We start from the raw sequence: 54,221 nt of genomic DNA, 5'->3' as shown, positions 1-54,221 counted from the left end.
CATCGAGAACCTCGCGCATCTCTGGCCCGCGGCAGAGCGGCTCTCGGGTCGGCTCTTCGATCCGCTCGACCCCGATCTTCTCGTCCGGTTGGAGGCGCAGGCATGAGCGCCGCAGTGCCCGTCTTCACGCCGGTCCACCTTCTCACCGGCTTCCTCGGGTCCGGCAAGACGACGCTGCTGCGGCGGATCCTCAAGGATCCCGCCCTGGCCGGCGCCGCCGTCCTCATCAACGAATTCGGCGAGGTCGGCCTCGACCACCACCTCATCGAGCGCATCGACGAGACCACCGTCCTGCTCCAGTCGGGATGCCTCTGCTGTACGATCCGCGGCGAGTTGGCGGACGCGATGCGCGATCTCCTGTCGAAGCGCGAGCGCGGGCTCGTGCCGGCCTTCGACCGACTGGTGATCGAATCGACCGGCCTCGCCGACCCGTTCCCGATCCTCTCAACGATCCGCGCCGACCCGGTGGTCAGCCATCACTTCACGGTGGCGGGCACCTGGGCGACCATCGATGCGGTGAACGCGCCGGACGGTATCGAGCGCCGCGTCGAGATGCGCAAGCAGATCGCCAGCGCCGACCGCATCCTCCTGACCAAGACCGATCTCGTGGCACCGGCCGAGGCTGCGGCTCTGCGGTCGCGCCTGGCGCTTATGAACCCGGCGGCGGAGATCCGCGACGCCAACGCGGCCGGCTGGGACGTGACCTGGCTTCTCAGCGAGACCCCAGCCGAATCGGTCGACGACGACACTCACCATCACGCACATGGTCATGGGCACCATCACCACCGGCACGACCCGAACCGCCATGGCGACGCCATCGAAGCGTTCTCCATCGTGCCCGACCGTGCCGTGGACTGGACGCGGTTCGGCGTCTGGCTCTCGATGCTGCTGAACCGCCACGGCTCGGCGATCCTGCGGGTGAAGGGCATTCTCGATCTCGAAGGCGAGGAGCGGCCTGTGGCCGTCCACGGAGTCCAACATCTCGTTCATCCGCCGACCCATATGGCCGCATGGCCAAGCGACGACCGACGCTCCCGTCTGGTCTTCATCGTCGACGGGATCGAGCCCGATCGCATCCGGCGCTCTTTCGATGCGTTCGTGCTCGGGGAGACCACATCTGTCATCGCTGCGCGGATCGAGGCCGCTTGACCTCGCCCCCTTCGCCCCGCAAAGCCCCGGCATGAACGAACTGACGATCAAACGAGGGCCGGCGAGGTCGCGCCTTGCCGCCCCGGCAAGCCAGACGACCGAGCGCGCGACCCTCCGCATCCTCGGCACCGAGATCACGCTGCTCGACGAGATCCGCACCCGGGCAGAAGCCGACCTCGGCATTCGCATCGAGTTCGACTGCCGCAACTTCCAGGCGACGCAGCGGCAGGCTGCGCGCTCGCCGGATGCCTTCGACATCTACGACCAGTGCTTCCACAATCTCGACATCGTCTGGTACTGGCGCGCCGTGCAGGCGATCGACACGACGCGCATCGCGAACTGGAACGAGGTCAGCGAACTGACGCGCGAAGGCGTGATCCGGCCCTCGGCTCGTGTCGGGCGCGGCGACGCACCGGTGACGCGACTCTACGTGCAGGCCGACGGGGCGCTGGGGTCGCGCGTCACACGTCATATCTCGATGCTGCCGACGGTCCATAATTTCGATGCCTTCGCCTATGACGAGCGCGCCGTTGCCGGTCACCCCGAACGCGTCGGCAGTTGGAAGGCACTGCTGGACCCCGCCTTCCACGGGCGCGTCGCCCTCGTCGACGAGCCGGCGATCGGCATCTTCGACGCGGTGCTGGCAGCGGAGTCAGCCGGTCTCATGCGCTTTGCCGATACCGGCAACCTGTCGGTGGAGGAAATCGACGCGTTGATCGACCGCCTCCTCGTTCTGAAGGCGGACGGCCATTTCGCCGGTTTCTGGCAGACGGTGGATGATGCGACGCGGATGATGGCGGACGGGTCGATGGCGCTCGGCAGCATGTGGTCGCCGAGCATCGCGGCGCTCAAGCAGCGCAAGATTCCCGTGCGGCAGGCAGTTCCCGCGGAGGGCTACCGTGCGTGGCATGGAGGCCTGTCGCTCTCGGCTCGCCTGGAAGGCCGGCTGCTCGACGTCGCCTACGAATATTTGAACTGGTGGCTCTCCGGCTGGCCGGGCGCCGTGGTCGCGCGGCAGGGCTACTACATGTCGGTCATCGACCGCATCCGCCCCCATCTGAGCGCGCCCGAATGGGACTACTGGTATGCCGGCCTCCCCGCGAGCGTCGACCTTCCCGGTCCCGGGGGGCAAACCTCGATCAAAGCCGGATCGATCCGCTCCGGCGGTTCCTACTGGGACCGCGCCGCCAACATCGCGGTCTGGAACACGACGATGGACGAGCACAACTACCTCGTCCGCCGCTGGGTCGAACTCGTCGGCTGAGCGCCCGTGAACCGGGTGGCCTGCATGGACGGCATCTCGTTTCGCACGTCGAGCCAGTCGGAGAGGCGCGGTGCGTCGGCACGCCAGCCGAGGCCAATTCGAAACTCCAGGTAGTCGAGGAGAGCCGCCGCGCCGATCGCGTCGAGGCGCGGCCAACTCGCCGCGAACGCGTCGCTCTCGCGCTCCAGCGTGGCGAGACCCAGCCGGATGCGGCGATCCAAGAGGGCCAACCTCGCCTCGCTCGAACCCGGCGCACGCGACACCTCGCCCTGCCGGGCGACGCCCGCATCCATGATGCCCGCGATCAGCGCCAGGCGGGTCTCGAACCGCCAGTCCGTCTCCGGCGGCAGGAAGCCCCGATCCGGCGCCAGCCCGGCGAGGTAGCGGCAGATGACGCGACTGTCGTGCAGCGATCCGTGCGGCGTATCGACCAGCGTCGGGATCAGCCGCAGCGGGTTCTCCGCTTCGAGAAACTCCGCCTCGTAGACATCGATGACCTCGCGCTCGAGCGCGATGCCCGCCTCATACGCCACGACTTCGACCATCCGTCCGAACGGCGTCGTCGGACCGGTGTAGAGCCGCACCGCTCAGCCAAACCAGGGGCGGAGCGCCGTGTGGACGGTGCGCGCGAGATCCACCGCGTTCGGCGTGTCGGAATGGACGCAGACGCAATCAGCGCGCATGGCGAACTCGTGGCCGTCGATCGAGGTGGCGATCCCTTCCTCCATCACGCGGACGGCCCGCCGGGCCGCCTCCGTAGGGTCCTTGGCGTCGTGTTCACGCGTAATGATCAGGCGGCCCTCGGCATCGTAATCGAGATCGACGTAATACTCGGCTTGGAAGGCAAGGCCCCGCGCCTTGTAGACGGTCTCGTGATGGGTGCCGGCCATGCCGAGAACGGGGACACCGAACGACGCGGCGGCATCCGCGACCGCCTCGGCCACCTCGGCATTTCGCGCCGCGGCCCCGTAGAGAGCGCCATGCGGCTTGATATGGTTCAGCGGTAGCCCGGCGACGTCGAGGAAGCCCTTCAACGCCCCGATTTGATAGAGAAGTGCCGCCGAAAGCTCGTCGCGCCCCATCTTCATCTCGCGTCGCCCGAACCCCTGCAGATCGGGAAAGGACGGATGCGCGCCGACCGCTACGCCGTGTCGCGCGGCGAGTGCCACCGTCTTGCGCATGACCACGGGATCCGACGCGTGGAAGCCGCACGCGACGTTCGCGATGTGGATGAGGGGCATCAGCCCCTCGTCGTCGCCGCAGCGATACAGCCCGAAGCTCTCGCCCATGTCGCAGTTGATCTGCACACCCATCGCCTCGGCTCCCCATCGTCTTGGTTCGAAGCGAAGCCTGAAGGGCGGGAGAAGGAGCGTCAAATGACTTTAACTGGCCGCCGTCATCGACAAAATCGATGGCTGCATTGAGCGCTCATCCGGGCGTTGGTGCCCCACCCCGGTCAAAGCGAACCGCAGGAAGTCGCGGAAGGCTTCCGCGGGCAGCGTCAGCGCGGCGTCCCGAGCCCAGGCGAGGCCGACGTCCATGGTCGGGATATCCTCTCTGAGAAGCCGCGTCTCGATCCGCTGCCCGTCGAGCGACCACGGCCGATAGACCATGTCGGACAGGATCGTCACGCCCATGCCGCCGGCCACCATCGATCGCACGGCTTCGACCGAGGAGGTGCGAAACAGCACGTTGGGGGCCGCTCCCGCCGCATCCCAGTAACGCAGGGTCGTCGATTTCGCCTCGTCCACCGTCAGCATGACGTAGGGGTGGCCGGCCACGTCTGCGAGGCCGAGGCGGTCCAGTCGCGCCAGCGCATGGCCGGGCGCCAGCCAGAGGCGGCGGCGCGAGCGTGTCAAGGTCTCGAAGGCGATCGGCGCCGAACCGCGAAGATTGGAGACGAGCAGCACCGCCATGTCGAGCGCCCCATCTGCCAGCGCCTGTTCGATCACGGTCCGCGGCGCCTCGAAGAGATCGATCGCGACATGGGGAAAGGTCGCCGCAAAGCGCATGAGATGGCGCGGCAGGAAGTAGCCTGCGACCGTATAGGTGACGCCGACGCGCAGCGACCCGTCGACCTCCAGCGGCGAGACGCGCGAACGGCGCGTGGCCTCCGCGACGGCGGCCAGGATATCGCGCGCCTGCTGCAGGAACCGCCCACCCTCGAGCGTCACCGAAACGCCGACCGGCGTGCGGTCGAGGAGCTTCAGCCCCAATCCGCCCTCCAGCTGCTGAATCGCCGCCGTCACAGCCGATTGCGAGACGTTGAGCTCGACCGCCGCTTGCCCGATCCGTCCGGTCTCGGCGGCCGCCACGAAATAGCGCATCTGCTTGAGCGAGATCGACACGGCGCGTCCTTTGACCAAGACTTCGCGTCGATACTATCGATTTTTCAGATGGCTCCAATTCCGATTTGCGATTTTACACGGCGAACCGGCTTTGCAACTCTCCCGTCACCTCGGTCCGTTCAGGAGAATTCAGCGATGCCGGTCGTCACGATCATGGCCCCCCTTCCCGGAACGTTCTATCGCTCGCCCTCGCCCGGCGAGCCGGTGTTCAAGTCGGAGGGCGACACCGTCGCCGTCGGCGACACGGTCGGGCTCATCGAGGTGATGAAGAGCTTCACGCCCGTCGTGGCGGAAGAAGCCGGCATCCTGAAGGCCTTCCATGTCGAGAACGAGGACGCGGTGATGGCAGGCCAGCCGCTTCTCGATCTCGACGCCTGACGATGGCGATCGCCAAGCTCTTCATCGCCAATCGCGGCGAGATCGCCGTGCGGATCATCCGCGCGGCCCGTGAACTCGGCATCGCGACGGTGCAGGCGGTGAGCGCTGCCGATCGCGACATGCTGGCGGCACATCTGGCCGACGAGGTCGCCGAGGTCGGCCCCGCCCACGCCTCGAAATCCTACCTTTCCGTCGATGCCATGCTGAAGGCGGCCCTCGCGTCGGGCTGCGACGCTGTCCACCCCGGCTACGGCTTCCTGTCGGAGAACGCCGGCTTCGCCGAGGCCGTCGAGTCCGCGGGCCTGATCTTCGTCGGACCGAAGCCGGAGACGATCCGCGCCATGGGCGACAAGGCCAGGGCGCGAGAGATCGCGCAGGCCGCCGGCGTTCCCGTGGTGCCCGGCAGCGCCGGCGTCATCGCCGGAATCGACGAGGCCACCGAGGAAGCCGAGCGCATCGGCTATCCCGTGATGATCAAGGCGGCGGCCGGCGGCGGCGGGCGCGGCATTCGCGTCGCCGCGGATGCCGAAGAGCTCCGCGCGCAGTTCGGCCCGGCCAGCGCCGAAGCGAAGGCGGCCTTCGGCGACGGCGGCCTCTATCTCGAACGTTTCATTGCCCGCGCCCGGCACGTCGAAGTGCAGGTGATGGGAGACGGCACCGACGTCGTGCACTTTTTCGAGCGCGAGTGCTCGCTGCAGCGTCGCCGCCAGAAGATCTGGGAAGAGGCGCCGGCAGCCTGTCTTTCGCCCGAGACGCGCGAAGCCCTCTGCCGCTCTGCGGTGGAACTGGCGAGAAGCGTCGGCTATCGGGGCGCCGGTACGCTCGAATATCTCTACAACGAGACGCGCGGCGACTTCCACTTCATCGAGATGAACACGCGCATCCAGGTCGAGCATCCCGTCACCGAGATGATCACCGGCTTCGATCTCGTTCGCGAGATGATCCGCGTCGCCGGCGGCGCGCCGCTCTCGGTGCGCCAGGACGAGATCGCGATGCGCGGCCACGCGATCGAGGTGCGCATCAACGCGGAGGATCCCGCGCTCGACTTCCGCCCCTGCCCCGGCACGGTCACGGCGCTCCGCATTCCCGGCGGCATGGGCGTGCGCTTCGACACGATGCTGCATACCGGCTACGCGGTGCCGCCCTTCTACGATTCGCTCATTGGCAAGCTCATCGTCTGGGACGACACGCGGATGGGCGCCATCGCCCGTCTCGACCGGGCGCTCGGCGAATTGCGCATCGAAGGCATCGCCACGACGGCCGGGTTGCATCGGGCGCTCGCCCGCGACGCGGACGTGCAGGCCGGTCGCTTCCACACGCGCTGGCTCGAGGAACGGCCGCTTCCCACACTGACGGATACGGAGACCGGACGATGACGACGCGCTATTCCTTCGGCGGCGACGAGCACATCTTCGTCGAGGTCAACGAGGAGATGTCCCTCCCGGCCTTCTTCAAGAGCCTGTCGATGACCAATGCGGTGCGCGAGAGCCGCATCCGGGGCGTGACCGAGATCTGCCCGTCCAACGCCTCATTCCAGATCAAGTTCGACCCCGACGTGATCGCGCCGGACGACCTGATGGCGGAGTTGAAGAGCTTCGAGGCGGGCGCCGAGACCATCGACACGGTCATCTCGACCCGCGTCATCGAGGTGCCCGTCTTCTACGACGATCCGTGGACCCGCGAGACCCTGATGCGCTTTCGCGAGCGCCATCAGGAGCCCGCCGGAACCGACCTCGACTACGCCGCCCGCATCAACGGCTTCGGCGATTTCGAGGCCTTCATCAAGGCGCATTCGGGCGCGCCATGGTTCGTCTCGATGGTCGGCTTCGTCGCGGGACTGCCGTTCATGTACCAGATGGTGGATCGCAAGCGGCAGATCGAGGTGCCGAAGTACCTGCGCCCCCGCACCGATACGCCGCGCCTGACGGTCGGCCACGGCGGCTGCTTCGGCTGCATCTACTCGGTGCGCGGCGCCGGCGGCTACCAGATGTTCGGCATCACGCCGATGCCGATCTACGATCCCGCCCAGAAGGTCAGCTATCTCCGTGACTTCATGATCCTCTTCCGGCCCGGCGACATCGTGCAGTTCCGCCGGGTCGATCGCGAAGGCTACGACGCGGCGGTGGAAGCGGTCGATGGCGGCCGGTTCGAACCGGCGATGCGCGACGTATGCTTCTCGCTCGCCGATTTCCTCGCCGACCCCGACGGCACGAACGCCTCGATCCTCAAGGTGATGCCATGAGCGCTTCCACCACGGCCACGATCGAGATCCTGAAGCCCGGCCTCTCGACGCAGGTTCAGGATCTCGGGCGTCCCGGCTACTACCATCTCGGCCTGCCGATCTCCGGCGCGATGGACCGCCACGCGCTCGTCGCCGCCAACCGCCTCGTCGGCAACGAAGCTGGGGCGGCCGCTCTCGAGGCGGTGTTCATGGGGCCAGAGATCCGCTTCGGGGTGGATGCGCTCGTCGCGGTCACCGGCGCCGCGATGCCACCGAAGGTCGACGGCGTAGAGCAGCCGGGTTGGATGGCCTTTCCGGTGAAGGCGGGCCAGGTTCTCTCCTTCGGCTTCCTCAAGGCTGGCGCGCGTGCCTACATCGCCATTTCCGGCGGCATCGACGTGCCGCTCGTCTTGGGTTCGCGCTCCACCTATGCGCTCGGCGGTCTCGGCGGCTTCGAGGGTCGCCCGTTGAAGGCCGGCGACACGCTGGCGCTCGGCAAGCCGACCGGCGCGGGGCATGAGGGTGCGAGCGTGGCAGAGGCCCTGCGCCGCCCGATCGGCGCCTCGCAAACCCTGCGCGTGCTGCCGGGCCTCTACTGGCACCGCGTCACGGAAGGATCGAAAGGCACGTTCTTCGAGGACGAGTGGAAGGTCGCCCCCGAGGCTGACCGCATCGGCTATAGGTTCCGCGGTGGGCGCAAGCTGGAGTTTGAACCGCGCGAGCAGCCCTTCGGCGCGGGTTCGGACCCGTCGAACATCGTCGACAGCTGCTATCCCTACGGCTCGGTGCAGGTGCCCGGTGGCATGGAGCCGATCGTCCTGCACCGCGACGCCGTATCGGGCGGCGGCTATTTCATGCTCGGCACGGTGATCTCGGCCGACATGGACCTGATCGGTCAGTTCCAGCCCCATCAGGCCGTACGCTTCGAGTCGGTGACGATGGAAACGGCGCTTGCCGCGCGCCGCGACGCCAGCAGGCTCGCCGATGCTCTCGAGAACGCAGTACGACATTAGCTCTTCGCGGCCAAGCGTTCGGCACCGCACCTGAGCGCCGGGCTGCAAAGTCCTACGGACCCGCCACATGAGGAGCGAACCGATGATCCGACCGATCGAGGCTGCAGACCAGACCGAATGGCAGCGGCTCTGGAGCGGCTACCAAGCGTTCTATAAGGTCGAGATCGAACCGGCGGTGACGCGCCGGACCTTCGAACGCCTGCTCGATCCGGCCGAGCCGATGTTTGCGGCGCTGGCCATGCACGACGGCCGTCCGGTCGGACTTGTCCACTTCCTCTTTCACCGCTCGACCTGGACGAGCGGCGACTACTGCTACCTGCAGGACCTCTTCGTCGAGTCCGACATGCGCGGGCACAGCATCGGTCGCCGACTGATCGAACACGTCTACGAAGAGGCTTGCCGCGCCGAGGCGTCGCGCGTCTACTGGCTGACACACGAGACGAACCAGGATGCGATGCAACTCTACGATCGCATTGCCGACCGCTCCGGCTTCCTTCAATACCGCCGGCTTCTCAATTAGGCGCCCGACAGAATCGAGAGAAGTTCAAACCGACGCGTGGAATGGGCCCAGTTTGCACGCCCCTCCTCAGGCCGCGTCTTCATCGCCGGCCGCATTCCGACACCACGTCTTCGTCTGCACCGACAGACCGATGGACGGCGACGAACGGGCTGCCGAGACGTTCGCGCACAGGCTGCCCTCACAGCGCCATCTCACCCTTCGCATCCGACGCAGGAAGCAGCGAAAAAATCGGTTCTAGAACAACGCCTTAGGAAATAGGTGGCGACCCCGGCAGGATTCGAACCTGCGACCATCGGCTTAGAAGGCCGGTGCTCTATCCTCTGAGCTACGGGGCCGGATCTGTCAGGCGGAAGACGGCGTGCTGACTGATGGTCAGTGGGTCCAGGGCTGCTGGCGGTCGTAGCGGAAATTGTCGGAATAGGAGACGCGCGGGCGGGTGGAGTCGACCTGTTCCTCGACGCGATAGGCGATGCCGTTTCGCTCGGCATATTCGATCGCCTGCTCCTTGGTCTCGAAGGATAGACGAACCTGGGCGCGCATGTCACCTGAGGACGTGTAGCCCATCAGCGGGTCGATGCTCTTCGGCTCGGCAGGCTCGTAGGAGAAGAGCCATTCCTTGGTCTTGCCCTTGCCGGACTGCATCGCCGTGCGAGCTGGACGATAGATACGAGCCACCATCTGTCAGATCTCCGAACTGCGCCTGCCGATGTCGGATGGTCCGGTCTTTGGTCGGAGCGGCAGGATTCGAACCTGCGACCCTCTGGTCCCAAACCAGATGCGCTACCAGACTGCGCTACGCTCCGAACATATCCCGGACGGGACCCGTGCGGTATGCCCGGCAACCCAATGCGGGTCAAGGGCCAAGCGGCGCAAGTCCCGACGATGCAACCCATAAACTCGAAGCTTCAGGGCGTGTTCGGTCGGGTGATGATGGGATGCTCGAGGTGATCGCCGACCTTGGCGCCATAGCGGGCCGCCGCGCCCCCGCTGAGCTCGAGAACATATTGAATAGGCGCGTTCGACGGGATCAGCGAGAGAGAGAGGGGTTGAGCGTTCGCGGCGATACGCACGACGAAACCCCGATGGTCCATGAACAGCATGTCGAGCGGGATCAGCGTATTCTTCATCCACATCGTCACGTCGCGTGAAACGTCGAAGTCGAACAGCATGCCGCTGTCGGCATCCATCCGGTCGCGGTTCATCAGCCCGATCTCGCGCGTCTCGGGCGTATCCGCGATCTCGACGTCGATCGGGTGGCGTCCGGTCGCTGTGACCAGCATGGCATTCGAGCCCGACGATTTCGACGTGAAGACGAAGGTGCCGACCGCGACCAGCGCGATCACGATCAGGATGACCGCGCGATTCTGCCGAAAGGCGGCGAGCATTCAGTGCGTTCCCGCGTGGGAGGGCCCTTCGGCCGGATGGATTTCCGCCGCCATCAGCCCCTTCGAACCGTTGCCGAACCGGACGAGCACCTCCTGCCCCGGCCTCAACTCCGTCATGCCGAAGCGACGCAGCGTTTCCATGTGGACGAAGATGTCTTCCGTTCCGTCGCCACGAGAGATGAAGCCGTAGCCTTTGGTTCGGTTGAACCACTTCACCGTCGCGGTCTCGAGATCGCTGGTCGGCACCACGTGAACGTGGGTCTTTGCCGCACCCTGCTGGGCCGGATGGACGGCGGTGGACTGATCCATCGACACGACACGGAACGCCTGCAGCCCCCGCTCGCCTCGCTGCACTTCGCAGACGATGCGAGCGCCTTCGAGCACGGTTGAGAAACCGTCGCGTCGTAGACAGGTGACGTGAAGAAGAATGTCACCCGAGCCATCGTCGGGCACGATGAAGCCGAAGCCTTTCGCGACATCGAACCACTTGATGTGGCCGGACACCATGTCGAGATCGAAATCGAGCGGGTCGCTCGCCGCCGCTGCCAGATCCGTGTGCGTGCGATCACTCATCGAATAACCGAGACCCTGGTCGACGCAAGGAACGAAACGCCAATCGGTCGAACCAATGGCGCATGCCCTTCAGGAAGTGATTTCGTTCGCACGCTCTGTCAGTCCCGTCGATCGATCACCGATGTTCTCAGAATAGAAGACCGATTGGGTTTGTGAATCCTCGAAGCATCACTTTCTGCCAAATCCGCCGAGAAAGCCATGGGTCGCCTACGTTCACACCGCAAGCTTCGCGACATCTCCCGATGGCACAAGGCATCGTCCCGACCTTTCGGTCGACTTGGCGACCCCATCGCCCGCTCTAGCTTGGCGGCATCAACGGGGAGAAATGAGTTCCATGCGTTACCTTCATACGATGGTTCGGATCCAGGACGTCGACGCCTCGCTCGACTTCTATTGCGGCAAGATGGGAATGGTCGAGGTTCGGCGGACCGAGAGCCAGGCCGGTCGGTTCACACTGATCTTTCTGGCGGCGTCGAAAGATGTCGAGACCGGGCGCAGCGAGGCGGCGCCGCTGCTCGAACTGACCCACAATTGGGACCCGGAAGACTACGGGTCGGGCCGCAATTTCGGACACCTCGCCTACGAGGTCGACGACATCTACGAGACATGCCGGTCGCTGATGGACAAGGGCGTCACCATCAACCGTCCGCCGCGTGACGGACGGATGGCTTTCGTGAAGTCGCCCGACAATATTTCGATCGAGATCCTGCAGCGCGGTGAGGCAAAGGCTTCGTCCGAGCCTTGGATTTCGATGGAGAACACCGGCTCCTGGTAGAGGATTCGACGCGGCGCCTCATCCGTGCCACAGTCATGAACAATTCGTAATCTTGCCGAAGCTTGCCAGTGGCGTCGGATGGGGACCGGAAGGTTCGGCAGGGACAGAAGCAAGGCGATCCGCTCGACGTGGAGATCGTCCTTGCACGCGCCGGAATGCGGCGCCGAGAGGGTGGGCGACCGTTTGGCCGGACGAAATTCTGTGAACGCGCGATCGCGCCGTCTTCCGCATGGCGCCGCGATGGCCGTTTGCGCCGTGATCGCGCCGCTGCTGGGTGGCTGCGTTTCCGCGGTGGACGAGTCGCAGTCCTTCGGTTTTGCGCCAACGCACCCTGCGAGTTCGCCGGCCGCACCCTCCTCCGCATTGGCTGCTGCTGGGGATGCGTCTGTTGAGACCGTGTCTTCGGCATCAGCCTCTTCGACCACCGACGCGCCTGTGGCCGCTGCCACGATCGAAAAGCAGCCTGCGTCCAAGCCCGATGATGAGATCGCCGCGCTCGTGCGGTCGCAGACCGCGACGCGCCTTGCCGCGATCGACGGGAAGGATGGGGCCGGAGCGGCGGCCGACGCCGAAGCGACCGGCGGGATCAAGCCGACCGCCCTCCTGACCCGAACCTCGGCGCCGGCCGTCGCCGCCTACGCCACTCCGGCGCGCGGCGGCAAGGAGTCGGAAAACTCGCTCTATGCGTCGCTCTTCACGCAGTCGGAGACGAAGACACCGTTGAGGAATGCCGATGCAGGCAAGAGCCGCCGCGTCGTTGTGCTGCAGACGCAGGGGTCACCGACCGAAGCGGGCGGCAACGCCCTTCCGGGCGTCGATCCGAAATCTCTCTTCGAGATCGGCCAGCGCGCCAGCGTCGATTCGGACCTCATGGACGACATCGGCGGCAGCTACCAGATGGCGTCGCTGTCAGGCATCGCGCGGCTGGCTCCGAGCGGTCTGCTCATCCAGCGCGAGGATATCGTCACCAACTGTTTCGACTCCAATTTGATGGCGTTGATCAGCCAGATCGAGGGTCGTTTCAAGAAGAAGGTCGTAATCACGTCCGGCTTCCGCTCGCCCGCGCACAATCGCCGCGTCAACGGGGCAAAAGCGTCGATGCACATGGCCTGCAAGGCGGCGGATCTTCACGTTCCCGGTGTCGATGGGCGGGCAGTCGCCCAATATGTGCGGGCCCTGCCTCAGCGCGGCGGTGTCGGAACCTACTGCCACACGGCGGCGATCCATATCGATTCTGGCCCGACTCGCGACTGGAACTGGCCCTGCCGGACGCGGCGTTTCGCAGCTGTCAAAGACAGCGGCTGAGCCGGCAAAAACCGGGTTGCGTCGCAGAGCGACTCACCCTATAGACGCACTTGTCCGCGCCCATCGTCTATCGGTTAGGACGCCACCCTTTCACGGTGGAGAGAGGAGTTCGATTCTCCTTGGGCGTACCACTCCTTTCAAATTTTATCTAAACGAGCATCGGCCTTGTTCGAGCTTCGGATACGAAGTTCTGCCGCGCAAATGGATGCTTGACGGCCATTTACGCGGTGTTAGCCGGTGATCGTTGCGTTCGATCAGAGATCGGCCGATGCGACGTCGAGGATGCGAACCGAGACCTTCTCACGCCCCTGATATCGGTCGATCGAAAGCGATCCGGCCACATGCACGAGATGGTCGCGCCCCTTGAGAAGGGCGTCGCCGACTGGTGACCCTGCGGCGCGGAAGGCGATGGCCGAGGCATCGGTGCCATCGGCCGACCGTAACGTCGCCCGGATATGCCCTCCTGTTCCCACTTCGCCCGCGGAAACGACCCGATGCCGCGGCAGCGCGAAGATCGGCGCGGTATGGCCGGCGCCGAACGGACCGGCCTGATCGATGACGGCGATGAGCTCGGGGCGAAGCGCCATGGCGCTCACCGCGCCATCGATCTTCAGCATATCGACCGCCCGCAGACGAGTGACGGTCTCGCGCGCGCGCTCGTCCGCCAGTGCGCGCAGATCCGCGAGCGCCTCGCGGCGAATGGTCAGGCCGGCCGCCATACCATGGCCCCCGCCTTTCACAAGGACGCCCTCCTCCACCGCCTGTCGCACGAAGGCGCCGATGTCGAAGCCGGGAATCGAGCGGCCCGATCCCGCGCCGCGCCCGGCCCCGTCGAAGGAGATCGCGAAGGCGGGCCGCGAGAAGCGCTCGCGCAGCCGCGCGGCGATGAGGCCGACGATGCCGGGGTGCCAGTTGGCACGGGCGACCACGAGCACGGGCGGCCCATCGCCGCTGCCGATCTCGGCCAGCACCTCCCGCTCGGCCTCGTCGAGCATCTCCTTCTCCATCGCCTGCCGCTCGGCGTTCAGGAGATGGAGCTGTTCGGCCAGCGCCCGCGCCTCGACGTCGTCCTCGATGGTCAGCAGCCGACTGCCGAGATGCGCCTCGCCGATCCGTCCGCCGGCGTTGATGCGGGGCCCGAGCAGAAAGCCGAGATGGAACGTGTCGATCGGCCCCGCCAGACGCGCGATCTCCGCCAGCGCCTTGAGGCCGACATTCTCCAGCGACCGCATCCGCAGCAGCCCCTGCACCACCAGCGCGCGGTTGAAGCCGACGAGCGGCACGACGTCGCAGACGGTCGCCAAAGCGACGATGTCGAGGTCGCGCCGAATGTCCGGCAAGGAGTCGGCGGGGCGGCCACGCCGGCGCAGCTCGCGCGAGACCGCCGCGAGTGTGAGAAACACCACGCCGGCAGCGCAGAGATGGCCCTGCCCGGACAAATCGTCCTGCCGGTTGGGGTTCACGAGGGCCAACGCCGGCGGCAGCCGGACCCCCGTCTGATGGTGGTCGAGCACCAAGACGTCCACCCCGATCGCCTGGGCCGCCTCCAGCGCCTCGAAACTCGACGTTCCGCAATCGACGGTAACGATCAGCGACGCGCCGTCATCGGCGAGATCGCGCATCGCCTGCGGATTGGGGCCGTACCCTTCGCTGATGCGATCGGGAATGCGGATCGGCGCGTGAATGCCGAAGGCTCGCAGGTATCGATGCAGCAGAGCGGACGACGCCGCGCCATCGACGTCGTAGTCGCCGAAGATCGCGACGCGCTCACCCCGCTCCACCGCGTCGGCCAACCGCACTGCGGCGGCGTCCATGTCCGTCAGCGTGGAGGGATCGGGCATGAGGTCGCGGATGCGCGGCGCGAGGAAGGCAAGCGCATCCGCCGCTTCGACGCCGCGCCCCGCTAGCACGCGCGCCACGAGGTCGGGGATGTCGTGCTCCCGCGCGATCTGGTTGGCCACGCCTTCCGCGCGCGCGTCGAGCGCATGTACCCAACGCCGGCCGCCCGCCGATCGCTCGACGCCCAGAAACGTGCGGTGGGATGGCATCATGGGTTCGCGCCTGGACCTGCGCTCAGAGCCCGAACTTCGCGAGATCGTAGTGCCGGGCGCGGATGTCGCGCACCGTGCGGGATTGAGCGCGCATGACGAGCGTATGCGTCTCGATCCGGTTGGCGTAGATCCGCACGCCGTCGAGCAGGTTGCCGTCGGTGACGCCGGTCGCCGCGAACACGACGTCGCCGGCCGCCATGTCGTGGAGGCGATAGATCCGGTCGGGATGCATGAGGCCCATCTTCTCCGCCCGGATCCTCTTCTCGACGGTGTTGAGCTGAAGGCGTCCCTGCATCTGGCCACCCATGCAGCGAAGCGCCGCTGCGGCCAGCACGCCTTCGGGCGCGCCGCCGATGCCCATGTAGATGTCGATGCCGGTCTCGTCGGGATCGGTCGTGTGGATGACGCCCGCGACGTCGCCATCGCCGATCAGGCGGATCGCGGCACCGGTGGCACGGATGTCCTCGATCAACTTGGCATGCCTCGGCCGGTCGAGGATGCAGGCGGTGATCTGGCCCACCGGCACGCCCTTGGCGGCGGCGAGCGCCTCGATGTTCTGGCGCGGGGTGCGATCGAGGCTCACGACTTCGTCGGGATAGCCGGGGCCGACCGCGATCTTCTCCATGTAGACGTCGGGGGCGTTGAGCAGGCTGCCTTTCGTCGCGACGGCGATCACCGTCAGCGCGTTCGGCAGGTTCTTGGCACAGATCGTCGTGCCCTCCAGCGGATCGAGCGCGATGTCCACCGGCAGACCGCCGGCACCGACCTCCTCGCCAATGAAGAGCATGGGGGCCTGGTCGCGCTCGCCCTCGCCGATGACGATGGTGCCGCTGATCGCGAGAGAGCCGAGTTCGATGCGCATGGCGTCGACAGCCGCCTGGTCCGCGGCCTTCTCGTCGCCGCGCCCGCGCAGCATGGCGGCGGCCACGGCGGCGCGCTCGGTCACCCGCGCGATTTCGATCGACAGAACGCGATCGAGCGATTCAGCGCCTTCGTCCATCAGTCCCGCCATGTCGCCCGATCCCCCGCTCTGGGCTGATATGTCCGTCCGGCGCGTCGAAGGCAACAGCGCCCACGCGGACGCGAGCCGACCGAAGCGGCGGCTAGTCCAGCGCCTCGATGCGAATCATCCGCGGCTCGCCCTTCAGGTGCCCGTCGCGCGACACGGCGTCGAGCGCCTTGCGCACGGCCGCCTCGGTGGTCTCGTGGGTGATGAGGATGACGGGCGCGGTCTCGCGGTCGCCCTCGCCTTCGCGCTTGCGTTGCACGATGGACTCCAGCGAGATCGCGTTCTCGGCCATGCGCCGGGCGATGGAGGCGAACGCCCCCACCCGGTCGAGCACGCTCAGGCGAATGTAGTAGCCGCCTTCATGCGCGCGCATCCGCGCCTTGCGATAGGGAACGAGGTTGGCGGGATCGACCGCGAAGGTCGGCATCGTCACGCCATTCGCGGCGTCGATGATATCCGACAGCACGGCGGAGGCGGTGGCGTTTCCGCCGGCTCCGGGCCCGACGAGCAGGATGGAGCCCAGAAGATCGGTGTCCACCGCGACCGCGTTCGTCACGCCGTCCACCTGCGCCAGCGCCGAATGCGCGGGAATCATGGTCGGGTGCACCCGCTGCTCGATGCCGGTTTCCGTACGCTGCGCGACGGCCAGCAGCTTGACGCGGTAGCCGAGCTCGGCCGCCGCCTCGATGTCCTCGTTCGTCACCGACGAGATCCCTTCGATGAAGATCGATTCGAGATCGATCTCGCAGCCGAAGGCGAGCGAGGTGAGCAGCGCCAGCTTGTGGGCGGCGTCGAACCCGCCGATGTCGAAGGTTGGATCGGCCTCGGCATAGCCGAGCCGCTGTGCGTCGGCGAGGCAGTCCTCGAAGGCGATGCCCTCCTTCTCCATACGCGTCAGCATGTAGTTGCAGGTGCCGTTGAGGATACCGTAGACGCGGCTGACGTCGTTGCCGCGCAGCGCCTCGCGCATCGTCTTGATGATCGGGATGCCGCCGGCCGCCGCCGCCTCGAAGAAGATCGTGGTGCCCTTGCGCTGCGCCAGCTTGGCGAGTTGCACGCCGTGATGGGCGAGCAGCGCCTTGTTGGCGGTGACCACCGGAATGCCGCGGTTCAGCGCGGCCTTCACGCTGTCGAGTGCAGCCCCTTGCGAACCGCCGACGAGTTCGACGAACAAATCGATCTCGCCGCGGGTGGCCAACGCCACCGGATCGTCGAACCACTCGACCGCCGACAGATCGACACCCCGATCCTTGGACCGGTCGCGCACCGAGACGGCCACGATCTCGATCGGACGCCCGGCGCGCAACGCGTAGGCGTCCCGTTTCGTTGTCAGAAGACGGGCGAGCGATGCCCCCACCGTTCCAAGCCCGGCCAGGCCGAGGCGCATCGGGCGATCCATGGAAATCCTCGAAGCTTGAGCGGTCGGGGCGACTCGCGAGAGGGTTCGTCTACCGGGCAACGCCGGCAAGCGACGCCTTTTGAACGGGATCGTTGCCCGACGCAAGGAAGCGCTTGATGTTGCGACCTGCTTGCCGAAGCCGATGCTCGTTCTCCACCAGCGCGATGCGCACGTAATCGTCGCCGTACTCGCCAAAGCCGATGCCGGGCGCCACGGCAACGTCCGCCTTTTCGATGAGGAGCTTGGAGAACTCCAGCGACCCCATGTAGCGGAACCGCTCGGGGATCAGCGTCCAGGCGAACATGGTCGAGGACGGCGGGGGCACCTCGAAGCCGGCGCGGCCGAACGATTCCACCATCACGTCGCGGCGATGGCGATAGACCGAGCGCACCTCCTCAACCGCCGCGTCGCCGGCGTTGAGGGCGGCCGTGGCCGCAACCTGGATCGGCGTGAAGGCGCCGTAGTCGAGATAGGATTTCACGCGCGCGAGCGCCGCGATCAGCCGCTCGTTGCCCACCGCGAAACCGACGCGCCAGCCCGGCATCGAGAAGGTCTTCGACATCGAGGTGAATTCGACGGTGACGTCCATCGCGCCGGGCACTTCGAGCACCGAGGGCGGCGGCGATCCGTCGAAATAGATCTCGGAATAGGCGAGATCCGAGAGGATCATGATCTCGTTCTCGCGCGCGAACTTGACGACTTCCCTGTAGAAGTCGAGATCGGCTTCGTAGGCCGTCGGGTTCGACGGGTAGTTCAAGATGATCGCGATCGGCTTCGGGATCGAATGGCGCACTGCCCGGTCGATGGCGCGCAGGAAATCCTCGTCGGGCTTGGCGGGGATCGAGCGGATCGTGCCGCCCGCCATCAGAAAGCCGAAGGCGTGGATCGGATAGGTCGGGTTCGGGCAGAGCACGACGTCGCCGGGCGCGGTGATGGCCTGCGCCATGTTGGCGAAGCCCTCCTTCGAGCCGAGCGTCGCCACGACCTGGGTGTCCGGGTTGAGCTTCACGTTGAAGCGCCGCTCGTAATAGGCGGCCTGTGCTCGCCGAAGCCCGGCAATGCCCTTCGACGCCGAATAGCGATGCGTGCGCGGATCGCGGATCGCCTCGCACAGCTTGTCGACCACGAAGCTCGGCGTCGGTAGGTCGGGATTGCCCATGCCGAGGTCGATGATGTCGACGCCGCGGGCGCGGGCGGCGGCCTTCTTTTTGTTCACCTCTTCGAAGACGTAGGGCGGGAGGCGGCGGACTTTATGGAACTCTTCGGTCATCGCGGACGGCTTTCAAGGGATGCGAACGGAACGATGGCGGCGCGGCACGATGCCAGCCTGCCTTGGGCTCTTCGTGAGAGCGTCCGCTCGGACCGGGTGCAGCGACCCTTGCGGATCGGCGGCGCTCTATTGCGCCCGGCTGCTGGCAGCGGCTCGCGCCGCGGCGGCTTCGGTCTCGGCCGCCGCGTTGGCGGCGACGATCGCCTCGCCCTTCGCCTGCTGCGCCGCGGCCACGCCCTCGAGCTCGCGAACCTGCCGCGTATAGGTCGCGTCGCCGGCCCCGTTCGAGCGCCGCTCGACATTGGCGTAGCGCGACTGAGTCGCCGTCACCTCGTCGTCGGCCACCTGCGCCGTGGCGGCCCTCGGCTTGGCGCCGAGCAGCGGATAGCCGTTCGCGTCGAGGCGCTGGGCCGAGGCCCCGGCGTCGGGCAGCGCCGCGAGGCTCGGCAAGATGCGCGGCGTGTCGTCCCGCGGCAGAAGCGCCTGGCAGGCCGACAAGGGAACGCCCAGCACGACCGCAAGAGCCGTCAGTCCCAACGTTCTCGATCCCGTCATGCGCACGCCTTCCCCAAACCGCTTCTCCATACCGGAATGTCCCGGTCTTTGGAATGGGGGCAACGTGCGCGCCCTCGATGCTGCGCCGCGGCGACGAAAGACAGGCCGGCCGGCGTTTGCGGGGTGATCGCGAGGGCGCTTTCGTGCTTTCTGAGGTTCAGGAGGAGATGGTCATGTCGCAATCCCAGCCGCGCCCGGAAACGAGCGAGCCGCCGGTCTTCTCGGACTACGCCGTGCGCGATCCCGAGGCGTTCACGCGCAACATGGCCCATATGCTCGAGCATCTCGGCAAGGCCGCTTCCGCCTGGGTCGAACCGCGCGAACGCGGCGAGATCGACGACGGGCCGATCAGCTACGGCGACGTCGTCACCACGCTGTCGAAGGTCGGCGAATACTGGATCGGCGATCCGCGCCGCGCCTTCGAGGCGCAGACGAAGCTGATGGCCGGCTTCGTCGGCATCTGGACCCGATCGCTGCACCGCATGAACTCTCCGGGCGAGGTCTCCGCCGTTCCCACGCCCGTCGCCGACAAGCGTTTCACGCATGAGGAATGGACGAAGAACCTGTTCTTCGGCTTCCTGCGCGAGGCCTACGTGCTCACGTCGGACTGGGCGCAGACCCTGGTGGACGATGCCGACGGGCTCGATCCGCATACCCGCCAGAAGGCGGCGTTCTACGTCCGCCAGATCGCCAATGCGCTGTCGCCCTCGAACTTCGTGTTGACCAACCCCGAACTCTTCCGCGAGACGCTGGAGCAGAACGGCGAGAATCTCGTCCGCGGCATGAAGATGTTCGCCGAAGATATGAGCCGCGGCGACGGCACGCTGAAGCTTCGTCAGTCCGATGCGACGAAGTTCGCGCTCGGCGAGAACCTCGCGCTGACGCCCGGCAAGGTGGTCGCGCAAAACGACCTCTGCCAGATCGTCCAGTACGCGCCGGCCACGGACACTGTCTTCAAGCGCCCGATCCTCATCTCGCCGCCCTGGATCAACCGCTTCTATATTCTCGACCTCAATCCCGAGAAGTCGCTGATCCGCTGGCTGGTGGAGCAGGGCCACACGGTCTTCGTCGTCTCGTGGGTGAACCCGGACGCGCGCCACGCCGACAAGACCTGGCAGGACTATATCGACGAAGGCCTCGTCTTCGGCCTCGACACGATCGAGGCGGCGACCGGCGAACGCGAGGTGAACGCCATCGGCTATTGCGTCGGCGGCACCCTTCTCGCCGCCTCGCTCTCCTATCTCCGGCAGCGGGGCGACGAGCGCGTCCAGGCGGCCACCTTCCTCACGACGCAGATCGACTTCAAGCACGCCGGCGATCTCAAGGTGTTCGTCGACGAGGAGCAGCTCGGCGAGATCGAGAAGGCGATGGAGCGTGGCTACCTCGAAGGCACGCGCATGGCGGCGGCCTTCAACCTCCTGCGCTCGGGCGACCTGATCTGGCCCTACTTCGTCAACAACTACCTGAAGGGGCGCGAGCCGCTGCCCTTCGACCTCCTGTTCTGGAATGCCGACGCCACCCGCATGGCCAAAGCCAACCACCTCTTCTACCTGCGCAACTGCTATCTGGAGAACCGTCTCTCGCGCGGCCTGATGGACATCGGCGGCACGCGCATCGACCTCTCCGAGGTGACGATTCCCGTCTACAACCTCGCCACCCGCGAAGATCACATCGCGCCGGCCCTCAGCGTCTACGAGGGCAGCCGGGCCTTCGGCTCGGATGTCACCTACGTCGTGTCCGGTTCGGGCCACATCGCCGGCGTTGTCAACCCGCCGGCGCGCGGCAAGTATCAGTTCTGGACGGGCGCACCGCCCTCAGGCGACCTCTCCTTCGAGGATTGGTGGACGAAGGCAGAGGAGACCAAGGGCTCCTGGTGGCCCCATTGGCAGGGCTGGATCGAGGCGCAATCGAGCGAGCGCGTCGAGGCACGCGAGCCCGGCGGTGGCCACCTGCAACCCATCGAAGACGCACCCGGCAGCTACGTCCGCAGCTGAGCGCCAAGGGGTTGAAGATGCTTGGATTCGGTGCGACATCACGAGGACACGTCGATCCGCTCGACCCGCACTGGAAGCGCCCGTTCTCCGCATGACGATCTACCTCGAAGCCGAAGCCAACCCGCTGCGCAACACCGGCTCGATCCGCCTCTACGACGAGGCGGCCTTCGAGGGAATGCGCCGCGCCTGCCAGTTGACCGCCACCTGTCTGGACCGGCTCGCCGGCATGATCATGCCCGGTGTGACGACGGAAGCCATCGACCGCTTCGTCTTCGAGTTCGCGATGGATTCCGGCGCCCTGCCCGCGACCCTGAACTATCGCGGCTACATGAAGAGCGTCTGCACCTCCATCAACCACGTCGTGTGCCATGGCATTCCCAACGACAAGCCACTGCGCGAGGGCGACATCGTCAATATCGACGTGACGCTCGTGGTCGACGGCTTCTACGGCGACTCCTCTCGCATGTACCCGGTGGGCAAGCTGAAGCGCGCCGCCGAGCGGCTCTGCGAGATCACCTACCGCTCGCTGCTGCTCGGCATCGCCGAGGTGAAGCCCGGCGGCCATGTCGGCGACATCGGCGCCGCGATCCAGGACTACGCCGAAGGCGAGCGGTGCTCGGTGGTGCGCGACTTCTGCGGCCACGGCGTCGGCAAGCTCTTCCACGACGCGCCCAACATCCTGCATTACGGGCGGCGCGGCGAAGGGGTCGAGATGCGTCCCGGCATGATCTTCACCATCGAGCCGATGATCAACATCGGGCGCCCGCACGTGAAGGTTCTCGCCGACGGCTGGACGGCGGTGACGCGCGACCGCTCGCTCTCCGCGCAGTACGAGCACACGGTCGGGGTGACGGAAGGCGGCTGCGAGGTCTTCACGCTGTCGCCGGGCGGCCTCGACATGCCCGGTTTCGCTGCTGAAACCTGGACCTCGATGCAGGCCTGAGACTGGCATGGCCGACAAACCCAAGGGTCTGAGCGAAGCGCCCCTGCCGCTCCTGAAGGGCGAGTACGCGCTCGAATACGCAAGCCCCGTCAAGCCCAAGGCGACGAAGCGCGAGCCGGCGGAGCCGGCGCATCACGACGGCCATCGCGATCGGCTGCGGGCTCGCTTCGCCGATGTAGGCGCCATCGCCTTGGCCGACTACGAGCTTCTCGAGCTTCTCCTATTCCGAACCATCCCGCGCCGCGACGTGAAGCCCCTCGCCAAGGCGTTGCTCAAACGGTTCGGGACGCTCTCCGACGTTCTCAACGCGCCTCTCCATCTCCTTCGGGAGGTGGAGGGCATGGGCCGCTCGTCGGCTCTCGACTTCCACATCGTGGTGGCCGTTCACCAGCGTTCGCTGCAGAGCGGGGTGCTCGGACGCGAGATCCTGTCCTCGTGGTCGGCAGTCATCGCCTATTGCCATGCGGCGATGGCGCATGAGACGCGAGAGCAGTTCCGCATCCTGTTTCTCGACAAGCGCAACGCCCTGATCGCCGACGAGGTGCAGCAAACCGGAACCGTGGATCATACGCCGGTCTATCCACGCGAGGTGGTCCGGCGCGCGATCGAGCTTTCGGCCACCGCCGTCGTGCTCGTCCACAATCATCCCTCCGGCGACACGCAGCCCTCGCGCAGCGACGTCGAGGTCACGCAGTCCATCATCGAGATCGCCGGGCCGCTCGGCATCGCCGTCCACGACCATGTCATCATCGGGCGCAACGGACACACGAGCCTGAAGGCGCTCCGGCTGATCTGAGACCGGGGTCGCTCAGTGGAGATGCCCGAGCTCCCGGACGAAGCGGATCTCCTGCGGCTTGATCAATCCCTGATGCATGATCCGCACCGAATGGATGTCCGCCTCGACCTCGCGTTCCCAATGATCGAGGAAGCGCTTGAGCCGCGGATAGCGCGGGGCGATGTCGTCGAACTGCCATGAGAATGTCTGCAGCAGCGCCGGATGATCCGGCAGGCGGTAGAGGATCTCGGCGAAGGTCACGCCGTAGCCGGCAAGCATCTTCTGAAATTGCGGGTCGGAAACGCGAACGGACGGCATGTCGGCTCCTGTCCTCTGACGAGCCGAACGAGCGGCACGACGATCAGCCTGCGCTCCATTGGTTAACGAGATCCTAACGGGTTGCGGGTGACTTGCACGCTCCGTAACCCTGCCTCAATAGTCGCCAGTCGCGGTCAGTGCGTCGAGAAACCGGCGAGAGTCCGCCTGCGCCGCCTCGACCTTTTCCGGCGCCATCCGGTCGAGCGTCGCCACGCTGCGGCTCGTTCGCGGATTGCGCGCCATGCGGTTTCGATTGCGGGCTACAAAGTCCCAATACAGGTAGTTGAACGGGCAGGCGCCCTCGCCCTGCCGCTTCTTCACGTCGTAGACGCATTTGCCGCAATAATCGGACATCTTGTTGATGTAGTTGCCCGAGGCCGCATAGGGCTTGGAGGCGAACAGTCCTCCGTCGGCATAGAGGATCATGCCGACGACGTTCGGCATCTCCACCCATTCGTAGGCGTCGTGATAGACGACGAGGTACCATTCCTGCACCTCCTTCGGATCGAAGCCTGCGAGAAGGCAAAAATTCCCGAGCACCATCAGGCGCTGGATGTGATGGGCGTAGGCGTTGGCCTGCGTCTCCGCGATCGACTGGTGCAGGCAGTTGAGATCGGTCTGCCCGGTCCAGAAGAAGTCTGGCAGCTTGCGCGTGGCGTTCAGCAGGTTGCGTTCGCCGTAATCGGGCATCTCACGCCAGTAGACGCCGCGGATGAACTCCCGCCAGCCGATGATCTGCCGAATGAACCCCTCCGCCGCATTCAGCGGAACCGCATCGTCGCGATACGCGGCTTCGGCCATGTCGCAGCATTCGCGCGGGTCGAGCAGGCCGCAATTGATGAGCGCCGAAAGATGCGAATGGAACAGCAGCGGCTGGCCCTGCCGCATGGCGTCCTGAAAGGTGCCGAACTTCGGCAGTGCTTCGGCCACGAACCAGCGCAGATAGTGCAGCGCCTGCCGGCGCGTCACCGGATAGTCGAACTCGTCCAGGCTGCCGAAGTGATTGCCGAACCGTCGCTCGACGAGAGCGATCACCTCGGCGGTGGTGGCATCCACCGCGTAGTGAGGCCGCGGCGGTGCTTCCACACCGGCCGGCAGCGGCTCCCGGTTCTCCTCGTCGTAGTTCCATCGCCCGCCCACGGGTTCGCCGAGAGGCGTCATCAGATAGCCCGAACGCTTGCGCATCTCCCGGTAGAAGAACTCCATGCGCAGCGTCTTCGAACGCCCAGCCCATTGATCGAACGCCTCGTGCGTGGCGAGAAACCGATCGTCGGGCCGGATCTCGCAGGGTACGCCGAACTCGGCCTCCCATTGGCGCATCATTTCCATGACCCGCCATTCGCCGGCCTCGGTGACGACGATGGCCTCGACCGCATAACGGCCCAACGCCCGCTGCAACTCGCCCGTAAAGCTGCCACTGTTGCCTTCGTCGTCGAGCTTCACGTAGTCGACATGGACGCCCGACTTGGCGAGGTCGTCGGCGAAGTGGCGCATGGCGGCGAAGAGGAAGGCGATCTTGCGCTTGTGGTGGCGAACATAGGTCGCCTCGTCATGGACCTCCGCCATGAGCACGACATCACCGGGCTTCAGATCGCGAAGGCTCGAAAGAGATCGGCTGAGCTGGTCGCCGAGAACGAGACGGAGCTTCACGTCGGACTCAACTTCGCCCGGTCCGCAGCGTCGAGCGCCCGCCGTCGATCCCGATCGTCTGGCCTGTGATCCAACCGGCTTCCGGCGACAGCAGGAACGCTACCATGGCCGCAATCTCATCGGGTTGCCCGAGGCGCGGGACCGGGTGGAGCTTGGCGACAGCCTCGGCGATCTTCTCGTTCGGCGCCACCGAGCGGCCGAGCGGGCTGTCGATCAGCGACGGCGCGATCGCGTTGACGCGGATGCCGGGTGCGAGTTCGGCTGCGAGCGATCGCATCAGCCCGACGACGGCTCCCTTCGCCATGGCGATCGAACTGTGGGCCGCGAAGCCCTGATCCACGGCGACCGTCGAGAAAAGGACGATCGACCCGGCGTCGGATGCCGTCAGTGCCGGCAAACATGATTGAACGGCTTTCGCAGCGCCCAGCGCGTTGATCCTGAAATCACGCAGGAAATCGTCGTCAGAGAGACGCCCGATCGGCTTCAGCGTGATGGTGCCGGCCGCATAGACCAATCCGTCGAGCTGGCTCTCGGCGGCTTCGGTCAGACGATCCCAGTCGTTGCCGGTCTCGACGTCGAGTTCCACCACGCAAGCGCCGGTCTCCGCGGCCAGAGCTTCGATCGACGTCGCCGAACGAGCGGTCAGCACGAGCTCGTGCCCCGCCGCGGCCAGCCGCCGGGCCGTTGCCTCGCCGATGCCGCCATGGGCCCCTACAATCACACTGCGCACACCGACCTCCCTGCTTTCAAGGCGGCAGATGCGGCGCGTTTGACCGGGTTCAAGTGCGTCCCCGCAGCGCAGTCCATCCCCTGTGCGCGAAGCCGGCACGCCCCATCTCGCGCTGATGCCGAAAGCGACCGCGAAGTCCGACCTTCCCTCCAAGCCCTGCGCCCACTGTCATCGGCCGATGACGTGGCGAAAGGCATGGGCGAAGAACTGGGACGCCGTTCTGTATTGCTCGGATCGCTGCCGCGCCGAGGCCAAACGCGCACGGCAGGGCTTGCCCACCAGCGCCGCGACGACGTCCTAGCGGAAGACGCCGCCGGCGCGCTCCATCAGTTCGGGCGTATCGACGTCGAACGAGGCGGCAGCCCCGAGTTCCACGGTCCGCACGAGATCGAGATGCGCCTGCACGATGCCGCGGGCGCCGACATCGCCTTCGAGCGCCGCAATCTCCGGCCGGAAGCTGCTGGCGAGGATCACCGGGTTTGCGCGGCGCCCCTCATCCGCCGCCAGCACGATGGAGCCCTCGCCGGTCGCGTAAAATGCCGCGATCATAGCGTCGAGATCGGCGACGGTGAGCAGCGGCTGGTCGGCCAGCATGACCAGCACGCCATCCGCCTCGGGGCTCGCCGCTTCGAAGCCTGCAATCAGCGAGGTCGATAGGCCGTCGGCAAAGGCGTCGTTCTCGACGAAGCCGACATCCAGCCCGTCGAGCGCGGCCTCGATCTCCGCCCGCATATGCCCGGTGACGACATGAACCCGGCCGGCACCGCTGCCGAGCGCGGTCATCACCGAGCGACGAACGAGCGGTGTGCCCTCGAAGGTCGCGAGCAACTTGTTGGGCCCCTGCATGCGGCTGGAGCGGCCGGCCGCCAGCACGACGACATCGATGCGAGGCGGACGCTCGTCGGACTCGAACCCCTCGCGTGGATGCGGCCGGGACGCGATCTCCATCAGCAAACCTCCGACGCCGAGCCCGGTCAGGTCCTCGCTCGTCACTTCGAGATCAGCGAGGATACGGTTGAGAATCCAATCGAAACCGTTCTCGCGCGAACTACGCGCGCAGCCCGGCGCGCCCAACACGATCCGCTCGCCGATGCGGCCCAGCAGCAGCAGATTGCCGGGATCGACGGGCATGCCGAGATGCTCCACCGATCCGCCGGCTGCACGGATGGCGGCCGGCACCACGTCGTTCTCGTCGATCACGGCGGACGCGCCGAACACCACTGTCAGTTCCTCGTCCTCCGCCGGCCGCAGCAGCAGGTCGCGCAATGCCGTCGCCTCGTGCGGGCAGCGATCGTCGCGGACGAGGCTCGACTCCGAAGGTTCGAGCCGAGCCGAGAGCGCGTCCCACGTCTTGTCGAGGACACTCGGCTTGACCGTCGGCAGCACCGTCTGGATCAAGCCGACGCCCCGCTCACGGAACGGCGCCAGCCGTAACGCCCGGCGACGACGCAGCAGATCGACGGCCGCAACCACCGAGGCACCCGCCACGGCCAACGGGATGATCTTCACCGTCGCGACCATGCGACCGGCTTCCACAGGCGCATGCTCCGCCAGCGTTGCCAGCGTGATGGCGGGATCGATGCGGTTGAGCCGGTCGATGATCTCGCGGTCCGGCAGGAACAGCCCGCTTTCGCCGGCGAAGAGGTTGGCGCGGCCCGTCGCCGCCGGTGCCGCGCCGATCCGCGAATTCGCCAGTGCTTCCGCGATCGCAGCCGCCGCCTCGTCCTCCGTCAGATCGCCTGGGTCTAGTCGCGCGCCGATGATGCTGGCGATGCCAGCCTCGCTCAGCCGGTCGATCTCGTCGGCCCCCAGACGGGTTCCCTTGGCGATGCGCTCGTCCGGCAGCTTCTGCGCATGCGCCAAAATCACGCCGAGAGCGTCCGCGACCACGACCGGACCGAACCTCATGCGCGTTTCATCTCGCCGCGTCGCTCGGCGTGCATCTTGCGTTTGCGGAAGGCGGAGATCACCGAAGCGAGGATGGCCACCGCGATCTCGCCTGGAGTCGCGGCGCCGATGTCCACGCCGATCGGCGCTTCGATCCGGTCGATCCGGTGCTGCGCGATACCCGCCGCGAGTAGCCGTTCGACTCGTCGTGCATGGGTCTTCCGGCTCCCCAGCGCGCCCACGTAGAAACAGCCCACCCGCAAGGCCTCCATGATCGGATGATCGTCGATCTTCGGATCATGCGTCACCGCGACGAGCGCCGTGTAGGCGTCGAGCGGGTGCTTCGCGAGCACCACCTCCGGCCAGTCGGACTGCAAGGCGACGCCTGGAAAGCGATCGGCCGAGGCGAAGGCGGTTCGCGGATCGACGATCTCGAGATCGAAGCCGGCGAGCGCCGCCATCGGCGCCAGCGCCTGGCTGATATGGACGGCACCGATCATGACGATGCGTGGCGGAGGCAGATGGACGTTGACGAAGATGCGACCGTCTTCGCCTGCACCGGAGCGGCCGCTGCGAAACGCTCGCGCCAATGGCTCTTGCAGTGGGTCGGCGGCGACGTCGGCTTCCCGCACGAGGCGCTGCTCGCCACTTTCCAGATCGGTGACGACGGCGCAGGCTTGGCGGCGCGATCGTTCCGCGTTCAACGCCTGAAGAAGCTCGAAGCGCATCAGGACACCGGCTCGACGAAGACGCGGATGCGTCCGCCGCAGGAGAGGCCGACGCGCCACGCCGTCTCGTCGGCGACGCCGAATTCGAGAACGCGCGAGACGCCGGTCTCGATCACCTCGGCCGCCTCCGCCACCACGGCGCCCTCGACGCATCCACCGGAGACCGATCCCTCGAACCGCCCGTCCGCGTCGATCACGAGATGCGCGCCGGCCGGGCGCGGGGCAGACCCCCATGTCTCGACCACGGTGGCCAGAGCGATCGCTCGCCCTTCGGCGCGCCAGCGTTCTGCGATCTGCAAAATGTCGTTCAACGTCTCGGTCATTTCGTTCGGCTCCATCGTCAGGCCGCCCGGTCCGCGGCATCGTCCGCCAGCCAACGGCGCGGATCGGTTCGGGCAGGCGTCGTGCGGCCGTCGAGGGCCGTGCAGAGATCGGCCATCGCCTCGAGCGAATGCACAGGGCGAAACTCGTCCACATGGGGCAGCATCGCACGAACGCCCTTGGCCCGCGCGGCGAACCCCTCGAAGCGCAGCAGGGGATTGAGCCAGACGAGACGGCGGCAGGACCGATGCAGCCGGTCCATCTCGCGCTCCAGCACGAGCGTGTCGTCTCGCTCCAACCCGTCGGTGATCAGAAGCACCACCGCCCCGCCCGAGAGCACCCGCCGCGACCAGCGCCGGTTGAACGCTTCGATCGCCGCGCCGATGCGAGTCCCGCCCGACCAGTCCGCCACCGCCTCGGCGCATCGGTCGAGCGCGGCGTCGGGATCGCGATGCGCCAGTTCGCGCGTGACGTTGGTCAGCCGCGTGCCGAAGAGAAACGTATGGACCCGGCGGCGACGCGCCGTCACCGCATGGAGGAAGTGCAGGAAGATGCGGCTGTAGGCGCTCATCGAGCCCGAAATGTCGGCGAGCACCACGAGCGGTGGATGCTCGCGGCGCTGCGAGCGAAACTTCGGCAGGATCAGGTCGCCGCCCGTGCGCAGCGAAGCGCGCAGCATGCGGCGCTGGTCGATGCGCCCGCCGCTTGGGACCGCGCGAAACCGACGCGTCGCCACCCGGTCGTCCGGCAGTTCGAGCCGCGCGATCGCCTGGCGAGCGCGGGCCAGCTCGGCAGCGGTCATCTGCGCGAAATCCTTGCGGCGCAGCACCTCGTCGCGCGAGACCGTCATGCGGGCGTCGATCTCCAACGTCGGCTTGTCGACCTGACGGGGCTCGCGGCGGGCGCCCTCCGCCAGCGCGTCGTTGACGCGCGTCTCTCCGGGTCGCGGCTTCGCCGGCGGGCTCTCGCGCGGCGTCTTCGACGAGAACATCGCGATCATCTTTTCGACGAGCTCGCGCGACCGCCAGAAGACGCGGAACGCTTCGGTGAAGACCGCCTCGTCCTCGCGCCGGTTCACGAAGACCGCATGCAGCGTCCAGAACAGGTCTTCGCGCGAGGAAAAACCGGCCGCCTTGACCGCCTCGATCGCGGTCAGCGTCGCTGCCGGCCCGACCGCCATGCCGGCCTTGCGCAGCGTTCGTGCGAAGAAGGCGACGTTGTCGGCCAGCCGCCCCGTCGAGTCCGCGATGTCCGGCAGTTCGTCCATTCCGGTCAGGCCTGCAGGAAGTCGCGCTTGACCGACGCCAAGATCTCGCGGCCTTCGCCCGTCTCGATGCGGGCGATGTCGTCTTGATACTTCAACAGCACGCCGAGCGTGTCGGAGACCAGCGCCGGGTCGAGCGCGACGGCGTCGAGTTCGGTCAGGGCGTTGGCCCAGTCGATCGTCTCGGCGACGCCGGGGGCCTTGAAAAGATCGAGCTTTCGCAGCCGCTGCACGAAGCGGACGAGTTCGGACGAAAGATGGGCGTTGGCGCGCGGCGCCTTGCGACGGACGATCTCCAACTCGCGATCAGCGTCGGGATAGTCCACCCAATGATAGAGGCAGCGCCGCTTGAGCGCGTCGTGGATCTCTCGCGTGCGGTTGGTGGTCACCACGACGATCGGCGGCTCGGCCGCCTTCACGGTGCCGAACTCCGGGATCGTCACTTGGAAGTCCGAGAGGATTTCGAGCAGGAACGCCTCGAAGGCTTCATCCGTCCGGTCGAGCTCGTCGATCAACAGCACCGGCGCCCGCCCCGGCGCGCCGTCCAGCGCCTGCAGCAAAGGGCGCCGCACGAGGAAGCGCTCCGAGAAGATGTCCGATCGCATCGCGTCGCGCGCGGTGTCGCCCGTCGCCTCTCGCATGCGGATCTCGATCATCTGCGCGGCGTAATTCCACTCGTAGAGCGCCGACGAGACGTCCAGCCCCTCGTAGCACTGCAGGCGAATCAGCGGGCGATCGAGTGCTGAGGCCAGCACCTTGGCGATCTCCGTCTTACCGACGCCGGCCTCGCCTTCGAGCAACAGCGGCCGGCCCATCTTCAGCGACAGGAAGAGCACCGTGGAAAGCGCCCGGTCGGCGACGTAGTCGGCGTCGGCCAGAAGCGCCTGGGTCTCGTCGATGCTGGCGGGCATGGCGACCATGAGGAGAGTTCTCCGCGTTCGCACCGGGCGATGCTACTCGCCCTTAGATAGGATCGCGAAAGCCGTTGGCAGGGGCCCGAGATCAGAGCGCGTGATACTGGCGGGCCCGGTAGAGAAGACTACCGCCCGGCATGGGCTTTGCCAGCGCCACCACCTCGCCGATCATCACCCGGTGCGTGGCGACGGTGCGGCTGTCGATCAGCCGGCAGTCGAAGGCCACCAGCGCGTCCTCCAGCACCGGCGAGCCCGTCGCGAGCGTCGCCCAGCGCCCCGCCGTGAAACGCGCCTCGCTTTCGAGATTGCCCTCGCCGGCGAAGGTGCGGGCGACGCTCTCGTTGCGGTCGGCCAGCACGCTGACCGCGAAGACGCCGTTCTCGACGAAGCGCACGTTCGCCGCGCTCGCATGGTTCAGGCAGACGAGCAGCGTCGCAGGCGAGTCGGAGACGGAACAGACGGAGGTGACCGTCACGCCGCGCCTGCCGGACGGTCCATCCGTCGTCACGAGGTTCACGGCGGCGGCGAAATGGCTCATGGCCTCACGATAGGCGACCCGATCGATCGGCGCGTCGAGGGATTGCGGTAGCGTCAGCACGAACGATCCTTCCGGCATCCGCCACGACGGGACGGATCTTTTGCGGCAACATAGGGAAGAAACCGATCCTGTGCATCGCCTGCGCCCGCCGGAGATGGAGGTTTCAACCGGCATGGTGACCGAGGCGGCGAATTCGCCGAGCTTGGGCTCTCGTGCCGACGGCACGCAGACGCTAGGATCGGCGACGATGATCACGCGCCATCTCCTCTCGTTCGCCGGCCTCGGCCTCGTCCTGCTCGCGACCCATCCCTCGCCGTCGCGGGCTGCGGAGCCAGTGCGCATCGGTGTCGCCGCGCCGCTGAGCGGACCGTCCGAGATCCTCGGGCGTCAGATCGTCGCGGGGGCAGAGGCCGGAACTGCCGCGGATCGCTCGATCACCGTTGCGGATACCGCATGTTCCGCCGCCGGCGGTGCTGCGGCAGCGAATCGGTTGGTCGAGGCGCGGGCCGAGGTCGCGATCGGGTTTCTCTGCACGTCCGCGCTGGAAGCGGCCCTGCCGATCCTTTCCGCCGCCGCCATCCCGGTTCTCGACGTCGGCGTGCGTGCCGAGCGCATTCTCGACCGCCGCGAGCGCGAGGGATGGCTCGTCTGGCGGCTGGCACCAGCGTCCGGCGCCGAGGCGGCGGCCATCGCCGCCTACGTTCGCGCCCATTGGGCGGCCTCGCCCTTCGCGATCGTCGAGGATGGCTCCGCCTATGGCCGCGATCTCGCCGATACGGTCCGCAACCTTTTGGAAGAGAGCGGCCTGCGCCCGGCCTTCGTAGACAATTACCGACCGGCCGAGGAGAAGCAGTTCGGCCTCGCCCGCAGGATCGGGCAGAGTGGCGTGATCCGCGTTCTGGCGTTCGGCACGCGATCCGACGTCGCGATCCTGGCGCGGGACGCTGCGGCGACGAAGCTCGATCTGGAAATCGTCGGCGGCGAGTCGCTGGTCGACGCGCGTGGAAACGACGTCGAACTGCCGGCTGGCATCGTGGCGCTGGCGCCGGGCTTCGACGTCGACTGGGTGCCGACCGAGGCGCCGCCGGCGGACGAGGGCTATGCGCGGCTGGCGCGCATAGCCACGGAGATCGCGGTAGCCGGCGTGAACCAGGTGAAAGGTTCGGAGCGCTCCCTCGTCGAGGTGCTTTCCGCGGAAACGTTCGAGACGTTCGCCGGCCCGGTTCGGTTCGACGCGCGCCATGCCGCGGACATCGCACCGTTTCGTGCCTACCGCTGGACCGGCGAGCGGTTCGAGGCGATCGGCGGGAGCTGAGCGATGCCTCGCTGGACGCGCGGACGGCGCAATCTCCTGACCGACGTCTCCGGCATCACGGTCGGCAACGCCACCGACGAGCGCCTGAAGAGCGGCACCACGGCGGTTCTCTTCGATACGCCGGCCACCGCGTCGATGATGGTGCTCGGCGGTTCGCCGGGCACGCGCGACACCGAGCTTCTCGATCCTGCCAACACGGTCGGCGCCGTCGATGCGCTCGTCCTGTCCGGCGGATCGGCCTTCGGTCTCGATGCCGCGTCCGGCGTGCAAAGCCATCTGCGCCGCCTCGGGCGCGGGTTCGAGGTCGCGGGCTTCCGCGTGCCGATCGTGCCGTCCGCCATCCTCTTCGATCTCGCCAATGGCGGCGACAAAGACTGGGGGCTCGATTCGCCTTATCGCGAACTGGGCCGGCATGCGGCCGAGTGCGCCGCGAGCGAGTTCGGGCTCGGCAGCGTCGGCGCAGGAGCCGGCGCGAGGACGGCGGTCTGCAAGGGCGGGCTCGGTTCGGCCTCCACGGTGCTTTCCGGCGGAATGACGGTCGCCGCGCTCGTGGCGGTGAATGCCGTCGGCTCGCCGCTGGTGGACCGCACGAGGCAGTTCTGGGCCGCGCCCTTCGAGATGGACGCCGAGTTCGGCGGGCTCGGGCTGCCGCACCCGATGCCCGGCGACGCCGCGATGCCGCGCACGAAGCTCGACGCCCGCGAAGGCGCGAACACCACGATTGCGGTGATCGCGACGGACGCCGTTCTCACCAAGGGAGAAGCCAAGCGCCTCGCGATCGCCGCGCAGGACGGCTTCACCCGTGCGCTCTATCCCGCCCACACCGACTTCGACGGCGATCTCGTCTTCGCGGCGGCGACCGGCGCCAGCGGGATCGCGCCCTCGCCGATCGAGCGGCTGGAACTCGCCGCTGCGGCGAGCGCCACGATGGCGCGGGCCATCGCGCGGGCGATCTTCGAGGCACGAGCCGCGCCCGGAGACCGCCTGCCGGCGTGGCGCGACCTCTCCGGATGAGCCGCCGGCGTTGAGGCGGGAGCCCGGCTCTGTTAGGAGCCGGTGATCCCCACCACTCCCATCCGAAAGCGCCGCCATGATCCCTCGCTATTCCCGCCCCGAGATGGTCGCGATCTGGTCGCAGGAGACTAAGTTCCGGATCTGGTTCGAGATCGAGGCGCATGCCTGCGACGCGCTCGCCGATCTCGGCGTCATCCCGAAGGACGCCGCGAAGACGATCTGGGAGAAGGGCAACGCCGCGACTTTCGACGTGGCGCGGATCGACGAGATCGAGCGCGAGACCAAGCACGACGTCATCGCCTTTCTCACTCATCTCGCCGAGTTCGTGGGGCCGGATTCGCGCTTCATCCATCAGGGCATGACCTCGTCGGACGTCCTCGACACCTGCTTCAACGTGCAACTCGTGCGCGCCACCGACCTGATGCTAGCCGACATCGACGCGCTGCTGGCCGCCCTCAAGCACCGCGCCTTTGAGCACAAGGACACGGTCACGATCGGCCGCTCGCACGGCATCCACGCCGAGCCGACGACCTTCGGCGTCAAGCTGGCGCTCGCCTATGCCGAATTCGACCGCTGCCGGGCGCGGCTCGTGGCGGCGCGCGAGGAGGTCGCCACCTGCGCCATTTCGGGCGCGGTCGGCACCTTCGCCAACATCGATCCGCGCGTCGAGGAGCATGTGGCGAAGGCGATGGGCCTGAAGCCCGAGCCGGTGTCGACGCAGGTCATCCCGCGCGACCGGCACGCCATGTATTTCGCGACGCTCGGCGTCATCGCCTCCTGCATCGAGCGGGTGTCGATCGAGGTGCGGCACCTGCAGCGGACCGAGGTTCTGGAGGCCGAAGAGTATTTCGCGCCGGGCCAGAAGGGCTCGTCGGCCATGCCGCACAAGCGCAACCCCATCCTCACCGAGAATCTCACCGGCCTCGCCCGCATGGTCCGCTCCTACGCGCTGCCGGCGATGGAGAACGTTGCCCTCTGGCATGAGCGCGACATCTCGCATTCCTCGGTGGAGCGCATGATCGGCCCGGATGCGACGGTGACGCTCGACTTCGCCCTCGCGCGCCTCACCAACGTCATCGACAAGCTGCTCGTCTACCCGGAGCGGATGGACCGCAACCTCAACCAGTTCAAGGGCCTCGTCCATTCGCAGCGCGTGCTGCTGGCACTGACGCAGGCCGGCGTCAGCCGCGAAGATGCCTATCGCCTCGTCCAGCGCAACGCGATGAGGGTCTGGGAACACGGCGCCGACTTCCTCACGGAACTGCTCGGCGACCGGGAGGTGACGGACGCGCTCGGCGAGGCCGAGATCCGCGAGAAGTTCGACCTCGGCTACCACACCAAGCATGTCGACACGATCTTCAGCCGCGTCTTCGGCACGGCCTGACGGCGAACCTCAGGCGGCGGCGGGCGTCGCCACGAGCACCGGCTCGTCGAGCCGGTCCACCGCTTCGATCCCGAGAAGATCGACCTTGATCATCTGGTGGTCGGAGAAAGGCTGGTCGATGATCTCGACTTCCGCCCTCTCGCGCAGGATCGGCGAGAGCAGGCAGGTGTCGAGCGTCGCGCGGTAGGGGCCGAGCCGGAAGGTCGGCCCCGCCTGTGCGTTGGCATGGACCAGCCGGCCGTCCCGCAGCAGGGGCTCCAGCTCGCGCGCCCCGCGAAAGAGATTGAAGTCGCCGACCACGACGGTCGGTGTCTCGCGCTCGCCGACCCATGTCGCGAGCTCGGCGATCTGGATGCAGCGGATGCGATAGCGCAGCGACAGATGCGCGACGAGCACCCGAACGCCCGACATCTCGATGTCGTAGACGAGGCGCTTCTTGCCGGCCGACAGGTAGCGCGCCGTGCAATCCAGCGGGCGGGTCGCGAGAAACGCGTTCGACTTGCCGACCGAAACCGACAGGCGGCCGAAACGCTTGTCGGCCCCATACTTGTTGTCGATTCGCACCGTCGTGTGGTGGTCTTCCTGCAACGCGGGCAGCTGATCGAAGAAGCCGTTGGTCAGCGAGCCCCGGTCGATTTCCACGAAGCACGACAGGTCCGGTCGCAGCGCCCGCAGCCGCTCGCGCACCGCTGCCAGACTGCGGAGTTGGACACGCTTGGAGGTGAAGACGTGCCGATGGCCCCGGCGGACGTGGTGGCCAATGGAGCCGTCGATCTCCCGGGAATAGCCGAGGTTCGCGTAGACGATCCGAAGCATGGTCGATACTCGCTCCCGCACCGAAACGATGCCCGGCCCAACGTTCGGCATCGCGCGCCCGTTCCACCCGCGCCGGATCGGGCGTGAGCTCGTTCTGCGGCGTCTGCCGGAGCCTTGCGCCGGCCCATATCCTGGGGCACGAGCGGAGCGCAAGGCTCGGACGTTCCAGTCGTGCCGTTCTCGGCAAGTCCGCCGGGCATGCCGACAAGGTCAGGTGACGCATGTGGGACTTCTTCGACGGCACGGTCTGGCCGATCGCCGTCGCAATCATCAGCTGGTCGATCATCGTCGGCGCCATCGTCTATATCCCGTTCCGACGCTCGCCCGTGGCGGCGCAGGCTTGGCTGCTCTTGTTCTTCTTCCTGCCGTGGGGCGCGCTGCTCGTCTATCTCGCGGTGGGCAACGCCCGCCATCCGAAGTGGCGGCGAGACCGCATCGCCGAGGTGCCGGACATCATCCGCAAGGCGGTCGGCCACATCTCGCTCGAAAGCATGGGCGGCATGCGCTCGCTGCGCTCGCACCACCGCAAGACCGCGCATCTGGTGCAGCGGATCGGCCAGTTCCCTTGCCTCGCCGACAACAAGATCCGCCTCGACGCCGACTACAACCGCGTCGTCGACCGGATCGCGGCCGACATCGACAAGGCCGTCCACCATGCGCATGTCATGGTCTACATCCTGCAGGCCGACCAGGCGGGCAACAAGATCCTCTCGGCGCTGGAGCGCGCCGCGCGTCGCGGCGTCACCTGCCGGCTGCTCATCGACGCGGTGGGCTCCTCGCGTGATCGCAAGACCATCGCCAAGCGCCTGAAGGGCTCGGGCGTCCAGCTCGAGCTGATCCTGCCGCTGCGCTTCTGGAACCGCGCGACACGGCTCGACCTTCGAAACCACCGCAAGATCGTGGTGGTGGACGGGCGCGTCGGCTGGGTCGGCTCGCAGAACATGCACCGTATCGAATACGAGCCGAAGACCTTCTACCGCGAGGTGATGGCGCGCGTCGAAGGCCCGGTCGTGCTGGAATTGCAGGCGATCTTCATCGGCGACTGGTATCTCGAGACCGAGGAGGACATCGCCTCCCGCGCGCTGATGCCCGAACCGCTTCCGCCCTCGCCCGATCGCACCGCCACCGCACAGGTCCTGCCGAGTGGCCCGGACTATCCGCAGGCCGGCGTCGACATCCTGTTCACCGACCTCATCTACAATGCGCGCCAGCGCGTGGTGCTGGCGACCCCCTATTTCATTCCCAACGAGCCGTTGCTGGTGGCGATGCGGACCGCGGTCTCGAAGGGCGTCCACGTCACCCTCTTCGTGACGTCCACCACCAACAGCATCCTCATCGACAGCGCCCAGCAGTCCTATTACGACGAACTTCTGGAGGCCGGCGTCGAGGTGATGCTCTACCGGGAGCGGTTTCTCCACGCCAAGCATCTGTCGATCGACAACGACATCGCGGTGGTCGGCTCGGCCAACATGGACCGCCGCTCCTTCGAGCTGAACTCGGAGGTGACGCTGATCGCCTACGACGACGCGCTGGTGCGGGAACTCCGCGAGATCGAGGACGACTACCGCACCAAAAGCCATCGTCTGCAGTTGAAGGAGTGGGAGAAGCGCGGCTTTTTCCGGCAGCTTGCCGAGAACGTCACGCGCCTCATCAGTCCGCTGCTCTGAGGAGCCGCCCTCGCTTGACATCGACGGGCCCGCTTCGCATCTCGGGACGATGCGTATTTCAGAAGCCGACATCCTCATCGTTCCCGGTTACACCGGTTCGTCCGACGACCACTGGCAGAGCCGTTGGGAATCCAAGCTTTCCACCGCGCGCCGCGTGAACCAGCGCGAATGGTCGAAGCCGGTGCGCGAAGACTGGACCCGGGCGGTCGCCGACGCCGTGAACGAGGCGACGAAGCCCGTCGTGATCGTGGCGCATTCGCTCGGCGTCGCGACCGTCGTGCAGGCGGTTCCCCTGTTCGAGAAGCCGGTGGCCGGCGCGTTCTTCGTGGCGCCGCCCAATGTCGCCGACGAGACGATCAAGCCCCGCCGTCTCATGACCTTCGGGCCCTATCCGCGCGATCCCCTGCCGTTCCCTTCCGTGTTGGTGGCCAGCCGGAACGATCCGTTCTCCTCGTTCGAGGCGGCGGAAGATGCGGCGGGCGCCTGGGGCTCGCTCTTCGTCGACGCGGGCGACGTCGGCCATCTCAACGCCGAGAGCGGCCATGGGCCTTGGCCCGAAGGCCTGCTGACCTTCGGGCGCTTCCTTTCGAAGCTGGCGGTGCCCGGCAAGGACTGAGCCGAGGCGAGACGGCGTCAGGCGCGGATGTCGTGGACGATCGCGTTGGACGCCGCGCGCAACAGCGCGACGTCCGACGCGACGCAGATCATGGCGTAGCCCATCTCGCGATAACGCCGTGCATCGGCCGCCGTCGCCGCGTAGATCGCGCTTGCCTTGCCGGCCGCCTTCGCCTTGGCGACGAGCGTTCGCGCAGCGTCGTCGGCTTCCGTGCTGTTGGGATCGAGCCCGTTGGTTCCGATCGCCATTGACAGGTCGGATGGCCCGACGAAGATGCCGCCGAGTTCGGGAACCGCGAGGATGGCGTCGATCTGCTGGAAGGCCGACGCCGTCTCGATCATCGCGAGGGAGACGATCGAGCGGTTGGCGAGGTCCATGTAGGTCTTGCCCGAGTCGAGGCCGAACAGATCGACCGCACGGGCCGGCCCATAGGAGCGCGTGCCCACCGGCGCATAACAGAGCGCCCGCGCGAAGGCGGCGGCATCCTCAGGGCCTTCCACCATCGGCAGGATCACGCCCGTGGCGCCGAAATCGAGCGAGCGCGCGGCCAGCGCCAGGTCGCCGATCGGCACACGCACCACCGCGGGCTTGCCCATCAGCACGGCTCGGGCGCAACCCTCGCGGATCTCGTCGATGCTTTGCAACCCGTGCTGCACGTCGAGCGTCAGCACGTCGAAGCTGCGCAGCAGCGTCTCGTGAACCACGGGATCGCCGAGGCTCGACCAAGCGGAGAGAACGGTCTGCGGTCCCCCGAGAAGTTGGTGCAACCGATCGACCGCCATCTCAGGACGCCATGACCTGGGCCTGCGCCTCGGTGAGGCACTCGTCCATGTGGCGGCGGATCTGGTGATCGGACTGATGGACGCCCGCGGCGTCGAAGTCGCGTCGGATCAGGGCGAAGACGTCCTCCGAGCCGCCGGCGCCGAGATCGGCCTGCACGACGCCCGCCGCATAGGCGTCGGCCGCCTCGCCCGTCTTGCCGAGGTGGCCGGCGGCCCAAAGGCCCAGCAGTTTGTTGCGCCGAGCCTCCACCCGGAAGCGCAATTCCTCGTCATGGGCGAACTTCGCCTCGTGATCGGTGACGCGGTCGTCGATCGACATCGAGCGATCCTCCTCTCATCTTGCAAGTCTTGCCGGAAAATTCCGGACGGTTCGCCATAGGCTAGCGACGCGGGGCCGCTTGTCCAGCCGAGCCGAGCCGTTCCCCTTGCAAGAGGGCCTGGGAGGCCCGATCTGCGGCGGGGCGATTGTTTAAAAGCGGGCTTTGGTCTATGCAGCCGCCTGAAGCATTTGGTTTTTCGCGCGTCGGGCCCGACTCGCCCCTCCCCACGATCGAGCATCATTCATGACACGTCGCCGCCGGATCTACGAAGGCAAGGGCAAGATCCTTTACGAAGGTCCCGAGCCCGGTACGTTGGTACAGTTCTTCAAGGACGACGCGACGGCCTTCAACAAAAAGAAGCACGAGGTGGTGGACGGAAAGGGCGTCCTCAACAACCGCATCTCCGAATACATCTTCACGCATCTCAACCGGATCGGCATTCCCACGCATTTCATCCGTCGGCTGAACATGCGCGAGCAGCTGATCAAGGAAGTCGAGATCATCCCGCTCGAAGTCGTCGTGCGCAACGTGGCGGCCGGTTCGCTGTCCAAGCGCCTCGGCCTCGAAGAGGGCACGGTGCTGCCGCGCTCGATCATCGAGTTCTACTACAAGGCCGACGCGCTCGACGATCCGATGGTTTCGGAAGAGCACATTACCGCCTTCGGCTGGGCGAGCCCGCAGGAAATCGACGACATCATGGCGCTCGCCATTCGCGTCAACGACTTCCTCACCGGCCTCTTCCTCGGCGTCGGCATCCAGCTCGTCGACTTCAAGATCGAGACCGGCCGCTTGTTCGAGGGCGACATGATGCGCATCATCGTGGCCGACGAGATCTCGCCGGACTCGTGCCGCCTGTGGGACGTGCACACCAACGACAAGCTGGACAAGGATCGGTTCCGCCGCGACATGGGCGGGCTCGTGGAAGCCTACCAGGAAGTGGCGCGCCGTCTCGGCATCATGAACGAGAACGAGCCGCCCCGCCCTTCCGGGCCGGTGCTGGTCAAGTGACGCCCCTGCCGGCGTCGCAACCGGTGCCGGCTCTGAGATTGGTTCATTCGCAAGGCAGGATCATCACGTGATCAAGGCGCGCATCGTCGTAACTCTCAAGAACGGCGTTCTCGACCCCCAGGGCAAAGCCATCGAAGGAGCCCTCGGCACGCTCGGCTTCGGCGGCGTGCACGGCATCCGGCAGGGCAAGGTCTTCGACGTCGTAGTGGACGGCGAAGATCGCGCCAAGGCCGAAACCGACATCAAGGCGATGTGCGAGCAGCTGCTCGCCAACACCGTCATCGAGAACTACGCCGTCGAAATCGCCTGAACCCGCTGCGGCTTCCGAATCGTATCCCGTAGAGCGACGATGGCGAACGACACCGACGTTTCGAAATTCATGAGCCTCGTCCTTCGGCATGCTCCGCATGAAGCGGGACTGGCGCTGGACGAAGCAGGATGGGCGGATTTTCGCGTGCTCTGCTCCGCCATCGAAACGAGGTTCGGCGTCTCAGAAAACGACGTGCGCCGCATCGTCGACGAGAATCAGAAGAAGCGTTTCGTCGTGCTCGGTGAGAAAGTCAGAGCCGCACAGGGTCATAGCGTGGCCGTCGACATCGGTCTGCAAGCATCACGACCGCCCGCGCTGCTCTTCCATGGAACGAAGGCATCGAACCGAGCGGCGATCATGGCGGAGGGTCTGTCGAAGCGCAGACGTCATCATGTCCACCTGTCGATCGATCGCGAGACGGCGGAGCAGGTCGCGGCGCGACGCGCCGGTGAAAGCTTGATCCTCGAAGTCGATGCGCGCGCCATGCAGGCGGCGGGCGCGGAGTTTTTCTTGTCTGAGAACGGCGTCTGGCTTACCGACGCCGTACCACCGAAATTTCTGACGTCGAGCAGCGAGCCGGACCGCCCATGAAATCCGCCGTCGTCCTCCTTCCGGGGCTCAACCGCGACCGTGACATGATCGCGGCGCTCACGAAGATCTCCGGCCAGGCGCCGGTCACCGTTTGGCAGACCGACACGACGATTCCCGATGTCGATCTCATCGTCGTGCCCGGCGGTTTCTCGTTCGGCGACTATCTGCGCTGCGGCGCCATCGCCGCGCGCTCCCCGGTGATGCGGGCCGTTGCGGAAAAAGCCGCGGCGGGCGTCGCCGTGCTCGGCGTCTGCAACGGGTTCCAGATCCTCTGCGAGGCCGGGCTGCTGCCCGGCGCCCTCATGCGCAACACGAGCCTGAAGTTCGTGTGCCGCGAGGTGAAGCTCGAGGTCGCCAATGCCGACACGCACTTCACGAAGGGCTACACGCGGGGTCAGATCATCCGCTGCCCCGTCGCCCATCACGACGGCAACTACTTCGCCGAGCCCGATGCCTTGAAGCGCATCGAAGGCGAAGGCCAAGTCGTGTTCCGCTACGCCGAGGGCACCAACCCGAACGGCGCGATCAACGACATCGCCGGCATCGTGAACGCACGCGGCAACGTCCTCGGCCTGATGCCGCATCCCGAAAACCTCGTCGAGCTCGAGCATGGCGGAACGGACGGGCGCGCGCTGTTCGAAAGCGCGCTCGGGCTGGCGGCCTGATGGCCCTCGCCTCGAACGCTCGCGCTACGGGCGCGATGGCCCTCACCGTCCTCGTCTCGGCCTGCGCCTCGCCGGTTACCCCGCCACCCGCCACGGTTCCGAAGGCGGCGGCCACCGCAAGGGCCGACACCGGGCTCGACCGCATGGAGCGCCTCGCGCTGACGGCCAATCGCTGCTGGTTCAAGTCGAAGGATCCCGCCTTCGCCAAGCTGACGCTGGCGCCGGAGCTGTCATCCTTCTCCGGGCGGCCACGCTTCCTTCTGGTGCCGAAAAATCGGCCGGAGGAGCGCCCGCTTCTCGTGGTCGAGGGTCGCAGCGGATCGACGGCGGTGGACACCTACGGACCGCTTCTAGAGACCGGGCTGGCGGGCCGTCTGGAGTCCGACCTCGGTCGCTGGCGTGCCGGATCGTCCGACTGCAATGCCTAAAACCCCGGGCCTTTCGCGAGCCGCCGGCCGCATCGCCGGCCTCGCCGTCGCTCTCGCGGGAGCTGCCGGCTGCGGAGCGGTCACGGTGGCAGCCCCCTCCGGCATGGTGGCAACAGCTGCTGCCGCCGAGCTGCCGAACGCCGCCGAAATCCGATATGTGCGCGAGACCGGCGCGGCCGTCTACCGCCGGGCTCCAGTGGTGGAGCGCACGCGCGGCTTCGTCTTCGCGAGCGCCGCGGACGGCTACGGCATGTGCCTACGCGCACCTGCGAAGGACGATGGCTTCGATCACACGCTGCTCGTCCTGCAGCGTCGCATTGTCGGATCCGTGAGCCAGGTCGAGGACGACGCTGCGATCCTGCGCCGCTCGGCCGACGTCGCGCCTTGCCGGGGCCGGACCGACTGGGTCTCGGCGCGATGACCGTTCTCCCCCGCCCTCCGTCTTCCATGGCGGGTCCGTTTCTCTTCTTTCGTTCGTCCGCTCGTTTCGCGCCGGAGGCTTCATGACCGATATCGCCATCACCCCGGAGCTCGTCGCCAGCCATGGCTTGAAGCCGGACGAGTATCGGCGCATTCTCGACCTGATCGGGCGTGAGCCGACGATCACCGAGCTCGGCATCTTCTCGGCCATGTGGAACGAGCATTGTTCCTACAAGTCGTCGAAGCGCTGGCTGCGCACGTTGCCGACCACGGGCGCGCGCGTCATTCAGGGGCCGGGCGAGAATGCCGGCGTGGTCGATATCGGCGACGGCGACTGCGTGGTCTTCAAGATGGAGAGCCACAACCACCCCTCCTACATCGAGCCCTACCAGGGCGCGGCGACGGGCGTCGGTGGCATCCTGCGCGACGTCTTCACGATGGGCGCGCGGCCCATCGCGGCGATGAACGCCCTGCGCTTCGGCGCGCCCGATCACCCCAAGACCCGTCATCTCGTGTCCGGCGTCGTCGCCGGCGTCGGCGGCTACGGCAACTCCTTCGGCGTTCCGACGGTGGGCGGCGAGGTCAACTTCCACCCGCGCTACAACGGCAACTGCCTCGTCAACGCCTTCGCGGCCGGCCTTGCCAAGACCGACGCGATCTTCCTGTCGGAGGCCAAGGGCGTCGGCCTGCCCGTCGTCTATCTCGGCGCCAAGACCGGCCGCGACGGCGTCGGCGGCGCGACGATGGCCTCTGCCGAGTTCGACGACAAGATCGAGGAGAAGCGTCCGACCGTGCAGGTCGGCGACCCCTTCACCGAGAAGTGCCTGCTGGAGGCTTGCCTCGAACTCATGAAGACCGGCGCGGTGATCGCGATCCAGGACATGGGCGCAGCCGGCCTCACCTGCTCGGCGGTGGAGATGGGCGCCAAGGGCGACCTCGGCATCGAGCTCGACCTCAACAAGGTGCCGGTGCGCGAGGAGCGCATGACGCCTTACGAGATGATGCTCTCGGAGAGCCAGGAGCGCATGCTCATGGTGCTGGAGCCCTCCAAGCGCGAGGTCGCGGAGGCGATCTTCGTGAAATGGGGGCTCGACTTCGCGGTGGTCGGCAAGACCACGGACGATCTGCGCTTCCGCATCCTCTTCGACGGGGCAGAGGTCGCCAACCTGCCGATCAAGGATCTCGGCGACCAGGCGCCGGAATACGACCGGCCGTGGACAGAGCCGAAGCCCGCCAAGGTCATTCATGCCGCGGATCTGCCCGAGCCCACCGACTATGCCGCGACATTGCTCACGATCGTCGGCTCGCCCGACATCGCCTCGCGCCGCTGGGTGTTCGAGCAGTACGACACGCTCATCCAGGGCAACTCGCTGCAGCGCCCGGGCGGCGACAGCGGCGTGGTACGCGTCGAGGGCCATGCGACGAAGGCTCTCGCCTTCTCGTCCGACGTCACGCCGCGTTATTGCGAGGCCGACCCCTATCAGGGCGGCGCGCAGGCCGTGGCCGAGTGCTGGCGCAACCTCACCGCCGTCGGCGCCGAGCCGCTGGCCGCCACCGACAACCTCAATTTCGGCAATCCCGAGAAGCCGGAGATCATGGGCCAGCTCGTGAAGGCGATCGAGGGCATCGGCGCCGCCTGCCGGGCGCTCGACTTCCCGATCGTCTCGGGCAACGTCTCGCTCTACAACGAGACGCAGGGGCGCGCGATCCTGCCGACGCCGACGATCGGCGGCGTTGGGCTGATCGACGATCGCACGAAGACGGCGACGATCGGCGGCTGGGCCGACGGCGACGTCGTGTTCCTCGTCGGCGGCGACGGCGGGCATCTCGGCGCCTCGATCTACCTGCGCGAGATCGAGACGTGCGAGGACGGCGCGCCGCCGCCGGTGGATCTCCAGGCGGAGAAGCGCCATGGCGATTTCGTGCGCGCGCTCATCCGCTCGGGCCGCGTGACCGCCTGCCACGACCTCTCGGACGGCGGCCTCGGCATCGCGCTCGCCGAGATGGCGATGGCGTCCGGCAAGGGCGCGCACGTCAATGTCGGCGGCGGTCCGCTGCATGCCCTGCTCTTCGGCGAGGATCAGGCACGCTACGTCGTCTCCGTGCCGGCGACGCAGGCCGACACGATCCAGCGCGAGGCGGGCGACCTGCCGCTGCGCGAGCTCGGCGTGGTCGGCGGCACCGCGCTCGTCGTCAACGGGGCGTTCTCGGTCGAAATCGCCGATCTGACGGTCGCGCACGAGAGCTGGTTCCCGAACTTCATGGCCGGCACGGTCGCGGAGCGTCCAGCGGCGGCCTGACGCGGCCCGCTCGATTGCCGGTGAAACGCAAAGACCTTATCGTCGGCGGAAGAGGTCTGGACCCGACAGTCCGGCCCCGTTCCGTCCGGCCCTTCGCAGGAGACCCGTCATGCCGATGAATGCCCACGACATCGAGACGATGATCCGTCAGGCCATTCCCGACGCCACCGTCACGATCCGCGACCTCGCGGGCGATGGCGACCACTACGCCGCCGAGGTCGTGGCGGAGAGCTTCCGCGGCAAGTCCCGGGTGCAGCAGCACCAACTCGTCTATCAGGCGCTGCAGGGCAACATGGGCGGCGTGCTCCATGCGCTCGCGCTGCAGACCAGCGCCCCGAAGTGATCGCGCGCGGGCGATCGCCGGACCGCCGGCAGTCGATGGACTTTAAACTCGCGGCGTGAAGCCGTATGTCTGGGAAGAGCGACGCGCCGGGCGCGTCCCATCCTGCAAATCTCGCCGGGAAACGCTGACATGGCTGGTATCATCGACTGGATCGACAACGAGGTGAAGGCGAACGACGTCGTCGTCTTCATGAAGGGCACACCGGACTTTCCGCAGTGCGGCTTCTCGGGCCAGGTGGTCCAGATTCTCAACTACCTCGGCGTCGAGTACAAGGGCGTCAACGTTCTCTCGTCCGACGAGCTACGCACCGGCATCAAGGAATACGGCTCCTGGCCGACCATCCCTCAGGTCTACGTGAAGGGCGAGTTCGTCGGAGGCTGCGATATCCTGCGCGAGATGTTCCAGGCTGGTGAGTTGCAGGATTTCTTCGGCGACAAGGGCGTCGCCGTGACGGCGGCCGCCCCGGCCGCCTGAGCGCACCGCTCTTCACCCCCTCGACGGCCCGCTCGCAACCCGAGCGGGCCGTTTTCGTTGGTCCCGTGACTGGGCCGAACGACCAGGCTCCACTTCGATAGGAAGCTCGGCTTTGTTTTCTCGAGCAGCTGCGATATGGGAGGCGAGACAGCGAGAGAACCGAACATGACGACCGCGAACGCCAAGACGCGCGGCTTGCCGCATTGGGAACTCGTCACCCTGATCGCCTGCCTAATGGCGCTGAACGCGGCGGCCATCGACATCTTCATTCCAGCGTTGACCAACATCAGCCAGTCGCTGGCGCTGACGAACCCCAACCAGGCGCAGTTCGTCATCTCCTCCTACGTGCTCGGCTTCGGCGTCGCGCAAATCGTCTATGGCACGCTGTCGGACCGTTTCGGACGCCGACCCGTGCTACTCTTCGGGCTCGGCGTCTATGTCCTTGCCTCGATCGCCGCGATCTTCTCGCCGACCTTCGGCGTGCTTCTGTTCTGGCGTTTGATGCAGGGGGTCGGCGCCGCGGCGACGCGGGTCATTGCCGTCTCGGTGGTGCGGGACTGCTTCGGCGGCGCGCGCATGGCGAGCGTCATGTCGCTCGTGATGATGATCTTCATGGCGATCCCGGTGGTGGCGCCGAACATCGGCCAGATCGTGCTCCTGTTCGGAAACTGGCGCGAGATCTTCATCTTCATCGCCGCCTTCGGCACGCTGGTGACACTCTGGGCCTATGTCCGCCTGCCGGAGACCCAGCATCCCGAAGACCGCCTGCCGCTGACGGCGAAGCACGTGACCGATGCGTTCCGCATCGTGCTGACCAATCAGCGCGCCTTCGCCTACACGATGTCGACGGCCCTGATCTTCGGCGTGCTCTTCGCCTTCATCAATCAGGCCGAGCAGATCTACGCGCATGTCTACGATCTCGGCCCGGCCTTCACGCTCTATTTTTCGGCGGGCGCCATCTTCATGGCGGCAGCGTCGTTCAGCAATTCGAGGCTGGTCGAGCGCTTCGGCATGCGGCGCCTGTCGCACGGCGCGCTTTGCCTGTTCATCGTCTTCAGCGCCATCCACCTCGGCGTGGCCCTCGCCTATGGCGGCGTGCCGCCCTTCGCGGTGTTCCTGCCGCTGACGATCCTCACCTTCTGCATGTTCGGCTTCATCGGTACGAACTTCAACGCGCTGGCGATGGACCCACTCGGCCACGTCGCGGGAACGGCGTCGTCGGTCCTCGGCTTCATGCAGACCTTCGGCGGCGGCATTCTCGGCGCGGCGATCGGTTATTTCTATAACGGGACCGTGGTCCCGCTGCTGCTCGGCTACGTCGCCTTGTCGATTGGGTCGCTCGGCTGCGTCCTCGTCGCCGAGCGCGGTCAGTTGTTCGGGCGCGAGCGCAAGGTCGAGCCGCTTCCCGCCGAAGCTCTCGTGGGCGCCAGCCCCGCCGAATAGGCGGGGCCGCGGTCTCGTCGTATCAATCCAGTGCCGGCGCGACGAGCGCCCGCACGGCTCGCCAGCTCTCCTCGTCCGGGGCGGTGATCAGCCCGCCGTCGACATGCGTCGGCAGGTAGTCGCTGCCGTCGAAGCGACGCACGACCCCGCCGGCTTCCTGGATCAGGAGCGTGCCGGCGAGATGGTCCCAGGGCATGAGCTTTAGGTAAAATTGGAAGTGGAGGAAGCCCGACGCCATCAGCCGGTATTCGTGCGCAGCGGTGCGGTAGTTCGCGAAGATGCGGATGTCGGCGAGCTGGTTGAGCAGCAGGCGGCGCTTGTCGCGCGGCAGGAAGCTCGACGAAGCCGCGCCGATCATGTTCTCGACGCTCACCGGCTGAGCAACGGCCAGCCGCTCGCGCTCGCCGCCGGGGCGCACGAGAAAGGCGCCCGAGCCCTTCTCGGCCATCATGAAGTCGTCGCCCAGCGGATCATAGATGATGCCGCCGATCGTCTCGCCCTTCGAGACCACGGCCGCCATCACGCCGAAGAGCGGCGCCCCGGCGGCGTAGTTCGCGGTGCCGTCGATGGGATCGACGATGATCGAGAGATCGGACGAGCCGATCCGATCGAGAAGGGCGGCATCGGCCGCGACGCCCTCTTCACCGACGAAGAGCGCGGAAGGAAAGGCACCGGCGCAGGCGTCGCGGATGAAGCGTTCGGCCGCCTCGTCGGCCTCCGTCACCAGATCGACGGCGGAGGTCTTCTCGCGCACGTCGGCCGCGTCGAGGCGGCGGAAGCGCGGCAGGATCTCGGCGGCGGCGGCATCGCGCAAAATGGTGGCGAGCGTCGTGAAGTCGAAGGTCACGATGGGGTCTCCGTCCGGGGTTGGAGGCTGGCGAAATCGAACAGCGCGGGATCGAGGAGATGGCTCGGGCGCACCTGCGAGAGGGCGCGGGCAATCGTCTCCTTACGGCCGGGAAAGCGCGTCTCGAGATCGCCGAGGAACGCCTTCATGGCGTTGCGCTGCAGCCCGTCCTGGCTGCCGCAGAGGTCGCAGGGAATGATCGGGAACTGCATTAGCGCGGAGAAGCGAGCGATGTCGTCTTCCGCCGAGCGGATCAGCGGCCGCAGCACGAGCAGATCGCCCTCGTCGTTGAGGAGCTTGGCCGGCATGGCCGAGAGCTTGCCGCCGTGGAACAAGTTGAGGAAGAAGGTCTCGAGGCTGTCGTCGCGGTGATGGCCGAGCACCAGCGCCTCGCAGCTCTCCTCGCGCGCGATGCGGTAGAGATTGCCCCGCCGCAGCCGCGAGCAGAGCGAACAGTAGGTCCCGCCGGCCGGCACCTTCTCCTTCACCACCGAGTAGGTGTCGCGATACTCGATGCGATGGGCGATGCCGTAGCGGGCGAGGAACTCGGGCAGCACGTGCTTGGGAAAGTTCGGCTGGCCCTGGTCGAGATTGCAGGCGAGGAGATCCACCGGCAGCAGGCCGCGCCATTGCAGGTCCAGCAGCAGGGCGAGCAGCGCGTAGGAGTCCTTGCCGCCGGAGATGCCGACGAGCCAGCGCGCGCCGGGGCGGACCATGGCATGCGAGGCAATGGTCTCCCGCATCTCGCGCAGCAGGCGCTTGCGCAGCTTGCGGAAGGCGACGCTGTCAGGCGTCTCCCGAAACAGCGGATGGGCGCCCTCGCCCGCTGGCGTCCCGTCCTTCACGGTCTCGAGGCTCGCGTCGGCGACGTTCAGCATGGGTCTTCGTCCTCTTCGCTCGCGCAGGCAGTAGCAAGGGGACGCCCAAAACGAAAGGCCGCCCGGAGGCGGCCTTTCGCAACGTCGGATCGGATCGACCGGATCAGCGCGAGTAGAACTCGACGACCAGGTTCGGTTCCATGACCACCGGATACGGCACGTCGTGCAGGCCGGGAACGCGCTGATAGGTGACGACCATCTTGGAATGGTCGGCCGACAGGTAGTCCGGCACGTCGCGCTCGGCGAGCTGGGTCGCCTCGATGAGAATGGTGAGCTGCTTCGACTTCGGGCGAACCTCGATGACGTCGCCCTGCTTGCAGATGTAAGAACCGATGTTCGTGCGCACACCGTTGACGTTCACGTGGCCATGGTTGACGAACTGGCGCGCCGCGAAGATCGTCGGCACGAGCTTGGAGCGGTACACGATCGCGTCGAGACGCGACTCGAGCAGGCCGATCAGGTTCTCCGAGGTGTCTCCCCGACGGCGCGCGGCTTCCTCGTAGGTCTTGCGGAACTGCTTCTCGGAGATGTCGCCGTAGTAGCCCTTCAGCTTCTGCTTGGCGCGCAGCTGCGTGCCGAAGTCGGACATCTTGCCCTTGCGGCGCTGTCCGTGCTGTCCGGGGCCGTACTGGCGGCGGTTGACCGGGGACTTCGGACGTCCCCAGATGTTCTCGCCCATGCGGCGATCGAGCTTGTACTTGGCGGCTTCGCGCTTTGACATCGCATTTCCCAATGGAAAGGCCGGAGCGGACGGCCCGCCCGGCGAGGAAACGCGCCCTCCTTTGCCCGTCTCGGGAGAGACGGCCGACAGAGCGCCGCACGAGATCGCGGCGGCTCACGGGACACGTAAAAAACCGGCGGAACTTGCGCCCCGCCGATGCCGTGTCCCTAGAACCATGACGGTTTCGAGTCAAGCCGACTCAACGGCGCGCGATCACCCAGACGGCATGCACGATGCCGGGAATGTAGCCGAGCAGGGTCAGGATGATGTTGATCCAGAACTGCTTGCCTATGCCGACCTCCATGAACACGCCGAGCGGCGGCAGGAGGATGGCGATGATGATTTTGATCAGATCCATTGGGACGCCCGTTCAAGTCTTGTTCAGCCCACGAACGAAAGGGGCGCGCAACCGTTCCCTTTTCCATGTGTCGAGCGCCCCGTCTCGCACCGACACCGCTTTCATAGGATACCGCCATGCCCTCGCCGCTCGCTGCCACCCGGCTCGCCGCTGCATTCATCGCCCTCGGCCTCGCGACGCCCGCCGTCGCCGACGCCGGCTATCTGGACCGCTTCACCGGCGCCTTCTCGGGCAATGGCTTCGTCCAGCGCGAACAGGACACCAGCCCGAGGCGCGTGAGTTGCCGCGTTTCCGGCGCCAAGCCCTCGGCAAACCGCCTGTCCATCGACGGTACCTGCCGAGCGGCGATCATCGTCTCGCGGAGGATCGGCGCCGACATCCGCTTCGATCCGGCCTCGAAGACCTTCTCCGGCACCTACACGGGCTCCAGCCGCGGCCCGGCGCAACTCTCGAACGGGCGACTGCGCGGCGGCACGCTGACGCTCGACCTCACCTACCCGACGCCCGTCCACGGCGACCGCTCGGCGGTGTTGCGCATCGTCAATGCCGGCAACGGGCGCTTCACGCTCTCGGTCACCGATCAGGTCGACGGCAAGCCGACCGAGACCTCCGACGTCACGCTGTCGAAGGGTTGACGACGTCAGACCTTCAGGCCGAAGCCCTGCAGCAACCTGCGGGACACGAGATCGGTCCGGCCAGAGGTGAAGCGGGCGACGTCGGGTCCCCGCGGCGCCGGCTCGCCCGAATCGGATCGAGGCAGGATCGACAGCGCGCGCCGCGCGATCGCCTCGGCAGGATCCAGCCAATCCACCGGCCATGGCGCGATCTTTCGCATCCGGTTGGCCAGAAACGGGTAATGCGTGCAGGCGAGCACGACGATGTCCGTGCGCCGCCCGTCGCGCTCCACGAAGCAGGGCGCGACCTCGGCCCGCACCGCGTCTTCGTCGACGAAGCCCGAGCGCATGTAGTCTTCGGCGAGAGCGGCCAGCACGACGCTGCCGATGAGCGTCACCTCGCACTTGGCCGCCCACTGCGTGATGAGGTCTCGCGTGTACTGGCGCTTCACGGTGCCGGGCGTCGCGAGCACGCTGACGAGACCGGACCGGGTCCGCTCCGCCGCTGGCTTGATCGCCGGCACCGTGCCGACGAAGGGGGTTTCGGGATACGCTGTCCGCAAATCGCCCAATGCCAGCGTCGAAGCGGTGTTGCAGGGGATCATGCAGATTTCGGGATCGAACTCGGCGATCAGCGCGCCGAAGAGCGAGACGAGCCGGGCCCGAAGCTCCTCCTCCTCCCAGTTTCCGTAGGGAAAGGCCGCATCGTCGGCGATGTAGACGAAACGCCGGTCGGGCATCAGCACCCGCGCCTCGCGCAGCACGGTCAGTCCGCCGATGCCGGAATCGAACAGGAGGATCGGACGCTCGCTCGCCGCCGCGCTCACGCTTCGTTCTCCCGTGCGATCCGCGCATGACGCTCGAACGAACGCAGCACCCCCCGCAGCGTGCGAAGCTCCGGCTCGGAGAAGCCGGCGCGGGTCAGCATCGTCCGCAGATTGTGGACCATCGTGTCGCGCTTCTCGAGCGGGAAGAAATAGCCGGTCTCGTCCAGGGATCCTTCGAGATGCTCGAAGAACCGGTAGAGGTCGTCCTTCGGTGCCTGCGCGATCTCCGGCGCCTGAAACCGCGGCGCGGCATGCTCGCCGAGCCCCGAGCGCATCCATTCGTAGCTCATGAGGAGCACGGCCTGCGCGATGTTCAGCGAGGCGAAGGCAGGATTGACCGGGAAGGTCACGATCTCGTCGGCGAGATCGACCTCCTCGTTCGACAGGCCGAAGCGCTCGCGACCGAAGAGGATACCCGCGGGCCGATCCGCCGCGATCCGCGCGCGAAGCTCGGCCGCCGCCGAGTCCGGCCCGCGCACGGCTTTGATCGAGTAGCGAGGGCGCGCCGTGGTCGCCAGCAGGTAGCTGAGGTCCGCCGCCGCCGCCTCGACGCTGTCGAAGAGCCGCGCGGCGTCGATCACATGGTCGGCGCGCGAGGCGGCGGCGCGCGCGCCTTCGTTCGGCCAGCCGTCGCGCGGGTTGACGAGGCGCAGGTCTCCCAGCCCGAAATTCGCCATCGCCCGCGCCACCATGCCGATGTTCTCGGCCAGCTGGGGCTCCACCAGGATGATCGCCGGACCGCCCGACAGGTTTTCGTCGCTTCGGTTCGTGCCGGCCAAGACGCCCTCTTTTCCTATCGATGCAAGGTTCGGCCCGCTGATAACCCGATCGGCGGTCCCCACGCAAAGGGTCGCGTGCCCCTGCCCGAAAGTCGCCGCCTCGCTTTGCCTCGCGGAATGCGGATGGTATAGGCGCGGAACATGCGCGGGAGGGCGCCCGGTCCTTCCGTTTCCAGACACGAACACGGCTCGCCCTCCGGCGAGGCGGTCTCCCAAGGGATGCTCAGCAATGGCGAAGATCAAGGTCGACAATCCGGTCGTGGAGCTCGACGGCGACGAGATGACCCGGATCATCTGGCAGGCGATCAAAGACAAGCTGATCCACCCCTATCTCGACGTCGATCTCGAATATTACGACCTCTCGGTCGAGAACCGTGACGCGACCAACGATCAGGTGACGATCGACTCCGCCCACGCGATCAAGAAGCATGGCGTCGGCGTGAAATGCGCCACGATCACGCCGGACGAGCAGCGCGTCGAGGAGTTCAAGCTCAAGAAGATGTGGAAGTCGCCCAACGGCACGATCCGCAACATCCTCGGCGGCGTGATCTTCCGCGAGCCGATCATCATGCAGAACGTGCCGCGCCTCGTGCCGGGTTGGACCCAGCCGATCATCGTCGGCCGCCACGCCTTCGGCGACCAGTACCGCGCCACCGACTTCAAGTTCCCGGGCAAGGGTACGCTGTCGATCAAGTTCGTCGGCGAGGACGGCGAGACGATCGAGCACGAGGTCTACCAGGCGCCCTCCGCCGGCGTCGCGATGGCGATGTACAACCTCGACGACTCGATCCGCGAGTTCGCACGCGCCTCGCTGAACTACGGCCTGCTGCGCAACTACCCGGTCTACCTCTCCACCAAGAACACCATCCTCAAGGCCTATGACGGTCGCTTCAAGGACATCTTCCAGGAGGTGTTCGACGCCGAGTTCAAGGCCGAGTTCGACAAGCGCAAGCTGACCTACGAGCACCGCCTGATCGACGACATGGTGGCCTCGGCGCTCAAGTGGTCCGGCGGCTACGTCTGGGCCTGCAAGAACTACGACGGCGACGTGCAGTCCGACATCGTGGCGCAGGGCTTCGGCTCGCTCGGCCTGATGACCTCGGTGCTGATGACGCCGGACGGTCAGACGGTGGAAGCGGAAGCCGCGCACGGCACGGTGACCCGCCACTACCGCCAGCACCAGAAGGGCCAGGAGACCTCGACCAACTCCATCGCTTCGATCTTCGCCTGGACGCGTGGCCTCGCGCACCGCGCCAAGCTCGACGGCAACGACGCGTTGAAGCGCTTCGCCGACACGCTGGAGCGCGTCTGCGTCGAGACCGTCGAAGCCGGTTACATGACCAAGGATCTGGCGCTCCTCATCGGACCCGATCAGCCCTGGCTCTCCACCACCGGCTTCCTCGACAAGATCGACGAGAACCTGCAGCAGGCGATGGCGGCGTAAGCTTCCGCGACCTGGACGACGATGAAGACGCCCGGCCTTGCGGCCGGGTTTTTTCGTTTGGGATCACGAATCTGTCGAGGAACCCGTCCGAAAATCCTTCGTTAGGAGCACATCAATCCATACGGAGAGTTTAGAATGCACCGCATGCTTCTTGCCGCAGCCAGCGCCGTCCTCCTGTCTGGCGCCGCTGCCCAGGCCCAGAACGCCGCCCTCGTCGAGGTCGCCGACAGCGTCGTCCTCCAGCCGTGGAACAAGACCGTCGATGCCATCGAGGACGCGAAGGTCCTGAAAAGCGGCGACGGAGTGGAACTCGGCGAAGTCAAGGAAGTGCTCGGTAGCGACGCCAAAACGCCAGTCGCTCTCGTCGTGGACTTCGATGGCGCCACCACGGGCTTCACGGGTTCCAAGGTGATCCCGCTCGACCGGTTCACGCCCGATGGCGCCCGGCTGACGCTCACGACCTCGGCCGTCGAGGTGGCGTCCTTCCCCAATTACCGAGATTGACGAAAGCAAAAGGGGCGCCGCGAGGCGCCCCTTTTCCGTTGTAGATCCCTACATCCTGCGTGGATACATCGCCCGG

Annotated in this window: 61 protein-coding genes and 3 tRNA genes (1 of these 64 cut by a window edge); 33 read left to right on the top strand and 31 right to left on the bottom strand. The window is 66.8% G+C overall.

Translation table 11 applies throughout. From position 1 onward, the window contains the following. The 3 genes in view from GGR04_RS15230 to GGR04_RS15220 are tightly spaced (at most 31 nt apart) and all read left to right on the top strand, a layout consistent with a single transcriptional unit that may run on beyond the window. Nucleotides 1-106, top strand: partial view of a hypothetical protein gene (locus GGR04_RS15230; protein ID WP_183200778.1) — the final stretch only. Its footprint begins 221 nt before the window's first position; the window shows 106 of its 327 coding nt (coding positions 222-327); its start codon lies off the left edge, out of view; its stop codon occupies nt 104-106. Continuing rightward, on the top strand, nt 103-1,149 hold the full coding sequence (locus GGR04_RS15225) for a CobW family GTP-binding protein (RefSeq protein ID WP_183200777.1): 1,047 nt from the start codon (nt 103-105) through the stop codon (nt 1,147-1,149). Before GGR04_RS15230 ends, GGR04_RS15225 begins: the two co-directional genes overlap by 4 nt. Before the next feature lie 31 nt (nt 1,150-1,180). Next, nucleotides 1,181-2,413 carry an ABC transporter substrate-binding protein gene (locus tag GGR04_RS15220; protein WP_183200776.1) on the top strand — a complete coding sequence of 411 codons (1,233 nt, stop codon included), beginning with the start codon at nt 1,181-1,183 and terminating at the stop codon, nt 2,411-2,413. Here GGR04_RS15220 and GGR04_RS15215 read toward each other — a convergent pair. From GGR04_RS15215 to GGR04_RS15205, 3 genes are all read right to left on the bottom strand, one after another. Continuing rightward, nucleotides 2,377-2,997 (bottom strand): glutathione S-transferase family protein, encoded by a 621-nt coding sequence (locus GGR04_RS15215; protein ID WP_183200775.1) that lies wholly within the window; start codon nt 2,995-2,997, stop codon nt 2,377-2,379. The genes GGR04_RS15220 and GGR04_RS15215 overlap by 37 nt on opposite strands. Before the next feature lie 3 nt (nt 2,998-3,000). Continuing rightward, nucleotides 3,001-3,726, bottom strand: a complete 726-nt coding sequence (locus tag GGR04_RS15210; protein WP_183200774.1) for a LamB/YcsF family protein — start codon at nt 3,724-3,726, stop codon at nt 3,001-3,003. A gap of 69 nt (nt 3,727-3,795) precedes the next feature. Next, nucleotides 3,796-4,761, bottom strand: a complete 966-nt coding sequence (locus tag GGR04_RS15205) for a LysR substrate-binding domain-containing protein (RefSeq protein ID WP_183200773.1) — start codon at nt 4,759-4,761, stop codon at nt 3,796-3,798. Nucleotides 4,762-4,896: 135 nt separating this feature from the next. On the opposite strand from GGR04_RS15205, the gene GGR04_RS15200 reads away from it, so the two are divergent. The 5 genes from GGR04_RS15200 to GGR04_RS15180 all read left to right on the top strand — a co-directional run bounded on the left by GGR04_RS15200 (nt 4,897) and on the right by GGR04_RS15180 (nt 8,893). Next, nucleotides 4,897-5,139 carry an acetyl-CoA carboxylase gene (locus tag GGR04_RS15200; RefSeq protein WP_183200772.1) on the top strand — a complete coding sequence of 81 codons (243 nt, stop codon included), beginning with the start codon at nt 4,897-4,899 and terminating at the stop codon, nt 5,137-5,139. Nucleotides 5,140-5,141: 2 nt separating this feature from the next. Further along, nucleotides 5,142-6,515, top strand: coding sequence for an acetyl-CoA carboxylase biotin carboxylase subunit (locus tag GGR04_RS15195; protein WP_183200771.1), 1,374 nt, complete (start codon nt 5,142-5,144; stop codon nt 6,513-6,515). Further along, complete coding sequence (locus GGR04_RS15190) at nt 6,512-7,381, top strand: 5-oxoprolinase subunit B family protein (RefSeq protein ID WP_183200770.1); 870 nt, start codon at nt 6,512-6,514, stop codon at nt 7,379-7,381. Before GGR04_RS15195 ends, GGR04_RS15190 begins: the two co-directional genes overlap by 4 nt. Next, complete coding sequence (locus GGR04_RS15185; protein WP_183200769.1) at nt 7,378-8,373, top strand: 5-oxoprolinase subunit C family protein; 996 nt, start codon at nt 7,378-7,380, stop codon at nt 8,371-8,373. Before GGR04_RS15190 ends, GGR04_RS15185 begins: the two co-directional genes overlap by 4 nt. 82 nt (nt 8,374-8,455) lie before the next feature. Continuing rightward, nucleotides 8,456-8,893 (top strand): GNAT family N-acetyltransferase, encoded by a 438-nt coding sequence (locus GGR04_RS15180; protein WP_246393178.1) that lies wholly within the window; start codon nt 8,456-8,458, stop codon nt 8,891-8,893. 259 nt (nt 8,894-9,152) lie between these two features. Here the strand turns inward: GGR04_RS15180 and GGR04_RS15175 are convergent. The 5 genes from GGR04_RS15175 to GGR04_RS15155 form a co-directional block, all read right to left on the bottom strand. Further along, a tRNA-Arg gene (locus tag GGR04_RS15175) sits at nt 9,153-9,228 on the bottom strand. 37 nt (nt 9,229-9,265) lie between these two features. Next, on the bottom strand, nt 9,266-9,571 hold the full coding sequence (locus tag GGR04_RS15170) for an ETC complex I subunit (RefSeq protein ID WP_183200767.1): 306 nt from the start codon (nt 9,569-9,571) through the stop codon (nt 9,266-9,268). A gap of 48 nt (nt 9,572-9,619) precedes the next feature. Continuing rightward, nucleotides 9,620-9,696, bottom strand: a tRNA-Pro gene (locus tag GGR04_RS15165). Nucleotides 9,697-9,798: 102 nt separating this feature from the next. Further along, nucleotides 9,799-10,278: a DUF192 domain-containing protein gene (locus tag GGR04_RS15160; protein WP_183200766.1), complete on the bottom strand. Its 480-nt coding sequence runs from the start codon at nt 10,276-10,278 to the stop codon at nt 9,799-9,801. After that, nucleotides 10,279-10,851, bottom strand: coding sequence for a cold-shock protein (locus GGR04_RS15155; protein ID WP_183200765.1), 573 nt, complete (start codon nt 10,849-10,851; stop codon nt 10,279-10,281). A 334-nt stretch (nt 10,852-11,185) separates the two neighbouring features. On the opposite strand from GGR04_RS15155, the gene GGR04_RS15150 reads away from it, so the two are divergent. The 3 genes from GGR04_RS15150 to GGR04_RS15140 all read left to right on the top strand — a co-directional run bounded on the left by GGR04_RS15150 (nt 11,186) and on the right by GGR04_RS15140 (nt 13,062). Beyond that, on the top strand, nt 11,186-11,626 hold the full coding sequence (locus GGR04_RS15150; protein WP_183200764.1) for a VOC family protein: 441 nt from the start codon (nt 11,186-11,188) through the stop codon (nt 11,624-11,626). A gap of 201 nt (nt 11,627-11,827) precedes the next feature. Continuing rightward, nucleotides 11,828-12,931, top strand: a complete 1,104-nt coding sequence (locus tag GGR04_RS24435; protein WP_183200763.1) for a YcbK family protein — start codon at nt 11,828-11,830, stop codon at nt 12,929-12,931. Between the two features lie 56 nt (nt 12,932-12,987). After that, nucleotides 12,988-13,062, top strand: a tRNA-Glu gene (locus tag GGR04_RS15140). A 123-nt stretch (nt 13,063-13,185) separates the two neighbouring features. Here GGR04_RS15140 and recJ read toward each other — a convergent pair. The 5 genes from recJ to GGR04_RS15115 form a co-directional block, all read right to left on the bottom strand. Then, nucleotides 13,186-14,982: a single-stranded-DNA-specific exonuclease RecJ gene (gene recJ / locus GGR04_RS15135; protein ID WP_183200762.1), complete on the bottom strand. Its 1,797-nt coding sequence runs from the start codon at nt 14,980-14,982 to the stop codon at nt 13,186-13,188. Nucleotides 14,983-15,004: 22 nt separating this feature from the next. Continuing rightward, a complete protein-coding gene (glpX, locus tag GGR04_RS15130; protein ID WP_183200761.1) occupies nt 15,005-15,994 on the bottom strand; it encodes a class II fructose-bisphosphatase in 990 nt (329 codons plus the stop codon). A gap of 91 nt (nt 15,995-16,085) precedes the next feature. After that, on the bottom strand, nt 16,086-17,390 hold the full coding sequence (locus GGR04_RS15125; RefSeq protein ID WP_183200760.1) for a homoserine dehydrogenase: 1,305 nt from the start codon (nt 17,388-17,390) through the stop codon (nt 16,086-16,088). 49 nt (nt 17,391-17,439) lie between these two features. Continuing rightward, a complete protein-coding gene (locus GGR04_RS15120) occupies nt 17,440-18,660 on the bottom strand; it encodes an LL-diaminopimelate aminotransferase (protein WP_183200759.1) in 1,221 nt (406 codons plus the stop codon). A 126-nt stretch (nt 18,661-18,786) separates the two neighbouring features. Next, entirely contained in the window at nt 18,787-19,215 is a 429-nt protein-coding gene (locus GGR04_RS15115) for a hypothetical protein (protein WP_183200758.1), read from the bottom strand. Nucleotides 19,216-19,388: 173 nt separating this feature from the next. Here GGR04_RS15115 and phaC point away from each other — a divergent pair, with 173 nt between their 5' ends. The 3 genes from phaC to radC all read left to right on the top strand — a co-directional run bounded on the left by phaC (nt 19,389) and on the right by radC (nt 22,948). Further along, nucleotides 19,389-21,209: a class I poly(R)-hydroxyalkanoic acid synthase gene (gene phaC / locus GGR04_RS15110; RefSeq protein ID WP_376769863.1), complete on the top strand. Its 1,821-nt coding sequence runs from the start codon at nt 19,389-19,391 to the stop codon at nt 21,207-21,209. A 91-nt stretch (nt 21,210-21,300) separates the two neighbouring features. Further along, nucleotides 21,301-22,152, top strand: a complete 852-nt coding sequence (map, locus tag GGR04_RS15105) for a type I methionyl aminopeptidase (RefSeq protein ID WP_183200757.1) — start codon at nt 21,301-21,303, stop codon at nt 22,150-22,152. Between the two features lie 7 nt (nt 22,153-22,159). Continuing rightward, complete coding sequence (gene radC, locus GGR04_RS15100) at nt 22,160-22,948, top strand: RadC family protein (RefSeq protein ID WP_183200756.1); 789 nt, start codon at nt 22,160-22,162, stop codon at nt 22,946-22,948. 12 nt (nt 22,949-22,960) lie between these two features. Here radC and GGR04_RS15095 read toward each other — a convergent pair whose 3' ends face one another. The 3 genes from GGR04_RS15095 to GGR04_RS15085 all read right to left on the bottom strand — a co-directional run bounded on the left by GGR04_RS15095 (nt 22,961) and on the right by GGR04_RS15085 (nt 25,724). Next, nucleotides 22,961-23,245, bottom strand: a complete 285-nt coding sequence (locus tag GGR04_RS15095; protein WP_183200755.1) for an usg protein — start codon at nt 23,243-23,245, stop codon at nt 22,961-22,963. A gap of 114 nt (nt 23,246-23,359) precedes the next feature. Beyond that, nucleotides 23,360-24,895 (bottom strand): cryptochrome/photolyase family protein, encoded by a 1,536-nt coding sequence (locus GGR04_RS15090; RefSeq protein ID WP_183200754.1) that lies wholly within the window; start codon nt 24,893-24,895, stop codon nt 23,360-23,362. 7 nt (nt 24,896-24,902) lie between these two features. Then, nucleotides 24,903-25,724: an SDR family NAD(P)-dependent oxidoreductase gene (locus GGR04_RS15085; protein WP_312857465.1), complete on the bottom strand. Its 822-nt coding sequence runs from the start codon at nt 25,722-25,724 to the stop codon at nt 24,903-24,905. A 16-nt stretch (nt 25,725-25,740) separates the two neighbouring features. On the opposite strand from GGR04_RS15085, the gene GGR04_RS15080 reads away from it, so the two are divergent. Further along, the gene (locus tag GGR04_RS15080; protein ID WP_183200812.1) at nt 25,741-25,926 is read left to right on the top strand and encodes a DUF2256 domain-containing protein; all 186 of its coding nucleotides are present in this window, start codon (nt 25,741-25,743) and stop codon (nt 25,924-25,926) included. On the opposite strand, the gene GGR04_RS15075 is transcribed toward GGR04_RS15080, so the two are convergent. From GGR04_RS15075 to GGR04_RS15050, 6 genes are all read right to left on the bottom strand, one after another. Beyond that, nucleotides 25,923-27,533: an NTP transferase domain-containing protein gene (locus GGR04_RS15075; protein WP_183200753.1), complete on the bottom strand. Its 1,611-nt coding sequence runs from the start codon at nt 27,531-27,533 to the stop codon at nt 25,923-25,925. The genes GGR04_RS15080 and GGR04_RS15075 overlap by 4 nt on opposite strands. Next, the gene (locus tag GGR04_RS15070; RefSeq protein WP_183200752.1) at nt 27,530-28,240 is read right to left on the bottom strand and encodes an XdhC family protein; all 711 of its coding nucleotides are present in this window, start codon (nt 28,238-28,240) and stop codon (nt 27,530-27,532) included. The genes GGR04_RS15075 and GGR04_RS15070 overlap by 4 nt, the downstream gene beginning before the upstream one ends. Next, a complete protein-coding gene (locus GGR04_RS15065) occupies nt 28,240-28,563 on the bottom strand; it encodes an XdhC family protein (protein WP_183200751.1) in 324 nt (107 codons plus the stop codon). The genes GGR04_RS15070 and GGR04_RS15065 overlap by 1 nt, the downstream gene beginning before the upstream one ends. A 17-nt stretch (nt 28,564-28,580) precedes the next feature. Further along, on the bottom strand, nt 28,581-29,828 hold the full coding sequence (locus GGR04_RS15060) for a vWA domain-containing protein (protein ID WP_183200750.1): 1,248 nt from the start codon (nt 29,826-29,828) through the stop codon (nt 28,581-28,583). Nucleotides 29,829-29,833: 5 nt separating this feature from the next. Next, the gene (locus tag GGR04_RS15055; RefSeq protein ID WP_246393177.1) at nt 29,834-30,745 is read right to left on the bottom strand and encodes an AAA family ATPase; all 912 of its coding nucleotides are present in this window, start codon (nt 30,743-30,745) and stop codon (nt 29,834-29,836) included. A gap of 82 nt (nt 30,746-30,827) precedes the next feature. Further along, nucleotides 30,828-31,337 (bottom strand): flavin reductase, encoded by a 510-nt coding sequence (locus GGR04_RS15050; protein WP_312857464.1) that lies wholly within the window; start codon nt 31,335-31,337, stop codon nt 30,828-30,830. Nucleotides 31,338-31,524: 187 nt separating this feature from the next. Here GGR04_RS15050 and GGR04_RS15045 point away from each other — a divergent pair, with 187 nt between their 5' ends. The 3 genes from GGR04_RS15045 to purB all read left to right on the top strand — a co-directional run bounded on the left by GGR04_RS15045 (nt 31,525) and on the right by purB (nt 34,990). Continuing rightward, entirely contained in the window at nt 31,525-32,592 is a 1,068-nt protein-coding gene (locus tag GGR04_RS15045; protein WP_210291811.1) for an ABC transporter substrate-binding protein, read from the top strand. Between the two features lie 3 nt (nt 32,593-32,595). Continuing rightward, the gene (locus tag GGR04_RS15040; RefSeq protein WP_183200748.1) at nt 32,596-33,606 is read left to right on the top strand and encodes a P1 family peptidase; all 1,011 of its coding nucleotides are present in this window, start codon (nt 32,596-32,598) and stop codon (nt 33,604-33,606) included. Between the two features lie 76 nt (nt 33,607-33,682). Continuing rightward, the gene (gene purB, locus GGR04_RS15035; RefSeq protein WP_183200747.1) at nt 33,683-34,990 is read left to right on the top strand and encodes an adenylosuccinate lyase; all 1,308 of its coding nucleotides are present in this window, start codon (nt 33,683-33,685) and stop codon (nt 34,988-34,990) included. A gap of 9 nt (nt 34,991-34,999) precedes the next feature. Here purB and GGR04_RS15030 read toward each other — a convergent pair whose 3' ends face one another. Beyond that, entirely contained in the window at nt 35,000-35,806 is an 807-nt protein-coding gene (locus GGR04_RS15030; protein ID WP_183200746.1) for an endonuclease/exonuclease/phosphatase family protein, read from the bottom strand. Nucleotides 35,807-36,027: 221 nt separating this feature from the next. On the opposite strand from GGR04_RS15030, the gene cls reads away from it, so the two are divergent. Then, nucleotides 36,028-37,473 (top strand): cardiolipin synthase, encoded by a 1,446-nt coding sequence (gene cls / locus GGR04_RS15025; RefSeq protein ID WP_183200745.1) that lies wholly within the window; start codon nt 36,028-36,030, stop codon nt 37,471-37,473. Between the two features lie 49 nt (nt 37,474-37,522). After that, nucleotides 37,523-38,089 (top strand): RBBP9/YdeN family alpha/beta hydrolase, encoded by a 567-nt coding sequence (locus tag GGR04_RS15020; RefSeq protein ID WP_183200744.1) that lies wholly within the window; start codon nt 37,523-37,525, stop codon nt 38,087-38,089. A 17-nt stretch (nt 38,090-38,106) separates the two neighbouring features. On the opposite strand, the gene GGR04_RS15015 is transcribed toward GGR04_RS15020, so the two are convergent. Together GGR04_RS15015 and GGR04_RS15010 are read right to left on the bottom strand one after the other, a co-directional pair. Then, nucleotides 38,107-38,871: an HpcH/HpaI aldolase family protein gene (locus tag GGR04_RS15015; protein ID WP_210291810.1), complete on the bottom strand. Its 765-nt coding sequence runs from the start codon at nt 38,869-38,871 to the stop codon at nt 38,107-38,109. A 1-nt stretch (nt 38,872) separates the two neighbouring features. Beyond that, on the bottom strand, nt 38,873-39,190 hold the full coding sequence (locus GGR04_RS15010; RefSeq protein ID WP_183200742.1) for a DUF1476 domain-containing protein: 318 nt from the start codon (nt 39,188-39,190) through the stop codon (nt 38,873-38,875). Nucleotides 39,191-39,434: 244 nt separating this feature from the next. Here GGR04_RS15010 and purC point away from each other — a divergent pair, with 244 nt between their 5' ends. The 10 genes from purC to GGR04_RS14960 all read left to right on the top strand — a co-directional run bounded on the left by purC (nt 39,435) and on the right by GGR04_RS14960 (nt 47,173). Continuing rightward, nucleotides 39,435-40,199: a phosphoribosylaminoimidazolesuccinocarboxamide synthase gene (purC, locus tag GGR04_RS15005; RefSeq protein WP_183200741.1), complete on the top strand. Its 765-nt coding sequence runs from the start codon at nt 39,435-39,437 to the stop codon at nt 40,197-40,199. Nucleotides 40,200-40,266: 67 nt separating this feature from the next. Continuing rightward, nucleotides 40,267-40,509: a phosphoribosylformylglycinamidine synthase subunit PurS gene (gene purS / locus GGR04_RS15000; protein WP_183200740.1), complete on the top strand. Its 243-nt coding sequence runs from the start codon at nt 40,267-40,269 to the stop codon at nt 40,507-40,509. Nucleotides 40,510-40,548: 39 nt separating this feature from the next. Further along, entirely contained in the window at nt 40,549-41,100 is a 552-nt protein-coding gene (locus tag GGR04_RS14995; RefSeq protein WP_183200739.1) for an RNA 2'-phosphotransferase, read from the top strand. Beyond that, the gene (gene purQ, locus GGR04_RS14990) at nt 41,097-41,765 is read left to right on the top strand and encodes a phosphoribosylformylglycinamidine synthase subunit PurQ (RefSeq protein WP_183200738.1); all 669 of its coding nucleotides are present in this window, start codon (nt 41,097-41,099) and stop codon (nt 41,763-41,765) included. The genes GGR04_RS14995 and purQ overlap by 4 nt, the downstream gene beginning before the upstream one ends. Then, a complete protein-coding gene (locus GGR04_RS14985; protein ID WP_183200737.1) occupies nt 41,765-42,193 on the top strand; it encodes a hypothetical protein in 429 nt (142 codons plus the stop codon). Before purQ ends, GGR04_RS14985 begins: the two co-directional genes overlap by 1 nt. Then, nucleotides 42,186-42,614, top strand: coding sequence for a hypothetical protein (locus GGR04_RS14980; RefSeq protein ID WP_210291809.1), 429 nt, complete (start codon nt 42,186-42,188; stop codon nt 42,612-42,614). Before GGR04_RS14985 ends, GGR04_RS14980 begins: the two co-directional genes overlap by 8 nt. 82 nt (nt 42,615-42,696) lie before the next feature. Next, nucleotides 42,697-44,913 (top strand): phosphoribosylformylglycinamidine synthase subunit PurL, encoded by a 2,217-nt coding sequence (purL, locus tag GGR04_RS14975; protein WP_183200735.1) that lies wholly within the window; start codon nt 42,697-42,699, stop codon nt 44,911-44,913. Between the two features lie 109 nt (nt 44,914-45,022). Next, nucleotides 45,023-45,256, top strand: coding sequence for a BolA/IbaG family iron-sulfur metabolism protein (locus GGR04_RS14970; RefSeq protein ID WP_183200734.1), 234 nt, complete (start codon nt 45,023-45,025; stop codon nt 45,254-45,256). A 129-nt stretch (nt 45,257-45,385) separates the two neighbouring features. Continuing rightward, nucleotides 45,386-45,730 (top strand): Grx4 family monothiol glutaredoxin, encoded by a 345-nt coding sequence (gene grxD, locus GGR04_RS14965; protein WP_183200733.1) that lies wholly within the window; start codon nt 45,386-45,388, stop codon nt 45,728-45,730. Between the two features lie 165 nt (nt 45,731-45,895). Beyond that, a complete protein-coding gene (locus GGR04_RS14960; RefSeq protein WP_183200732.1) occupies nt 45,896-47,173 on the top strand; it encodes a multidrug effflux MFS transporter in 1,278 nt (425 codons plus the stop codon). A gap of 22 nt (nt 47,174-47,195) precedes the next feature. Here the strand turns inward: GGR04_RS14960 and GGR04_RS14955 are convergent, their stop codons facing one another. From GGR04_RS14955 to GGR04_RS14940, 4 genes are all read right to left on the bottom strand, one after another. Further along, the gene (locus tag GGR04_RS14955) at nt 47,196-48,020 is read right to left on the bottom strand and encodes an inositol monophosphatase family protein (RefSeq protein WP_312857463.1); all 825 of its coding nucleotides are present in this window, start codon (nt 48,018-48,020) and stop codon (nt 47,196-47,198) included. Then, complete coding sequence (gene ttcA, locus GGR04_RS14950; RefSeq protein WP_183200731.1) at nt 48,017-48,898, bottom strand: tRNA 2-thiocytidine(32) synthetase TtcA; 882 nt, start codon at nt 48,896-48,898, stop codon at nt 48,017-48,019. Before ttcA ends, GGR04_RS14955 begins: the two co-directional genes overlap by 4 nt. 103 nt (nt 48,899-49,001) lie before the next feature. Next, nucleotides 49,002-49,619 (bottom strand): 30S ribosomal protein S4, encoded by a 618-nt coding sequence (gene rpsD / locus GGR04_RS14945; RefSeq protein ID WP_183200730.1) that lies wholly within the window; start codon nt 49,617-49,619, stop codon nt 49,002-49,004. A gap of 199 nt (nt 49,620-49,818) precedes the next feature. After that, nucleotides 49,819-49,977, bottom strand: a complete 159-nt coding sequence (locus tag GGR04_RS14940; protein WP_183200729.1) for a YqaE/Pmp3 family membrane protein — start codon at nt 49,975-49,977, stop codon at nt 49,819-49,821. A gap of 116 nt (nt 49,978-50,093) precedes the next feature. Between GGR04_RS14940 and GGR04_RS14935 the strand changes: the two genes are divergently transcribed. Next, entirely contained in the window at nt 50,094-50,612 is a 519-nt protein-coding gene (locus tag GGR04_RS14935) for a hypothetical protein (RefSeq protein WP_183200728.1), read from the top strand. Nucleotides 50,613-50,617: 5 nt separating this feature from the next. Here GGR04_RS14935 and murI read toward each other — a convergent pair whose 3' ends face one another. Together murI and GGR04_RS14925 are read right to left on the bottom strand one after the other, a co-directional pair. Further along, on the bottom strand, nt 50,618-51,418 hold the full coding sequence (gene murI, locus GGR04_RS14930) for a glutamate racemase (protein ID WP_183200727.1): 801 nt from the start codon (nt 51,416-51,418) through the stop codon (nt 50,618-50,620). Next, nucleotides 51,415-52,197, bottom strand: a complete 783-nt coding sequence (locus tag GGR04_RS14925) for an RNA methyltransferase (protein WP_183200726.1) — start codon at nt 52,195-52,197, stop codon at nt 51,415-51,417. The genes murI and GGR04_RS14925 overlap by 4 nt, the downstream gene beginning before the upstream one ends. A 229-nt stretch (nt 52,198-52,426) precedes the next feature. On the opposite strand from GGR04_RS14925, the gene GGR04_RS14920 reads away from it, so the two are divergent. Beyond that, nucleotides 52,427-53,641: an NADP-dependent isocitrate dehydrogenase gene (locus GGR04_RS14920; protein ID WP_183200725.1), complete on the top strand. Its 1,215-nt coding sequence runs from the start codon at nt 52,427-52,429 to the stop codon at nt 53,639-53,641. A gap of 135 nt (nt 53,642-53,776) precedes the next feature. Beyond that, the gene (locus GGR04_RS14915) at nt 53,777-54,145 is read left to right on the top strand and encodes a hypothetical protein (RefSeq protein WP_183200724.1); all 369 of its coding nucleotides are present in this window, start codon (nt 53,777-53,779) and stop codon (nt 54,143-54,145) included. Nucleotides 54,146-54,221: the final 76 nt, after the last annotated feature.

Source organism: Aureimonas pseudogalii (assembly GCF_014196835.1).
GTDB lineage: Bacteria > Pseudomonadota > Alphaproteobacteria > Rhizobiales > Rhizobiaceae > Aureimonas > Aureimonas pseudogalii.
Note: the sequence above shows the minus strand (reverse complement) of the source record. Positions and strands in the feature narration are given on the sequence as shown.

Coding starts and splice junctions, on each gene's coding strand:
- GGR04_RS15225 (WP_183200777.1), top strand. CDS start 103: ATGAGCGCCGCAGTGCCCGTCTTCACGCCGGTCCACCTTCTCACCGGC.
- GGR04_RS15220 (WP_183200776.1), top strand. CDS start 1,181: ATGAACGAACTGACGATCAAACGAGGGCCGGCGAGGTCGCGCCTTGCC.
- GGR04_RS15210 (WP_183200774.1), bottom strand. CDS start 3,726: ATGGGTGTGCAGATCAACTGCGACATGGGCGAGAGCTTCGGGCTGTAT.
- GGR04_RS15200 (WP_183200772.1), top strand. CDS start 4,897: ATGCCGGTCGTCACGATCATGGCCCCCCTTCCCGGAACGTTCTATCGC.
- GGR04_RS15195 (WP_183200771.1), top strand. CDS start 5,142: ATGGCGATCGCCAAGCTCTTCATCGCCAATCGCGGCGAGATCGCCGTG.
- GGR04_RS15190 (WP_183200770.1), top strand. CDS start 6,512: ATGACGACGCGCTATTCCTTCGGCGGCGACGAGCACATCTTCGTCGAG.
- GGR04_RS15185 (WP_183200769.1), top strand. CDS start 7,378: ATGAGCGCTTCCACCACGGCCACGATCGAGATCCTGAAGCCCGGCCTC.
- GGR04_RS15180 (WP_246393178.1), top strand. CDS start 8,456: ATGATCCGACCGATCGAGGCTGCAGACCAGACCGAATGGCAGCGGCTC.
- GGR04_RS15170 (WP_183200767.1), bottom strand. CDS start 9,571: ATGGTGGCTCGTATCTATCGTCCAGCTCGCACGGCGATGCAGTCCGGC.
- GGR04_RS15160 (WP_183200766.1), bottom strand. CDS start 10,278: ATGCTCGCCGCCTTTCGGCAGAATCGCGCGGTCATCCTGATCGTGATC.
- GGR04_RS15155 (WP_183200765.1), bottom strand. CDS start 10,851: ATGAGTGATCGCACGCACACGGATCTGGCAGCGGCGGCGAGCGACCCG.
- GGR04_RS15150 (WP_183200764.1), top strand. CDS start 11,186: ATGCGTTACCTTCATACGATGGTTCGGATCCAGGACGTCGACGCCTCG.
- recJ (WP_183200762.1), bottom strand. CDS start 14,982: ATGATGCCATCCCACCGCACGTTTCTGGGCGTCGAGCGATCGGCGGGC.
- glpX (WP_183200761.1), bottom strand. CDS start 15,994: ATGGCGGGACTGATGGACGAAGGCGCTGAATCGCTCGATCGCGTTCTG.
- GGR04_RS15125 (WP_183200760.1), bottom strand. CDS start 17,390: ATGGATCGCCCGATGCGCCTCGGCCTGGCCGGGCTTGGAACGGTGGGG.
- GGR04_RS15120 (WP_183200759.1), bottom strand. CDS start 18,660: ATGACCGAAGAGTTCCATAAAGTCCGCCGCCTCCCGCCCTACGTCTTC.
- GGR04_RS15115 (WP_183200758.1), bottom strand. CDS start 19,215: ATGACGGGATCGAGAACGTTGGGACTGACGGCTCTTGCGGTCGTGCTG.
- phaC (WP_376769863.1), top strand. CDS start 19,389: ATGTCGCAATCCCAGCCGCGCCCGGAAACGAGCGAGCCGCCGGTCTTC.
- map (WP_183200757.1), top strand. CDS start 21,301: ATGACGATCTACCTCGAAGCCGAAGCCAACCCGCTGCGCAACACCGGC.
- radC (WP_183200756.1), top strand. CDS start 22,160: ATGGCCGACAAACCCAAGGGTCTGAGCGAAGCGCCCCTGCCGCTCCTG.
- GGR04_RS15095 (WP_183200755.1), bottom strand. CDS start 23,245: ATGCCGTCCGTTCGCGTTTCCGACCCGCAATTTCAGAAGATGCTTGCC.
- GGR04_RS15080 (WP_183200812.1), top strand. CDS start 25,741: ATGCCGAAAGCGACCGCGAAGTCCGACCTTCCCTCCAAGCCCTGCGCC.
- GGR04_RS15075 (WP_183200753.1), bottom strand. CDS start 27,533: ATGAGGTTCGGTCCGGTCGTGGTCGCGGACGCTCTCGGCGTGATTTTG.
- GGR04_RS15070 (WP_183200752.1), bottom strand. CDS start 28,240: ATGCGCTTCGAGCTTCTTCAGGCGTTGAACGCGGAACGATCGCGCCGC.
- GGR04_RS15065 (WP_183200751.1), bottom strand. CDS start 28,563: ATGACCGAGACGTTGAACGACATTTTGCAGATCGCAGAACGCTGGCGC.
- GGR04_RS15060 (WP_183200750.1), bottom strand. CDS start 29,828: ATGGACGAACTGCCGGACATCGCGGACTCGACGGGGCGGCTGGCCGAC.
- GGR04_RS15055 (WP_246393177.1), bottom strand. CDS start 30,745: ATGGTCGCCATGCCCGCCAGCATCGACGAGACCCAGGCGCTTCTGGCC.
- GGR04_RS15045 (WP_210291811.1), top strand. CDS start 31,525: ATGATCACGCGCCATCTCCTCTCGTTCGCCGGCCTCGGCCTCGTCCTG.
- GGR04_RS15040 (WP_183200748.1), top strand. CDS start 32,596: ATGCCTCGCTGGACGCGCGGACGGCGCAATCTCCTGACCGACGTCTCC.
- purB (WP_183200747.1), top strand. CDS start 33,683: ATGATCCCTCGCTATTCCCGCCCCGAGATGGTCGCGATCTGGTCGCAG.
- GGR04_RS15030 (WP_183200746.1), bottom strand. CDS start 35,806: ATGCTTCGGATCGTCTACGCGAACCTCGGCTATTCCCGGGAGATCGAC.
- cls (WP_183200745.1), top strand. CDS start 36,028: ATGTGGGACTTCTTCGACGGCACGGTCTGGCCGATCGCCGTCGCAATC.
- GGR04_RS15020 (WP_183200744.1), top strand. CDS start 37,523: ATGCGTATTTCAGAAGCCGACATCCTCATCGTTCCCGGTTACACCGGT.
- GGR04_RS15015 (WP_210291810.1), bottom strand. CDS start 38,871: ATGGCGGTCGATCGGTTGCACCAACTTCTCGGGGGACCGCAGACCGTT.
- GGR04_RS15010 (WP_183200742.1), bottom strand. CDS start 39,190: ATGTCGATCGACGACCGCGTCACCGATCACGAGGCGAAGTTCGCCCAT.
- purC (WP_183200741.1), top strand. CDS start 39,435: ATGACACGTCGCCGCCGGATCTACGAAGGCAAGGGCAAGATCCTTTAC.
- GGR04_RS14995 (WP_183200739.1), top strand. CDS start 40,549: ATGGCGAACGACACCGACGTTTCGAAATTCATGAGCCTCGTCCTTCGG.
- purQ (WP_183200738.1), top strand. CDS start 41,097: ATGAAATCCGCCGTCGTCCTCCTTCCGGGGCTCAACCGCGACCGTGAC.
- GGR04_RS14985 (WP_183200737.1), top strand. CDS start 41,765: ATGGCCCTCGCCTCGAACGCTCGCGCTACGGGCGCGATGGCCCTCACC.
- GGR04_RS14980 (WP_210291809.1), top strand. CDS start 42,186: ATGCCTAAAACCCCGGGCCTTTCGCGAGCCGCCGGCCGCATCGCCGGC.
- purL (WP_183200735.1), top strand. CDS start 42,697: ATGACCGATATCGCCATCACCCCGGAGCTCGTCGCCAGCCATGGCTTG.
- GGR04_RS14970 (WP_183200734.1), top strand. CDS start 45,023: ATGCCGATGAATGCCCACGACATCGAGACGATGATCCGTCAGGCCATT.
- grxD (WP_183200733.1), top strand. CDS start 45,386: ATGGCTGGTATCATCGACTGGATCGACAACGAGGTGAAGGCGAACGAC.
- GGR04_RS14960 (WP_183200732.1), top strand. CDS start 45,896: ATGACGACCGCGAACGCCAAGACGCGCGGCTTGCCGCATTGGGAACTC.
- ttcA (WP_183200731.1), bottom strand. CDS start 48,898: ATGCTGAACGTCGCCGACGCGAGCCTCGAGACCGTGAAGGACGGGACG.
- rpsD (WP_183200730.1), bottom strand. CDS start 49,619: ATGTCAAAGCGCGAAGCCGCCAAGTACAAGCTCGATCGCCGCATGGGC.
- GGR04_RS14940 (WP_183200729.1), bottom strand. CDS start 49,977: ATGGATCTGATCAAAATCATCATCGCCATCCTCCTGCCGCCGCTCGGC.
- GGR04_RS14935 (WP_183200728.1), top strand. CDS start 50,094: ATGCCCTCGCCGCTCGCTGCCACCCGGCTCGCCGCTGCATTCATCGCC.
- GGR04_RS14920 (WP_183200725.1), top strand. CDS start 52,427: ATGGCGAAGATCAAGGTCGACAATCCGGTCGTGGAGCTCGACGGCGAC.
- GGR04_RS14915 (WP_183200724.1), top strand. CDS start 53,777: ATGCACCGCATGCTTCTTGCCGCAGCCAGCGCCGTCCTCCTGTCTGGC.